The organism is Burkholderia sp. E168m15 (assembly GCF_016586105.1).
Lineage (GTDB): Bacteria > Pseudomonadota > Gammaproteobacteria > Burkholderiales > Burkholderiaceae > Burkholderia > Burkholderia orbicola.
The window spans coordinates 1-56925 of sequence record NZ_BCPO01000017.1 but is presented as its reverse complement, the minus strand read 5'-3'; the positions used below and the strand labels follow the sequence as shown (position 1 = coordinate 56925).

Annotated in this window: 52 protein-coding genes, 1 tRNA gene and 1 rRNA gene (1 of these 54 only partly in view); 19 read left to right on the top strand and 35 right to left on the bottom strand. The window is 66.0% G+C overall.

Features of this window, described 5'->3' with window-relative positions; translation table 11 throughout:
- From JMF86_RS02570 to JMF86_RS02555, 4 genes are all read right to left on the bottom strand, one after another.
- Positions 1-1397, bottom strand: partial view of a ribonucleoside-diphosphate reductase subunit alpha gene (locus JMF86_RS02570; RefSeq protein ID WP_077179097.1) — the 5' portion only. Its footprint begins 1606 nt before the window's first position; 1397 of the gene's 3003 nt are visible here — the first part of the coding sequence; the start codon lies at positions 1395-1397; its stop codon lies beyond the left edge, outside the window.
- A gap of 452 nt (positions 1398-1849) precedes the next feature.
- Positions 1850-2440 (bottom strand): 1,6-anhydro-N-acetylmuramyl-L-alanine amidase AmpD, encoded by a 591-nt coding sequence (gene ampD, locus JMF86_RS02565; protein WP_069232154.1) that lies wholly within the window; start codon positions 2438-2440, stop codon positions 1850-1852.
- A complete protein-coding gene (locus tag JMF86_RS02560; RefSeq protein ID WP_077179096.1) occupies positions 2437-2757 on the bottom strand; it encodes a PP0621 family protein in 321 nt (106 codons plus the stop codon). Before JMF86_RS02560 ends, ampD begins: the two co-directional genes overlap by 4 nt.
- 13 nt (positions 2758-2770) lie before the next feature.
- On the bottom strand, positions 2771-3664 hold the full coding sequence (locus JMF86_RS02555) for an inner membrane protein YpjD (protein WP_012327868.1): 894 nt from the start codon (positions 3662-3664) through the stop codon (positions 2771-2773).
- 90 nt (positions 3665-3754) lie between these two features.
- Between JMF86_RS02555 and ffh the strand changes: the two genes are divergently transcribed.
- Positions 3755-5122: a signal recognition particle protein gene (gene ffh, locus JMF86_RS02550; RefSeq protein ID WP_006476982.1), complete on the top strand. Its 1368-nt coding sequence runs from the start codon at positions 3755-3757 to the stop codon at positions 5120-5122.
- A gap of 94 nt (positions 5123-5216) precedes the next feature.
- Positions 5217-5768, top strand: coding sequence for a hypoxanthine-guanine phosphoribosyltransferase (locus tag JMF86_RS02545; RefSeq protein ID WP_006489240.1), 552 nt, complete (start codon positions 5217-5219; stop codon positions 5766-5768).
- Between the two features lie 82 nt (positions 5769-5850).
- Here the strand turns inward: JMF86_RS02545 and JMF86_RS02540 are convergent, their stop codons facing one another.
- Entirely contained in the window at positions 5851-6453 is a 603-nt protein-coding gene (locus JMF86_RS02540) for a MarC family protein (protein ID WP_011694138.1), read from the bottom strand.
- A 21-nt stretch (positions 6454-6474) separates the two neighbouring features.
- A complete protein-coding gene (locus JMF86_RS02535) occupies positions 6475-8211 on the bottom strand; it encodes a proline--tRNA ligase (RefSeq protein WP_200094978.1) in 1737 nt (578 codons plus the stop codon).
- 228 nt (positions 8212-8439) lie between these two features.
- On the opposite strand from JMF86_RS02535, the gene JMF86_RS02530 reads away from it, so the two are divergent.
- Together JMF86_RS02530 and JMF86_RS02525 are read left to right on the top strand one after the other, a co-directional pair.
- Positions 8440-9084, top strand: a complete 645-nt coding sequence (locus tag JMF86_RS02530; RefSeq protein WP_006476994.1) for an RNA pyrophosphohydrolase — start codon at positions 8440-8442, stop codon at positions 9082-9084.
- A gap of 13 nt (positions 9085-9097) precedes the next feature.
- Positions 9098-9706, top strand: coding sequence for a CNP1-like family protein (locus JMF86_RS02525; protein WP_011544517.1), 609 nt, complete (start codon positions 9098-9100; stop codon positions 9704-9706).
- Positions 9707-9800: 94 nt separating this feature from the next.
- On the opposite strand, the gene proB is transcribed toward JMF86_RS02525, so the two are convergent.
- The 4 genes from proB to rplU all read right to left on the bottom strand — a co-directional run bounded on the left by proB (position 9801) and on the right by rplU (position 12908).
- Positions 9801-10919, bottom strand: a complete 1119-nt coding sequence (gene proB / locus JMF86_RS02520; protein ID WP_006476997.1) for a glutamate 5-kinase — start codon at positions 10917-10919, stop codon at positions 9801-9803.
- A gap of 89 nt (positions 10920-11008) precedes the next feature.
- Entirely contained in the window at positions 11009-12121 is a 1113-nt protein-coding gene (gene obgE / locus JMF86_RS02515; protein WP_006476998.1) for an Obg family GTPase CgtA, read from the bottom strand.
- Positions 12122-12308: 187 nt separating this feature from the next.
- The gene (gene rpmA, locus JMF86_RS02510; protein WP_006476999.1) at positions 12309-12572 is read right to left on the bottom strand and encodes a 50S ribosomal protein L27; all 264 of its coding nucleotides are present in this window, start codon (positions 12570-12572) and stop codon (positions 12309-12311) included.
- Between the two features lie 24 nt (positions 12573-12596).
- Positions 12597-12908 carry a 50S ribosomal protein L21 gene (rplU, locus tag JMF86_RS02505; RefSeq protein WP_006025184.1) on the bottom strand — a complete coding sequence of 104 codons (312 nt, stop codon included), beginning with the start codon at positions 12906-12908 and terminating at the stop codon, positions 12597-12599.
- A gap of 210 nt (positions 12909-13118) precedes the next feature.
- Here rplU and JMF86_RS02500 point away from each other — a divergent pair, with 210 nt between their 5' ends.
- From JMF86_RS02500 to JMF86_RS02460, 9 genes are all read left to right on the top strand, one after another.
- Positions 13119-14114, top strand: coding sequence for a polyprenyl synthetase family protein (locus JMF86_RS02500; RefSeq protein WP_011544516.1), 996 nt, complete (start codon positions 13119-13121; stop codon positions 14112-14114).
- Between the two features lie 148 nt (positions 14115-14262).
- A tRNA-Pro gene (locus tag JMF86_RS02495) sits at positions 14263-14339 on the top strand.
- Positions 14340-14480: 141 nt separating this feature from the next.
- Complete coding sequence (locus JMF86_RS02490) at positions 14481-15773, top strand: HlyC/CorC family transporter (RefSeq protein ID WP_027812945.1); 1293 nt, start codon at positions 14481-14483, stop codon at positions 15771-15773.
- A gap of 83 nt (positions 15774-15856) precedes the next feature.
- Positions 15857-17131 carry a GspE/PulE family protein gene (locus JMF86_RS02485; RefSeq protein WP_200094976.1) on the top strand — a complete coding sequence of 425 codons (1275 nt, stop codon included), beginning with the start codon at positions 15857-15859 and terminating at the stop codon, positions 17129-17131.
- Between the two features lie 2 nt (positions 17132-17133).
- On the top strand, positions 17134-18339 hold the full coding sequence (locus JMF86_RS02480) for a type II secretion system F family protein (protein ID WP_125380854.1): 1206 nt from the start codon (positions 17134-17136) through the stop codon (positions 18337-18339).
- Between the two features lie 44 nt (positions 18340-18383).
- Positions 18384-19295, top strand: coding sequence for an A24 family peptidase (locus tag JMF86_RS02475; RefSeq protein ID WP_077179091.1), 912 nt, complete (start codon positions 18384-18386; stop codon positions 19293-19295).
- Between the two features lies 1 nt (position 19296).
- A complete protein-coding gene (coaE, locus tag JMF86_RS02470) occupies positions 19297-19905 on the top strand; it encodes a dephospho-CoA kinase (RefSeq protein ID WP_011544511.1) in 609 nt (202 codons plus the stop codon).
- Between the two features lie 109 nt (positions 19906-20014).
- A complete protein-coding gene (gene zapD / locus JMF86_RS02465; RefSeq protein ID WP_012327858.1) occupies positions 20015-20770 on the top strand; it encodes a cell division protein ZapD in 756 nt (251 codons plus the stop codon).
- A gap of 28 nt (positions 20771-20798) precedes the next feature.
- The gene (locus tag JMF86_RS02460; RefSeq protein WP_125380855.1) at positions 20799-20999 is read left to right on the top strand and encodes a DNA gyrase inhibitor YacG; all 201 of its coding nucleotides are present in this window, start codon (positions 20799-20801) and stop codon (positions 20997-20999) included.
- 60 nt (positions 21000-21059) lie between these two features.
- On the opposite strand, the gene JMF86_RS02455 is transcribed toward JMF86_RS02460, so the two are convergent.
- The 4 genes from JMF86_RS02455 to secA form a co-directional block, all read right to left on the bottom strand.
- Positions 21060-21503: an NUDIX domain-containing protein gene (locus JMF86_RS02455; protein WP_006487137.1), complete on the bottom strand. Its 444-nt coding sequence runs from the start codon at positions 21501-21503 to the stop codon at positions 21060-21062.
- Positions 21500-22369, bottom strand: coding sequence for an ATP-binding protein (locus tag JMF86_RS02450; RefSeq protein WP_125380856.1), 870 nt, complete (start codon positions 22367-22369; stop codon positions 21500-21502). Before JMF86_RS02450 ends, JMF86_RS02455 begins: the two co-directional genes overlap by 4 nt.
- A 19-nt stretch (positions 22370-22388) precedes the next feature.
- Complete coding sequence (gene argJ, locus JMF86_RS02445; protein WP_023477235.1) at positions 22389-23630, bottom strand: bifunctional glutamate N-acetyltransferase/amino-acid acetyltransferase ArgJ; 1242 nt, start codon at positions 23628-23630, stop codon at positions 22389-22391.
- A 144-nt stretch (positions 23631-23774) separates the two neighbouring features.
- A complete protein-coding gene (secA, locus tag JMF86_RS02440) occupies positions 23775-26573 on the bottom strand; it encodes a preprotein translocase subunit SecA (RefSeq protein ID WP_027809365.1) in 2799 nt (932 codons plus the stop codon).
- Positions 26574-26829: 256 nt separating this feature from the next.
- Between secA and JMF86_RS02435 the strand changes: the two genes are divergently transcribed.
- Positions 26830-27306 (top strand): DUF721 domain-containing protein, encoded by a 477-nt coding sequence (locus JMF86_RS02435; RefSeq protein ID WP_006487136.1) that lies wholly within the window; start codon positions 26830-26832, stop codon positions 27304-27306.
- An 84-nt stretch (positions 27307-27390) separates the two neighbouring features.
- Here JMF86_RS02435 and lpxC read toward each other — a convergent pair whose 3' ends face one another.
- From lpxC to coq7, 18 genes are all read right to left on the bottom strand, one after another.
- A complete protein-coding gene (gene lpxC / locus JMF86_RS02430) occupies positions 27391-28308 on the bottom strand; it encodes a UDP-3-O-acyl-N-acetylglucosamine deacetylase (RefSeq protein WP_011544505.1) in 918 nt (305 codons plus the stop codon).
- A 240-nt stretch (positions 28309-28548) separates the two neighbouring features.
- Positions 28549-29055: a peroxiredoxin gene (locus JMF86_RS02425; protein ID WP_011544504.1), complete on the bottom strand. Its 507-nt coding sequence runs from the start codon at positions 29053-29055 to the stop codon at positions 28549-28551.
- A 188-nt stretch (positions 29056-29243) separates the two neighbouring features.
- Complete coding sequence (ftsZ, locus tag JMF86_RS02420) at positions 29244-30440, bottom strand: cell division protein FtsZ (RefSeq protein ID WP_006477012.1); 1197 nt, start codon at positions 30438-30440, stop codon at positions 29244-29246.
- A gap of 112 nt (positions 30441-30552) precedes the next feature.
- A complete protein-coding gene (ftsA, locus tag JMF86_RS02415) occupies positions 30553-31785 on the bottom strand; it encodes a cell division protein FtsA (protein WP_006487138.1) in 1233 nt (410 codons plus the stop codon).
- A 26-nt stretch (positions 31786-31811) separates the two neighbouring features.
- Positions 31812-32564, bottom strand: a complete 753-nt coding sequence (locus JMF86_RS02410) for a cell division protein FtsQ/DivIB (protein WP_006477014.1) — start codon at positions 32562-32564, stop codon at positions 31812-31814.
- Between the two features lie 19 nt (positions 32565-32583).
- Positions 32584-33525, bottom strand: a complete 942-nt coding sequence (locus JMF86_RS02405) for a D-alanine--D-alanine ligase (protein WP_152864761.1) — start codon at positions 33523-33525, stop codon at positions 32584-32586.
- Between the two features lies 1 nt (position 33526).
- A complete protein-coding gene (murC, locus tag JMF86_RS02400) occupies positions 33527-34924 on the bottom strand; it encodes a UDP-N-acetylmuramate--L-alanine ligase (RefSeq protein WP_012327853.1) in 1398 nt (465 codons plus the stop codon).
- Positions 34921-36024, bottom strand: a complete 1104-nt coding sequence (gene murG / locus JMF86_RS02395; protein WP_027809362.1) for an undecaprenyldiphospho-muramoylpentapeptide beta-N-acetylglucosaminyltransferase — start codon at positions 36022-36024, stop codon at positions 34921-34923. The genes murC and murG overlap by 4 nt, the downstream gene beginning before the upstream one ends.
- Positions 36021-37304 carry a putative lipid II flippase FtsW gene (gene ftsW / locus JMF86_RS02390; protein WP_011544500.1) on the bottom strand — a complete coding sequence of 428 codons (1284 nt, stop codon included), beginning with the start codon at positions 37302-37304 and terminating at the stop codon, positions 36021-36023. The genes murG and ftsW overlap by 4 nt, the downstream gene beginning before the upstream one ends.
- Positions 37301-38812, bottom strand: coding sequence for a UDP-N-acetylmuramoyl-L-alanine--D-glutamate ligase (gene murD / locus JMF86_RS02385; RefSeq protein WP_201316690.1), 1512 nt, complete (start codon positions 38810-38812; stop codon positions 37301-37303). Before murD ends, ftsW begins: the two co-directional genes overlap by 4 nt.
- 28 nt (positions 38813-38840) lie before the next feature.
- Complete coding sequence (gene mraY / locus JMF86_RS02380) at positions 38841-40010, bottom strand: phospho-N-acetylmuramoyl-pentapeptide-transferase (protein WP_006477019.1); 1170 nt, start codon at positions 40008-40010, stop codon at positions 38841-38843.
- Positions 40011-40026: 16 nt separating this feature from the next.
- The gene (gene murF, locus JMF86_RS02375; RefSeq protein WP_201316689.1) at positions 40027-41433 is read right to left on the bottom strand and encodes a UDP-N-acetylmuramoyl-tripeptide--D-alanyl-D-alanine ligase; all 1407 of its coding nucleotides are present in this window, start codon (positions 41431-41433) and stop codon (positions 40027-40029) included.
- A complete protein-coding gene (locus JMF86_RS02370) occupies positions 41430-42977 on the bottom strand; it encodes a UDP-N-acetylmuramoyl-L-alanyl-D-glutamate--2,6-diaminopimelate ligase (RefSeq protein WP_124481655.1) in 1548 nt (515 codons plus the stop codon). The genes murF and JMF86_RS02370 overlap by 4 nt, the downstream gene beginning before the upstream one ends.
- Positions 42974-44821, bottom strand: a complete 1848-nt coding sequence (locus tag JMF86_RS02365; protein WP_054927329.1) for a penicillin-binding protein 2 — start codon at positions 44819-44821, stop codon at positions 42974-42976. The genes JMF86_RS02370 and JMF86_RS02365 overlap by 4 nt, the downstream gene beginning before the upstream one ends.
- Positions 44818-45159, bottom strand: a complete 342-nt coding sequence (gene ftsL / locus JMF86_RS02360) for a cell division protein FtsL (RefSeq protein WP_006477023.1) — start codon at positions 45157-45159, stop codon at positions 44818-44820. The genes JMF86_RS02365 and ftsL overlap by 4 nt, the downstream gene beginning before the upstream one ends.
- Positions 45156-46097 carry a 16S rRNA (cytosine(1402)-N(4))-methyltransferase RsmH gene (rsmH, locus tag JMF86_RS02355; RefSeq protein WP_175767917.1) on the bottom strand — a complete coding sequence of 314 codons (942 nt, stop codon included), beginning with the start codon at positions 46095-46097 and terminating at the stop codon, positions 45156-45158. The genes ftsL and rsmH overlap by 4 nt, the downstream gene beginning before the upstream one ends.
- A 23-nt stretch (positions 46098-46120) precedes the next feature.
- Positions 46121-46549, bottom strand: coding sequence for a division/cell wall cluster transcriptional repressor MraZ (gene mraZ / locus JMF86_RS02350; RefSeq protein WP_006477025.1), 429 nt, complete (start codon positions 46547-46549; stop codon positions 46121-46123).
- Between the two features lie 386 nt (positions 46550-46935).
- On the bottom strand, positions 46936-47562 hold the full coding sequence (coq7, locus tag JMF86_RS02345; RefSeq protein WP_006477026.1) for a 2-polyprenyl-3-methyl-6-methoxy-1,4-benzoquinone monooxygenase: 627 nt from the start codon (positions 47560-47562) through the stop codon (positions 46936-46938).
- A 276-nt stretch (positions 47563-47838) separates the two neighbouring features.
- Between coq7 and JMF86_RS02340 the strand changes: the two genes are divergently transcribed.
- A complete protein-coding gene (locus JMF86_RS02340) occupies positions 47839-48990 on the top strand; it encodes a porin (RefSeq protein ID WP_023477229.1) in 1152 nt (383 codons plus the stop codon).
- Positions 48991-49289: 299 nt separating this feature from the next.
- Here JMF86_RS02340 and JMF86_RS02335 read toward each other — a convergent pair whose 3' ends face one another.
- Entirely contained in the window at positions 49290-50963 is a 1674-nt protein-coding gene (locus JMF86_RS02335; protein WP_006477028.1) for a long-chain fatty acid--CoA ligase, read from the bottom strand.
- 137 nt (positions 50964-51100) lie between these two features.
- Positions 51101-53176, bottom strand: coding sequence for a molybdopterin-dependent oxidoreductase (locus JMF86_RS02330; protein ID WP_175809494.1), 2076 nt, complete (start codon positions 53174-53176; stop codon positions 51101-51103).
- Between the two features lie 283 nt (positions 53177-53459).
- Here JMF86_RS02330 and JMF86_RS02325 point away from each other — a divergent pair, with 283 nt between their 5' ends.
- From JMF86_RS02325 to JMF86_RS02310, 4 genes are read left to right on the top strand one after another with little or no spacing between them, the layout of a single operon-like run.
- Entirely contained in the window at positions 53460-53891 is a 432-nt protein-coding gene (locus JMF86_RS02325) for a transposase (RefSeq protein WP_063934034.1), read from the top strand.
- The gene (gene tnpB, locus JMF86_RS02320) at positions 53888-54235 is read left to right on the top strand and encodes an IS66 family insertion sequence element accessory protein TnpB (protein ID WP_046543747.1); all 348 of its coding nucleotides are present in this window, start codon (positions 53888-53890) and stop codon (positions 54233-54235) included. The genes JMF86_RS02325 and tnpB overlap by 4 nt, the downstream gene beginning before the upstream one ends.
- 50 nt (positions 54236-54285) lie before the next feature.
- Positions 54286-55827: an IS66 family transposase gene (locus JMF86_RS02315; protein WP_054928687.1), complete on the top strand. Its 1542-nt coding sequence runs from the start codon at positions 54286-54288 to the stop codon at positions 55825-55827.
- 11 nt (positions 55828-55838) lie between these two features.
- Entirely contained in the window at positions 55839-56435 is a 597-nt protein-coding gene (locus JMF86_RS02310; protein ID WP_045598730.1) for a plasmid pRiA4b ORF-3 family protein, read from the top strand.
- 206 nt (positions 56436-56641) lie between these two features.
- On the opposite strand, the gene rrf is transcribed toward JMF86_RS02310, so the two are convergent.
- Positions 56642-56754: ribosomal RNA gene (gene rrf, locus JMF86_RS02305) — 5S ribosomal RNA — on the bottom strand.
- Positions 56755-56925 lie beyond the last annotated feature (171 nt).

The following is a 56925-nucleotide window of genomic DNA, read 5'->3' as shown; positions in this document are numbered from 1 at the left end:
TCCTCGATGTCGAGGTGCCACGATTCGAGGTACGCGCAGACCGCGCCCTTGCGCTTGCCGCCCTGGTTCACCGCGACGGCCGTGTCGTTCACGACCTTCAGGAACGGGACCACGCCTTGCGACTTGCCGTTCGTGCCCTTGATATGCGAGCCGAGTGCGCGCACGCGCGTCCAGTCGTTGCCGAGGCCGCCGGCGAACTTCGACAGCAGCGCGTTTTCCTTCAGCGCTTCATAGATGCCGTCGAGATCGTCCGCGACCGTCGTCAGGTAGCACGACGACAGCTGCGAGCGGTGCGTGCCCGAATTGAACAGCGTCGGCGTCGAGCTCATGAAGTCGAAGCTCGACAGCACGTTGTAGAACTCGATCGCGCGCGTTTCGCGGTCGATCTCGTTCAGCGACAGGCCCATCGCGACGCGCATGAAGAATGCCTGCGGCATTTCGATGCGGGTGCCTTCGACGTGCAGGAAGTAGCGGTCGTACAGCGTCTGCAGGCCGAGGTAGCCGAACTGCAGGTCGCGGCTCGCGTCGAGCGCTTCGCCGAGGCGCTTCAGGTCGAACTGCAGCAGCTTGTCGTCGAGCAGGCCGGCGTCGACGCCGCGCTTCAGGAACTGCGGGAAGTATTCGGCGTAGCGGGTCGACATCTCGGCCTGCACGACTTCCTCGCCGAGGATCTCGCGACGGATCGTGTGCAGCAGGATGCGGGCCGTGACCTGGCTGTACGCCGGATCCTTTTCGATCATCGTGCGCGCAGCGAGGATCGCCGAGTCGTAGACCTGGCTCATCGGCACGCCGTCGTAGAGGTTCTTCACCGTCTCCGCGACGATCGGGTCAGGGTTAACCGCAGCGCCCAGGCCGTCGCATGCCGACACGATCAGCGCGCGCAGCGCGTTCTGGTCGAGCGGGCGCGTGACGCCGTTGTCGACCACGTTGATGCCGGTGGCCGACTCGCCGCCCGCTGCCGCCGCTTCCTCGCCCGCATGCTGGCGCTCGAGGTGACGCTTCTCGCGATACAGCACGTACGCACGCGCGACGTTGTGCTCGCCGCCGCGCATCAGCGCGAGTTCGACCTGGTCCTGGATGTCTTCGATATGGAACGTACCGCCGTTCGGGCGGCTGCGCACGAGCGCGCGAACGACGTTGTGCGTCAGTTGCTCGACCTGCTCGCGTACGCGCGCCGATGCCGCGCCCTGCCCGCCATTGACGGCCAGGAAAGCCTTGGTCACCGCGATCGCGATCTTCGAAGGTTCGAACGACACCACGCTGCCGTTGCGGCGGATCACCTTGTAGTCGGCGAACGTGGCCTGCGGCGCGAGCGCCTTCGCGCCCTGTTCGGTCCCGCCGAGCGGACGGCTCGAGGCGCTCTCGTACTGGGACGTCGCGTTGTCGGTGGTTTGCATGTGCAAAGCTCCTGGTGTTGGATGGTGCGGAGAGAACCGCGGATTAAAACGAACGCTGCGCAATGCGGTGCGCGAGCGGTAAGAGGCGAGCGATGCGCCGGGGAAGCCGGTTCGGTCGATGCGCGACAACCCAGCCGGTCGTGTGCTTCGTCATGTATACCCTGCCCCGTCGATGTTCGCTGCGCTGATCGCGACGCCCGGACCGCCCGGCCTGACGCGCCGCCCTGAGAACCCTGTCCGCCGGCGTTGCCCGCCGGCCGGTGCCGCTCGGGTTTTCCCCTGCGACACACACTATATCTAGTACAGAACTACTCAACTGGCACCAAGTATAGTGGACATTCGGAGGACGTCCAAACGGATAATTTGCGATAGAGGTCTTGACATCGCTCACGCGCAGACACGGCAAGGCATTGGTCGGAGAAAAAACTTTCTCCGATCAAAAAACCCCGCGATCAGTGCTGACGGAAAGGAAAGTATTCGGCGGAAAAACCGGCATCGCTCGCGAAGCGTTGCCAATCGAAATGCGGGCCCGGGTCGGTCTTGCGGCCCGGCGCGACGTCCGAGTGCCCAGCGAACGCGTCGACCGGGTAGCGCGCGGCGAGCGCGCGGGAGAGCGCGGCGAGCACCGCGTATTGGGCATCGTCGAACGGCACGTCGTCCGCGCCCTCGAGCTCGATGCCGATCGAGAAGTCGTTGCAGCGCGTGCGGCCGAAGAACTCGGACGAGCCCGCATGCCACGCGCGCTCGTCGCACGACACGAACTGCACGAGCTCGCCGCCGCGGCGGATCAGGAAATGGGCGGACACGCGCACGCCGCGCAGGTGGCTCTGGTAATAGGGGTGCGCATCGCAGTCGAGGCGATTCAGGAACAGCGCCTCGATCGCGTCGCCACCGAATTCGCCGGGCGGCAGGCTGATGTTGTGAACGATCACGAGCGTCGGCACCGCTCCCGCGGGCCGCGCCTCGAAGTTCGGCGACGGCGCATGGCGCGCTTCGCGCACCCAGCCGTTCGCGTCAACCGACAACACCGCCGCGTCGCTCATCGTGCGTCGCGACCGTTCACGCGCGCGGCGTGGCGCTGCGCATGCTCGGCGCTGCAGAAGTATTCGCCGCTCGCGGCAATCGCGTCGCCCTTCGGCGCATGCACGCCGCATTCGGCGCAGCGCACCATCGGCTCGGGCAGCGACCGCGCGTCGCCGTTCGGGCGCGCGGCCCCCGCACCGGCGCCAGCGCCGGGCGCCCCGTCGTAACCGGCGCCGCGGCCGGCGCGCGCCTGCGCCTGTTCCTGCGCGTGACGCAGCTTGCGCGCGAGCCACGAACCCGCGAAGAAGAGAAGGATCAGGAGAAGAATCTGTCGCATCGGAAACCTGCGGTCAAACCACGGAGCGGTGCAGCAGCACCTCGAAAACGAACCGGCTGCCGACGTACGCGAGCAGCAGCGCGGCGAACGACACGAGCACCCAGCGCGCGGCGCCGCGCCCGCGCCAGCCCGACGTCTTGCGGGCCACCAGCAGGCCGCCGAACATCAGCCACGACAGGATCGCGAACACCGTCTTGTGGTCGAGCCGCAGTGCGCGCGCATCGACCTGCTCGCTGAACAGGATGCCCGACGCGAGGGTGAGCGTCAGCAGCACGAAGCCGGCGCCGATCAGGCGGAACAGCAGCTTCTCGAGCGTGAGCAGCGGCGGCAGCGTTTCGAGCCAGCTCGCGATCCAGCCGGTCGAGCCGTCGCGCCCGCCGCTCCGCAGCGACTGCAGGCGCCGCTCCACCATCAGCATCAGGACCGCGTGCAGCGCGGCGATCGCGAAGAGGCCGTACGCGATGTTCGCGATCAGGAAGTGCAGCTTGAACAGCGGTGCCGCGGCATAAGGCAGCACCCGCACGCCGCCGAACACGAGCGGCAGCAGCGACGCGCCGCACGCGAGCGGCAGCACCAGCAGGCGCAGGCTGTCGAGCGGGAAGAAAAAGCTCTCGATCCAGTAGATGCCGGCGCCGAGCCAGAACATCGCGGACAGGGCGAACGCGAAGCCGAACACCATCGCGTCGTTTGGAAAGATGGTCATGTGCAGCAGCACGCCGTGCGCGAGCAGCGCGGCGAACAGCAGCGCGCGGCCGGCCCCGCTCATCCCGGACGCGGCGGACGCGGGAACCGGCACGGCCGGCACGCTCGCGACGAGCGGCGTCGCGCCCTGACGGTGCGTACGCCAGCCTGCGACGGCGAGGCCGCCGTACAGGAATGCGGTGAGGGCATACAGTACAATATCCATGTTCGAAGTTTACACTAGGCCCCCTTCCCGCGACGGCTCCCTTTTGTTCGGTTCCGCCGCGCCTTCGGGCCCCACTGTCCAACGCTCCCCATGCTCGACAATCTCACTCAACGGATGGCGCGCGTCGTCAAGACGCTGCGCGGCGAAGCCCGGCTCACCGAGGCGAACACGCAGGAGATGCTCCGCGAGGTGCGTCTCGCGCTGCTGGAAGCCGACGTGTCGCTGCCGGTCGTCCGCGAATTCATCGCCAAGGTCAAGGAAAAGGCGCTCGGCGAAGAAGTGATCAGCAGCCTGTCGCCGGGCCAGGCGCTCGTCGGCGTGGTCCAGAAGGAACTGACCGCCGTGATCGGCGGCGACTACGAAGGCAAGGCCGCCGAGCTGAACCTCGCGGTCACGCCGCCCGCCGTGATCCTGATGGCCGGCCTGCAGGGCGCCGGCAAGACCACGACCGTCGGCAAGCTCGCGAAGCTGCTGCGCGAGAAGTACAAGAAGAAGGTGCTGACCGTGTCGTGCGACGTGTATCGCCCGGCCGCGATCATGCAGCTGAAAACGGTGACCGAGCAGGTCGGCGCCGACTTCTTCCCGTCCACGCCGGACCAGAAGCCCGTCGACATCGCACTCGCCGCCGTCGACTGGGCGAAGCGCCACTACCATGACGTGCTGCTCGTCGACACGGCCGGCCGCCTCGGCATCGACGAGGCGATGATGCAGGAAATCGCCGCGCTGCACGGCACGCTGAAGCCGGCCGAAACGCTGTTCGTCGTCGACGCGATGCTCGGCCAGGACGCGGTCAACACCGCGAAGGCGTTCAACGACACGCTGCCGCTCACCGGCGTCGTGCTGACCAAGCTCGACGGCGATTCGCGCGGCGGCGCCGCGCTGTCGGTGCGCCACGTCACGGGCAAGCCGATCAAGTTCGTCGGCGTCGCCGAGAAGCTCGACGGCCTCGAGGTGTTCCACCCCGACCGGATGGCGAACCGGATCCTCGGCATGGGCGACATCCTCGCGCTCGTCGAGGAAGCGCAGCGCGGCGTCGATGTCCAGGCCGCGCAGAAGCTCGCCGACAAGGTCAAGAAAGGCGGCGATTTCGACCTGAACGATTTCCGCGCGCAGATCTCGCAGATGAAGAACATGGGCGGCCTGTCGTCGCTGATGGACAAACTCCCCGCGCAGTTCCAGCAGGCGGCGGCCGGCGCCGACATGGGCCAGGCCGAAAAGTCGATCCGCCGGATGGAAGGCATCATCAGCTCGATGACGCCCGCCGAGCGCGCGAAACCCGAAATCATCAAGGCGACGCGCAAGCGCCGCATCGCAGCCGGCGCGGGCGTGCCGGTGCAGGAAGTCAACCGGATGCTGAACCAGTACGACCAGATGCGTACGATGATGAAGAAGCTGAAGGGCGGCAACATGCAGAAGATGATGCGCGGCCTGAAGGGCATGATGCCCGGCATGCGCTGATTTCGTCCGTCGGCCGGCGCGCGGGTTTTTGCCGTAGCGCGCGCCTGCCGTTCTGCTTCATCCTTATTTGTATACCGACTGCCCGCCAGAACACATGAACCGCGAAGAAGCCCTCCACATTTTCGACCACTCCGAAGAGATCGTCTCGGCCGACGCCGTCAACGCGTCGATCTCGAAGATGGCCGACGCGATCCGCGCCGAAATCGGCGACGCGTTCCCGCTCGTTCTCTCGGTGATGGGCGGCGCCGCGGTGTTTACCGGGATGCTGCTGCCGCATCTCGATTTCCCGCTCGAATTCGACTACATCCACCTGACCCGCTACCGCAACACGACGCAGGGCAGCCCGGAGATGCACTGGCGCGTCGCGCCGCGCGAATCGGTGAAGGACCGCATCGTGCTCGTACTCGACGACATCCTCGACGAAGGCGAGACGATGGCCGCGATCCGCGACCGCATCCTCGACATGGGCGCGCAGCGCTTCATGTCGGCCGTGCTGTGCGAGAAGACGCTCGCGAAGGCGAAACCGCTGCACCCGGACTTCTGCGGCTTCTCGGTGCCGGACCGCTACGTGTTCGGCTGCGGGATGGACGCGAAGGGCTACTGGCGCAACCTGCCGACGATCCGCGCGCTGACCGCGAACGTCTGATCGCCGCCCGGCCTGCTATATAAATGGAAAGCGGCGCTCCGGTTGCCCGGAGCGCCGCTTTTTTTCGTGCGTGCCGCCTGCGTTATAACTGGTGCACGAACGCGCGGATGCCCGCCAGCAGCATCTCGACCGAGATCGCCACCAGCACGAGGCCCATCAGCCGCTCGAACGCGGCGACCGTCCGCTCGCCGAGCCACTGCTGAATCCGCTCGGCCAGCACCAGCGTGATCGCGCAGACGATCATCGTGACCGTCAGCGCGCCGACCCACTCGAGCATCTTGCCGGGCGCCTGCGACGTCATCAGCATCACCGTCGCGAGCGCGGACGGCCCGGCCAGCGCCGGAATCGCGAGCGGCACGATGAACGGCTCGCCGCCCGCACGGGGATCGCTGCCGAGCGCGCCGTCCGGATGCGGGAAGATCATCCGCAGCGCGATCAGGAACAGCACGATCCCGCCGCCGAGCCGCAGCGACAGGTCGGTGAGGCTCATCATCCGCAGGAAGCGGTCGCCGACCAGCATGAAGAACAGTAGGATCACGAACGCGATCCCCACTTCGCGCAGGATCAGCTTCACGCGCCGCTCGCGCGGCACATCCCGCATCGCCGAAATGAACAGCGGGATGTTGCCGAGCGGATCCGTGATCAGCACGAGGAGCACGGTGGCCGACAGGAACGTGTATTCCATCGTGTCGCCCGGTCGCCGCGCTTAGTGCGCGAGCGCGGCGCGGATCTTCTCCGCGACCGCCGCCGCGGCCGTGTCGGCCGGCAGCAGCGTCGCTTCGGCATCGCGGCGGCCCTGGTACTCGATCTTGCCTTCCTTCAGGCCGCGCTCGCCGATCACCAGACGATGCGGCACGCCGATCAGTTCCCAGTCGGCGAACATCACGCCCGGGCGCTCGCCGCGATCGTCGAGGATCACGTCGATACCGGCCGCGACGAGTTCCGCGTACAGCTTGTCGGCCGTCTCGCGCACCATGTCGCTGCGGTCATAGCCCATCGGGCACAGCACGACCTCGAACGGTGCAATCGACTCGGGCCAGATGATCCCCTTGTCGTCGAAGTTCTGTTCGATCGCCGCGCCGAGAATGCGCGTGATGCCGACGCCGTAGCAGCCCATCAGCATCGGCTGCGGCTTGCCCGACTCGTCGAGGAAGGTCGCGCCCATCGCTTCCGAGTACTTGGTGCCGAGCTGGAACACATGGCCGACTTCGATGCCGCGGCAGATGTCGATCACGCCCTTGCCGTCCGGCGACGGGTCGCCCTTCTTCACGTTGCGCACGTCGGCGACTTCCGGCTCCGGCAGGTCGCGGCCCCAGTTCACGCCGGCGATGTGATAGTCGACCTCGTTCGCGCCGACGACGAAGTCGCTCATGTTCGCGACCGTGCGGTCCGCGATCACCTTCACGGGCTTCTTCGTGCCGACCGGGCCGAGGTAGCCCGGCGGCGTGCCGAACCACTCGACGATTTCCTGCTCGGTCGCGAAGCGGTGGTTCTTCAGGCCCGGCAGCTTCGCCACCTTGATCTCGTTCAGGTCGTGGTCGCCGCGCAGCATCACGAGCCAGATGGTCGGCTCGGCGCCTTCGTTGTCGGTCGCGAGCACGATCGACTTGATCGTGCGCTCGAGCGGGATCGACAGCAGTTCGGCCACGGCCTCGCACTTCGCCTTGCCGGGCGTCGCGACCTTTTCCATCGCTTCGGCGGGCACCGCGCGCTCGGCAATCAGCGGCAGCGCTTCGGCCGCCTCGACGTTCGCCGCGAATTCGGACGTCGGGCAGTAGGCGATCGCGTCCTCGCCGGTGTCGGCGATCACGTGGAATTCGTGCGAGAAGTTGCCGCCGATCGAGCCGCTGTCGGCCGCCACCGCGCGAAACTCGAGGCCGAGGCGCGTGAAGATGCGCACGTACGCGTCGTACATCTTGCGGTACGACTCGTTCAGGCCGGCCGCATCCTTGTCGAACGAATACGCGTCCTTCATGATGAATTCGCGGCCGCGCATCACGCCGAAGCGCGGACGGATCTCGTCGCGGAACTTCGTCTGGATCTGGTAGAAATTCACCGGCATCTGCCGGTAGCTCTTGATCTGGTTGCGCGCGATGTCGGTGACGACTTCCTCGTGCGTCGGCCCGATCACGAAATCGTTGTCCTTGCGGTCCTTGAAGCGCAGCAGCTCGGGGCCGTACTGTTCCCAGCGGCCCGACTCCTGCCACAGCTCGGCCGGCTGCACGGCCGGCATCAGCAGCTCGATGGCGCCCGCCCGGTTCATTTCCTCGCGCACGATCGCCTCGACCTTGCGAATCGAACGCAGGCCGACCGGCAGGTAGTTGTAGATGCCGCCGGCGACGCGACGGATCATGCCGGCGCGGACCATCAGCTTGTGGCTGACGATCTCTGCGTCGGCGGGTGCCTCTTTCAGGGTGCCGATAAAGAAACGGGAAGCTTTCATGCGGACGGTTCCAAAAACGGCGCCCCCAGGCGGGGCGCCCGAAAAAGTTTCAAGGTGAAAAAGCTGCGCGCGGCGAACAACGAGGGACGACGATGGCGCAGACGACGTAGCAGACTAATCAGGGACAATTCAGCCGGCGTACCCCGCGCGGATTCGCTCCGTCACGGTGCGCAGCGCCCGTTATCTGTTTATAATCAAAGCAATTTTAAAGGATTCGAAGGTGGTTGTATGCTGGATCGTGAAGGCTTTCGCCCGAACGTCGGCATCATCCTCTTGAACGCGCGCAACGAGGTGTTTTGGGGCAAGCGGCTCCGCGAGCATTCCTGGCAGTTTCCTCAAGGTGGGATCAAGTATGGCGAGACCCCCATGCAGGCGATGTACCGGGAACTGCACGAGGAAACGGGCCTGCATCCGGAACACGTCAAGATAATCGGCCGCACTCGCGACTGGTTGCGTTACGAGGTGCCTGACAAGTTCATCAAACGCGAAGTACGCGGTCATTACCGCGGCCAGAAGCAGATCTGGTTCCTGCTGCGGATGGTCGGACGCGATTGCGACATTTGCTTGCGCGCGACCGACCACCCGGAGTTCGATGCGTGGCGCTGGAACGAGTACTGGGTGCCGCTCGATGCGGTGATCGAGTTCAAGCGGGATGTCTATCAGTTGGCGCTGACGGAACTGTCGCGCTTCCTGCGCCGCCCGGCGCAGCGAGCCGAGAAGCCGCGCGGGCCGCGTGTGTCGCGCTATCCGCGCGTCATTGGCGCACAGGCCCAGACGCTGACGATTGTCGACACATCGGTAGTCTGTTCGGAGATCGAAGTGGAAGCGAGCACGCTCGACGAGATGCCGCCCCACGTGATCGTCGGCAAATGACGAGTCGGACTGCATGACCGGGCGCGACCTTGGTGTCGCGCCCTTTTTTTACGAGGAATGCATATTGAAAGCGATTGCTCTCGCGCTCGCATCGATCGCCGCGATGGCCGCCCTGGCCGGCTGCGCGAACTCGAAAGCGCCGTCCAACAAGGACGACAGCGAGTTCGTGTACCTGCTCGATCGTCAGGGAACCTGGAAGGAAAACGCCGTCGACACGCTGCCGCCGCTGCCGCAAACGGGCGATCTGCTGCCGTTCAACGTGTCGCAGAACACGCCGCTCAAGTTCTTCGTCGATGCGAAGTCGCTCGAGGTCGGCACCGACGGCGTCGTGCGTTACGCAGTCGTCATCACGAGCCCGGCCGGTGCACGCAACGTGAACTACGAAGGCATCCGCTGCGACACCTACGAATGGCGCCAGTACGCCGGCCTGAACTCCGACCACAACGGCTGGGATCGCACGGTGGAAAACGACTGGCGGCGCATCGAGAACGGCGAGCTCAACGCCTACCACTCCGCGCTCTACCAGGACTACTTCTGCTCGAACAAGATGCCGCAGGGCTCGACCCGGCAGATTCTCGAAAACATCCGGTTCCACCGCACCGCGATGACGCAGTTGCGCTGACGGCACGCGACGCGGGCCGCCCGCATCGTCCGCCGCACAAAAAAGCCCGCATCGCGCGGGCTTTTTCATTTGAACGACGAAACCCGGCCGGCGATTACACCAGCACGAGGTTGTCGCGATGAATCAGTTCGGGCTCCAGCATGTAGCCAAGCACGGTCTCGATCTCGCCGCTCGGCTTGCGGTGAATCAGCTTCGTTTCCGCGCTGCTGTAGTTCGTGAGCCCGCGCGCCACCTCGCGCCCGTCCGGGCCGACGCACGCGATCACTTCGCCGCGCGCGAACGCGCCCTGCACGTCGATCACGCCGATCGGCAGCAGGCTCTTGCCGCCGGCCGTCAGCTTCTCGACCGCGCCCGCATCGATCACGACGTGGCCGCGCACCTGCAGATGGTCGGCCATCCATTGCTTGCGTGCCGCCATCCGCGCGGTACGTGCGATCAGTTGCGTGCCGATCGCCTCGCCGGCCGCCAGCCGGACGAGCACGTCGGCCTCGCGGCCACTCGCGATCACGGTATTCGCGCCGCTGTGGGCCGCCCGCTTCGCCGCGAGGATCTTCGTCAGCATCCCGCCGCGGCCGAGACTCGAACCGGCCCCGCCCGCCATCGCCTCGAGCTCCGGTGCGCCCGCATTGGCCTCGCCGACGAGCGTCGCGTTCGGGTCCTTGCGCGGATCGGCCGTGAACAGCCCCGACTGGTCGGTGAGGATGATCAGCGCATCGCCTTCGATCAGATTCGCGACGAGTGCGCCGAGCGTGTCGTTGTCGCCGAACTTGATTTCGTCGGTGACGACCGTGTCGTTCTCGTTGATGATCGGCACGACGCCGAGCCGCAGCAGCGTGAGCAGCGTCGAACGCGCGTTCAGGTAGCGCTCGCGATCCGCCAGATCGGCGTGCGTGAGCAGAATCTGCGCGGTGCGGATGCCGTGCTCGGTGAAGCGGCTCTCGTAGACTTGCGCGAGCCCCATCTGCCCGACCGCGGCGGCGGCTTGCAGCTCGTCGATTTCCCGCGGCCGCTTGCTCCAGCCGAGCCGCTGCATGCCTTCGGCAATCGCGCCCGAACTGACGAGCACGACTTCCTTGCCCTGCGCACGCAGCGCAGCGATCTGGGCTGCCCAGCGGCCGATTGCAGCATGATCGAGCCCCTTGCCGTCGTTGGTCACGAGGCTCGAGCCCACTTTCACCACCAATCGCTTCGAATCCGCGATGATCGAACGCATCCTGCACTGTCTCCTGTATCTGATGCATGCCCGGCCGGGCGCGATTGAACGCCAACGCCGGGCGGCACGCCCGGCGCGTTAGCGAACGTTCAGGCGTCGTCGCCCGGCGTCGCACCGCCCTTCGCCGGCGGCGCATCGCGGAAACGCACGTCGGCTGCGAGATCCTCCGCCTCCGCCGCGCGATGCGCGTCCGAATGTTCGGAGAGGTAGTCGTAGATCGCGTAGCACAGCGCTTCGCAGCCCTGGCCCGTCAGTGCCGAGATCTCGAACACGGGGCCGTCCCAGCCGAAGCGGTCAAGGAAATCCGCGACGCGCGCCTCGCGCTCGTCTTCCGGCACCATGTCCAGCTTGTTGAGCACGAGCCAGCGCGGCTTCTCGTAGAGCGCCTCGTCGTACTTGCGCAGTTCGCCGACGATCGCCGTCGCTTCCGCGACCGGATCGACGCTTTCGTCGAACGGCGCGAGATCGACCAGATGCAGCAGCACGCCGGTGCGCTGCAGGTGACGCAGGAATTGATGCCCGAGGCCCGCGCCTTCGGCCGCCCCTTCGATCAGCCCCGGGATATCGGCGATCACGAAGCTCTTGCTCGGGCCGACACGCACCACGCCGAGATTCGGCGCGAGCGTCGTGAACGGGTAGTCGGCGATCTTCGGCTTCGCGTTCGACACCGACGAGATGAAGGTCGACTTGCCCGCGTTCGGCATGCCGAGCAGGCCGACGTCGGCGAGCACCTTCAGCTCGAGTTTCAGCATGCGCCGCTCGCCCGGCTTGCCGTCCGTCTTCTGGCGCGGCGCGCGGTTCGTGCTCGACTTGAAATGCAGGTTGCCGAGACCGCCGGCGCCGCCCTGAGCGAGCATTACCTGCTGGTCGTGCTCGGTCAGGTCGGCGATCAGCTCGCCCGTATCCATGTCGCTGATGATCGTGCCGACCGGCATGCGCAGCGTGACATCGTCGCCGCCCTTGCCGTAGCAATCCGAGCCGCGGCCGTTCTCGCCGTTGCGCGCGAGGTGCTTCTTCGCGTAACGGTAGTCGATCAGCGTGTTGATGTTGCGGTCGGCGATCGCGTAAACGCTACCGCCCCGGCCGCCGTCGCCACCGTCCGGCCCGCCGAACGGGACGAATTTCTCGCGGCGCATCGACGCGCTGCCATCGCCTCCGTCGCCGGCGATGACTTCGATTCGTGCTTCGTCAATGAACTTCATTCGTCACTCCGCCCAGTATTTCCGCTATTGTGCCGCGCGCCGGCACGCTTGAACAATCTGCCGTTCGGCCGATCGTACGCCGGTTGCGCGAGGGTCGCCGGCCCGCACTTGCGGGCGGCGACCCAATAAAAAAAGGCCCCGCGAAGACTGCGGGGCCTTTCGGCTACGAAGCCCGTGGGTGCCTGACTTAGGCAGCCGCCGGGACGACGATGACCAGATGTTTCTTGTCCGCGCCCTTCGTCGCGAACTTGACGTGACCGTCGACCAGCGCGAACAGGGTGTGATCCTTGCCCATGCCGACGTTCTCGCCTGCGTGCATGCGCGTACCGCGCTGACGCACGATGATGCCGCCGGCATTGATTGCCTGGCCGCCGTACACTTTCACGCCGAGACGTTTCGACTCGGAGTCGCGGCCGTTCCGGGAAGAGCCGCCTGCCTTTTTGTGTGCCATCTGATTGCTCCTTTACCGAGGCGCTTACGCGTTGATCGCGTCGATGCGCAGCTCAGTGTAGTTCTGGCGGTGGCCGCCGTGCTTTTGGTAGTGCTTCCGGCGACGCATCTTGAAGATGGTGACCTTGGCATGACGACCGTGCGACACAACGGTGGCCTTGACGGAAGCCCCACTGACCAGCGGCGTACCGAACTTAATCGATTCGCCTTCGCCCACTGCGAGAACCTGGTCGAGCGTGATTTCAGCGTCAATGTCAGCCGGTATCTGTTCTACTTTGAGTTTTTCGCCAACGGCAACCTTGTACTGCTTGCCGCCGGTTTTTATGACCGCGTACATTGAGAACCTCACTCTGGATCCAATTTTTCCGCACACCACGCGCGGAAAACACGTGATTATACATGGGGTTAGCACCGAAGTCAAAACCGATCGACGATTACCGCGCGCGGGCCTCTGCCGGACGGCCAAAATCGCGCCGCCGGCACGTCTGACAGACCGGCATATCGCGGATTCGACTTATAATCCGCCGCATCACCCAATTCCATCATCATGTCGTCGTCCACCGCCTCCCCCACCCTCAGCGCCGCCCACCTGCTCGCCCCGATCACCAGCGACATGGAGCAGGTGAATCGCGTTATCCGGCAAAGCCTCGCGTCCGACGTGCTGCTGATCAACCAGATCGCCGAGTACATCATCGGCGCGGGCGGCAAGCGGCTGCGTCCGGCGTTGCTGCTGCTCGTCGCCGGCGCGCTCGGCGAAACGTCGCACCAGCGGCACGTGCTGGCCGCCGTCGTCGAGTTCATCCACACGGCCACGCTGCTGCATGACGACGTCGTCGACGAATCCGAACTGCGCCGCGGCCGCCAGACCGCCAATGCGCTGTTCGGCAACGCGGCAAGCGTGCTGGTAGGCGATTACCTCTACTCGCGCTCGTTCGAGATGATGGTCGGCGTCGGCAAGATGCGCGTGATGGAGATCCTGTCCGAAGCGACGACGATCATTTCCGAAGGCGAGGTGCTGCAGCTCCTCAACATGCACGACGCGGACGTCGACGAAACGCGCTACATGCAGGTGATCCGCTACAAGACGGCAAAGCTGTTCGAGGCGTCGGCGCGCCTGGGCGCGGTGCTCGCGGGCGCCGATGCGCCGACCGAGGCCGCCGCCGCCGAATACGGCCGCCGGATCGGCACCGCATTCCAGATCATGGACGACTGGCTCGACTATGCCGGCACCGCCGAGGCGATGGGCAAGAATGCCGGCGACGACCTGCGCGAAGGCAAGCCGACACTGCCGCTCATCTATCTGATCGAACGCGGCACGCCCGAACAGTCGGCGCTCGCACGCGAGGCGATCGAACAGGGCGGCACCGATCGCTTCGACACGATTTTCGAAGCGATCACGCGCTCGGGCGCGCTCGACCACACGCTCGAATGCGCACGTCAGGAAGCGCAGGCGGCGGCAGCGGCGATTGCCGCGTTCCCCGATTCGATCTACAAGGAAAGCCTGCTCGGGTTGTGCTCGTACTCGACGTCGCGGCAGTCATGAACACGCCGCGAACGGGAAGCGATGCTCTGTCTCGAAAATTTTCTTCGTCAAAGTATTCCCTTTTAGAAAAAACATCGTTATAGTTACGTTCTTGCTTGAGACGACGCAGAAATCTTCACGAAGACGGCGAAGTCCGAAGAGCAAAAATCGGGGTGTAGCTTAGCCTGGTAGAGCGCTACGTTCGGGACGTAGAGGCCGGAGGTTCGAATCCTCTCACCCCGACCAGATTTAAAAAAACCGTGCACCATGTGCACGGTTTTTTTTCGTCCGGCCGCCGCGAGCCCCTTGTATCGCGCGCGACACATCGCGGTCGCCGGCCTCTGCTATATTTCCCCCATCCCTGTCCTTCACTGCCCTTTCCAACGCGTGGACCAAATTCCCTTATGGGCGCAAATCGGCGCCGTCTTCCTGCTTCTCCTCTGTTCCAGCTTCTTTTCCATTTCCGAGACCGCGATGATGGCGCTCAATCGCCATCGGCTGAAGCACCTCGCCGGTCAGGGCGCACTCGGCGCGAAAACCACGCAGGGGCTGCTCACGCGCACTGACTTGCTGCTGAGCGTGATCCTGATCGGCAACAACCTGTTCAACACGATCATCCCGGTCCTCACGACGTCGCTCGCGCTCCATACGTTCGGCCGCAACAACCTCGCACTGTCGATCGCGACCGGCGTCGTCGCGTTCCTGATCATCGTGTTCGCGGAAATCGCGCCGAAGATCGTCGGCGCGACGTTCCCCGAACGCATCGCGCTGCCGGCGAGCCTCGTGATCGCCCCGCTGATGCGCGTGTTCAAGCCGGTCGTCTGGTTCGTCAATGCGCTCGCGAACGGCGTGCTGTGGGTGCTGCGCATCAACACGAAGAAGGGCCGCGACCAGCGGATGTCGGCCGACGAGCTGCGGGCCATCGTGCTCGAATCGAGCAGTTTCATGCCGACCAAGCACCGCAGCATCCTGCTGAATCTGTTCGACCTCGAGAACATCACGGTCGACGACGTGATGGTGCCGCGCCGCCAGATCGAGTCGCTCAACTTCTACGCGCCGCTCGACGACATCCTGCATCAGCTCGAAACCTGCTATCACAACCGCCTGGTCGTCTACGAAGGCGACATCGACAAGGTGCTCGGCGTGCTGCACGTGCGCAAGACGCTCACCGGGCTGCACAACCAGGATTTCGACCGCGAGACGCTGCGCGCGCTGCTCGCCGAACCGTATTACGTGCCGTCCGGCACGCCGGTGGTCCAGCAACTCCAGTTCTTCCAGGAAACCCGGCAGCGCACCGCGCTCGTCGTCAACGAGTACGGCGAACTCGAAGGGCTCGTCACGCCCGAAGACATCATCGAGGAGCTGATCGGCGAATTCACGACGTCGATGCCGCGCAGCGAACGCGCGGGCGGCTGGGACGAGAACGGCGAATGCATCGTCTCGGCCAGCATGCCGCTGCGCGAACTGAACCGCTGGCTGCACCTGAAATTGCCGACCGACGGGCCGAAGACGCTGAACGGACTGGTTCTCGAGATCCTCGAGGAAATTCCGGAAGACGACGTGTGCCTGAAAATCGGCGACGTGATGCTCGAAGTGATGCGCAGCGACGATCAGGCAGTACGCACCGTCAAGCTCTTCAAGCCGCGCGGCACGCGTACCGGACGCACCGCCACGCGCTAACCGAACGGCCGACTGCCGGCGCCGCCCGCGACGCGCGATCATCTGCGCATCACGGTCAACAGGCGGCCCGCGTGCCGGCTCACATGCATTTCCCTTCCCCCGGGGCGCCGCTGCACACGCAGTCGCCGCCCGCGCATTCCGACGCGCCAGCCGCCGCGCCCCATGCACTCGATGCGGCGCAGCTCGACGATGCCCCCGCCGTACGCCTGCTGACGGACACGCTGCATGCGGCGCGTGTGCGCGACGCGTCGGACATCCACGTCGAGCCGTTCGAGGCCGGCTGGCGCATCCGTCTGCGCATCGACGGCGTGCTGCATGAACATGCGCGCCCGCCGCTGCACCTGCGCGATGCGCTCGTCACGCGGATCAAGGTGCTCTCGCGCATGGACATCGCCGAGCGGCGGCTTCCGCAGGACGGCCGGCTGCGCATCGCGATCGACGACGGCACGCGCGGCGACTACCGCGTCAGTTCGCTGCCCACGCTGTTCGGCGAAAAGCTCGTGCTGCGGCGGCTCGAAACGCTGCCGCCCGATCTCACGCTTGCCAACCTCGGCTTCGACGCGCGGCAGGCCGCCGCGATGGAGGCCGCGATCCGCGCGCCGCATGGCCTCGTGCTCGTCACGGGACCGACCGGCAGCGGCAAGACGCTGTCGCTCTACTGCGCGCTGCAGATGCTCGATCGCGACGCGCACAACGTCTGCACGGTGGAAGATCCCGCCGAAATCCAGCTCGACGGAATCAACCAGGTGGGAGTCGCCGACAAAGCGGGGCTCACGTTCGCGACGGCGCTGCGCGCGCTGTTGCGGCAGGACCCGGACGTCATCATGGTCGGCGAGATTCGCGATGCGGAGACGGCCGATGTCGCGATCAAGGCCGCGCAGACGGGCCATCTCGTGCTGTCGACGCTGCACACGAACGACGCACCGGCCGCCGTCGCTCGGCTGCTCGACATCGGCGTCGCGCCGTACAACCTCGCGGCCGCACTGCACCTCGTCACCGCGCAGCGTCTCGTCCGGCGCCTGTGCGTCGCGTGCCGCGTGCATTCGGACGCATCGGCGCACGCGCTGCGGGAAGCCGGCTGCGACCCGGCGGCGCTGGCAGCCGGCTGGCGGCCGTTCGTCGCGCGCGGCTGTTCCGCCTGTCACGGCATCGGCTATCGCGGCCGCATCGGCCTGCATCAGACGATGCCGGTATCGCCCGGGCTGGCCGAGCGCATCGTCGCGCGGGCGAGCGTCGGCGAGCTCGCGCAATGCGTGGCGGCCGAGGGCGTGCGCACGCTGCGCGACGCGGCATTCGCGCGCGTCCTGGACGGCACGACGAGCATCGCGGAAGCCGTCGCCGCCGCCCCCGCGGTGTGAGCATGCGCAGGCCACCGCGCGAAACCCGCTTTGCATGGCGCGGCCGCCATCGCGACGGCTCGCCCCGCCGCGGGACCGTCATCGCCTTCGACGCCGCGGCCGCGCGCGCCACGCTCGCGCGCGACGGCATCGCGGTACTGTCGCTCGACGTTCGCGGGCCGGCCCGTCCGCCTGCGGCGGCCGCGCGCGACATCACACGCTTCACGCGCCAGCTCGCGAGCCTGCTGCAGGCCGGCCTGCCGCTCGCGCCGTCGCTCGAGATGCTCGCGCGCACCCGTACGCGCGACGGCGTGCCGCGCATCGCCGCGGGGCTTGCCCGTGAGATCGTCGGCGGTCAGCGCTTCGCCGATGCGCTCGCACGCTATCCATCGCAATTCGGCACGCTGTATCGCCAGTTGATCGAGGTCGGCGAGGCGTCCGGTTCGCTCGGCATCGTGCTGACGCGGGTTGCGGAACACCGCGAGCGCGCCGATGCGCAATGGCGCAAGCTGCGTGCCGCACTCGCGTATCCGGCCGCCGTCATCCTGTTCGCGCTCGCGATCTCGTCAGCGTTGATGGTGTGGGTCGTGCCGACCTTCCGGCAGATCTTCGACGGCTTCGGCGCCGCCCTGCCCGCGCCGACCCGCGCACTGCTCGCGCTGTCCTCCGCGCTGTCGGCATGGGGCGGCATGCTCCTGGCCGGTGCGGCCACGACGGGGCTCGCCGCGCAGCACGCACTTCGGCGCTCGGCCGCGCTACGCCATGCGCTAGCGCGGCGCCTGCTGCGCGCGCCGCTCGCGGGCAGCGCGCTGGAACGGTTCGCGGCCGCACGCTGGTGCCGCTCGCTGGCGACCCTGCTCGGCGCCGGCGTGCCGCTCGCCGATGCGTTCGCCACGCTCGAGCGCACCGCCGGCCATCCGGTGTTCGCGCACGCCACCGCGCACATCGCCGCACGCGTGCTGCGCGGCGTGCGTCTGGCCGATGCGATGCATTCGGCCGGCTGCTTTCCGGACGACGTCGTGCAACCGATCGCCGTCGCCGAGGAAACTGGTGCGCTCGACACGATGCTCGCCGACATCGCCGCATTGTGCGAACGCCAGCTCGACGCGCGTCTCGATACGCTCGCGGCACTGGGCGAACCGTTGATCGTGATCGTCCTGGGCGCACTCGTCGGCGGCCTCGTGATCGCGATGTACCTGCCGATCCTTCAGCTCGGCAACGTGGTGTAGCATCGCAACCGATTCTGTCGCCTTTTAGTCCAACCTCGAGCCTCATGACGCCAGCGCCCCTGTCCGCCGTTTCCGATTCGCCCGAGAGCACGCTGCTCGCGCTGGCGATGCTGCCGCCCGCGCTGCAGTATGCGTTCGCGGTCGTCATCGGCCTTTGCATCGGCAGTTTCCTGAACGTGGTCGTGCACCGGTTGCCCGTGATGATGCAGCGCGCGTGGCAGGCCGAGATCGCCGAAGCGACCGGCGCCGCGGGCGCCCCGCCCGACGACGGTTATCCGCCGCGCTACGATCTGTGGCGCCCGCGCAGCGCCTGCCCGCACTGCGGCCACGTGTTGCGCGCCTGGGAAAACATTCCGCTCCTTAGCTACCTGATGCTGCGCGGCCGCTGCCGGCGCTGCGGCCATGCAATCGGCATCCGCTATCCGCTCGTCGAACTCGCGTGCGCACTGCTCGCGGCCAGCTCGCTCGCGGCGTTCGGCCCGACCGTCGCCGCGTTCGCCGCGTTCGCGCTGTGCGCGGCGCTGCTCGCGATGAGTGCGATCGATATCCGGACCGGCTACCTGCCCGACTCGATGACGCTGCCGTTGCTGTGGGCCGGGCTCGTGCTGAACCTCGGCGGCACTTTCACGTCGCTGCGCTCGGCCGTGATCGGCGCGATGGCCGGCTACCTGTTCCTGTGGTCGATCTACTGGCTGTTCAAATGGCTGCGCGGCATCGAGGGCATCGGTTTCGGCGACCTGAAGCTGCTTGCCGCGCTCGGCGCATGGATGGGCTGGGCCGCACTGCCGCAAGTCGTGCTGTTCGCGGCGGTGACCGGCGCGGTCGTCGGGCTCGTCGCGACCTGGCGCGGCCGCATGCGCTTCGAGGAGCCGATCCCGTTCGGCCCGTTCCTCGCGGCCGGCGGCGTCGCCACGCTGTTTTTCGGCACCCCTTTCTATGCGGCGCTCGGAGGCTGACATGTTTTCAGTAGGACTCACGGGCGGCATCGGCAGCGGCAAGACGACCGTTGCCGACCTGTTCGGCGCCCGTGGCGCATCGCTCGTCGATACCGACCTGATTGCCCACCGCATCACCGCACCGGGCGGCCTCGCGATGCCGGCGATCGAGCAGGCCTTCGGCCACGGCTTCGTGGCCGCCGACGGCTCGCTCGATCGCGCGAAGATGCGCACGCTGATCTTCAGCGACGACGACGCGCGCCGGCGCCTCGAAGCGATCACGCATCCGCTGATCCGCGCGGAGACCGATCGCGAGGCGCGCGAAGCACGGGGCCCGTACGTGATGTTCGTCGTGCCGTTGCTCGTGGAATCAGGCACGTGGAAGGCGCGCAGCAATCGTGTGCTCGTCGTCGACTGCCCGGTCGAAACGCAGATCGCGCGCGTGATGCGACGCAACGGTTTCACGCGCGAACAGGTCGAAGCGATCATCGCGCGCCAGGCGACGCGCGAAGCGCGCCTCGCTGCAGCCGACGACGTGATCGTCAACGACGCGGTCACGCCCGACGCGCTCGCCGCCCAGGTCGATGCACTGCACCAACGCTATGTCGGATTCGCGGCCGCCGCGCACTGAGCCTCGCACGCAATCGTGATGGTGTACGAAATTGGCGCGTTGCTAGGGTAGAGAGGGGGCATTAGAATGTCCTTCATTGTTTCAATCCCTACCCAAGAGGCGAGCGCGCTTGATTCTTTACGAGTATCCGTTCAACGAGCGAATTCGCACGCTGTTGCGTCTCGAAGATCTGTTCGAGCGCTTCGCGTTCTTTTTGGCTCAGGAGGACCCGCGTGAGCACCACGTCGCGCTGACGACGCTGTTCGAAATCGCCGAGGTAACGGGCCGCGCGGACCTGAAATCGGATCTGATGAAGGAGCTCGAACGTCAACGCCAGACGCTCGCCCCCTTTCGCGGCAATCCGGGCATCGAGCAGAACGCGCTCGAGGCCGTGCTCGGCGAAATCGAGCAGACGCTCGCGAATCTCGCGCAGATGCAGGGCAAGACCGGCCAGCATCTCGTCGACAACGAGTGGCTCGCCAGCATCCGCAGCCGCGCGGTGATTCCGGGCGGCACGTGCAAGTTCGACCTGCCGTCATACTACGCGTGGCAGCAATGGCCGGCCGAGCAGCGGCGCCAGGACATCGCGAAGTGGATTCTGCCGATGCTGCCGTTGCGCGACGCCGCGGCGATCGTACTGCGGCTCGCGCGCGAATCGGGTCAGGCGTCGAAGGTCATGGCGATGCAGGGCAGCTACCAGCAGATGCTGTCCGGGCGCAGCTACCAGTTGATGCAGGTGCGGGTGCCACCGGAGCTGCGCGTGATTCCCGAAGCGAGCGCCAACAAATACATGTTGTGGGTACGGTTCACCATGCAGGACGGCGACGTGCGGCCGCGTGCGGTGGACATCGACGTACCGTTCCATCTGACCCTGTGTAATCTGTAACGGCCGCGTGCCGGTTCAACGCTTTCGTATGACTACCGTTGTGAAATGTCCGTCGTGCGGCGCAGAAGTGCGCTGGACGCCTGAAAACAAGTTCCGTCCCTTCTGTTCGGCCCGCTGCAAGCAGCTCGACCTTGGCGCATGGGCCGCGGAAAAGTATCGGATCGGCGGCGCCTCCGACGAGGGTCCGTCGTCGGAAGAGGACAGCACGGACAACCGCCGCGACAGCTGAGCGGCGCGCGGTGCCGCCGCCCACTGATATGGCCCGCGTTTCAGACGGGCCGCCACGGCGTCATTGCGACGCCGCTTCCTTCTCGAGCAGTTCGAGCACCGGCAGCGCCGCCGGCAACAGCGGCGCGACCTCGACCGGCAGTTGCTGCCATACGAACGCCTGCCCTTCCTTGCTGTGCGGCTCGCCCGTCCAGCCCGTCACCTTGCAGAAATAGAGCCGCACGTACGCGTGCGGATAATCGTGCTCGAGCGTGTGCCACCGGTGGCTGGCCGTGACTTCGATGCCGAGTTCCTCGTGCAGCTCGCGCGCCAGCGCGTCCTCGACGCTTTCGCCGGCCTCCAGCTTGCCGCCCGGAAACTCCCAGTAACCTTCGTACGGCTTGCCCTGCAGGCGTTGCGCGAGCAGATAGCGCCCGTCCGGCTGCACCATCACGCCGACCGCGACTTCCGTCACCTTGCGGCCGTCCGGCGCCCGCACGGCGCCCTGTGCCAGATCCGCGCTCATGCCTGCTCCTTGCGACCCGACCAGTCACGCGCGAACTGCCACGCGACGCGGCCCGAGCGCGAACCACGCTCGAGCGCCCATACGAGCGCGTCGCCGCGTGCCGTCTCGATCTCCGTCTCCGGGCAGCCGAAGTGACGCAGCCAGTGCGCGACGATGTCGAGGTAGTCGTCCTGCTTGAACGGATAGAAACTGACCCACAGCCCGAAGCGCTCCGACAGCGAGATCTTCTCCTCGACGACTTCGCCAGGGTGAATCTCGCCGTCCGGCAGATGCTTGTACGACTCGTTGTCGCTCATGTACTCGGGCAGCAGATGGCGGCGGTTCGACGTCGCGTAGATCAGCACGTTGTCCGACTGCGCGGCGATCGACCCGTCGAGCGCGACCTTCAGCGCCTTGTAGCCCGATTCGCCGTCCTCGAACGACAGGTCGTCGCAAAACACGATGAACCGCTCCGGACGCTGCGAGATCAGGTCGACGATGTCGCCGAGATCGTGCAGATCGTCCTTGTCGACTTCGATCAGGCGCAGCCCGTCGTTCGCGTACGCATTCAGGCACGCCTTGATCAGCGACGACTTGCCGGTGCCGCGTGCGCCCGTCAGCAGCACGTTGTTGGCCGGCTTGAGCTGCACGAACTGCCGCGTGTTCTGGTCGATCAGCGCTTTCTGGCGATCGATGTTGTGCAGGTCGCCGAGCGTGATCGACGACACGGCCGGTACCGGCTGCAGGTAACCGCGCCCCTGGCGCTTGCGCCAGCGGAACGCATACGCCGCGTTCCAGTCGATGGCCGCCGGTGCGGGCGGCAGCATCCCTTCGAGACGGCCGAGCAGCGCTTCCGCGCGCGTCAGAAACTGTTCAAGCTTGTCCATGTCGTTCGAGCGCTCCCGATCAGGAGCGGTAATCCGCGTTGATGCTCACGTAATCGTGCGACAGGTCACACGTCCAGACGGTGGCCTGCGCGTCGCCACGGCCGAGCAGCACGCGGATCGTGATCTCGCTCTGCTTCATCACGCGCTGGCCGTCCTCTTCCTGGTAGGCCGGGTTGCGGCCGCCCGCCTTCGCGACGAGCACATCGTCCAGATAGAGGTCGATCTTGCCGACGTCGAGATCCGCGACGCCCGCATAGCCGATCGCCGCGAGAATCCGGCCCAGGTTGGGGTCGGATGCGTAGAAGGCCGTCTTTACAAGCGGCGAATGGCCGATCGCGTACGCGATCTGGCGGCATTCGGCGACGCTCTTGCCGCCTTCGACCTGCACCGTCATGAATTTCGTCGCGCCTTCGCCGTCGCGCACGATCAGTTGCGACAGCACCTGCGCGACTTCCGTCACCGCGTCGCGCAGCGCCGCATAGGCCGGCGAATCGGTCGACGTGATCGCCGGCAGCGTGCTCTTGCCCGATGCGATCAGGATGAACGAGTCGTTCGTCGACGTGTCGCCGTCGATCGTGATGCAGTTGAACGAGCGGTCGGCGACTTCCTTGACGAGCGTGTCGAGCACCGGCTGCGCGACGTTCGCATCGAACGCGAGGAAGCCGAGCATCGTCGCCATGTTCGGCTTGATCATGCCCGCGCCCTTGCTGATGCCCGTCAGCGTGACCGTGTGGCCGTCGATCGTCACCTGGCGCGACGTCGCCTTCGGCAGCGTGTCGGTCGTCATGATCGCCTGCGCGGCATCGAACCAGTTCGCGGCGTTGCGGTTCGCGAGCGCGGCCGGCAAGCCGGCCTTCAGACGATCGATCGGCAGCGGCTCGAGGATCACGCCGGTCGAGAACGGCAGCACCTGCGCCGGCTCGATGCCCGCGAGACGCGCGAGTTCCGTGCACGTTTCACGGGCGTTCACGAGGCCCGGCTCGCCGGTGCCCGCGTTCGCGTTGCCCGTATTCACGACCAGCGCACGGATGCCCGCGCCGCCCGCACGCACCTTCGCCAGGTGCTCGCGGCAAACGGTGACCGGCGCCGCGCAGAAACGGTTTTCGGTGAACACGCCCGCGACCGTCGCGCCTTCGTCGACGGAGATGACCAGCACGTCCTTGCGATTCGGCTTGCGGATGTTCGCTTCCGCCCAGCCGAGCGTGACGCCGGCGACGGGATGCAGTTGGGCGGGATCGATCGACGGAAAATTGACAGCCATGGGGCACACCTGCCGGATGGAAAATGCCGGCACGCGCCGGCATCGATTGGAAGAACCGGCGGCCGCACGCGCGGGCCGCCACAACTCACATCACTGACTCGAAGCTTCGAACGACGCGGCACGCATGACGCGCGCCGCCGCCGATCATGACAGCTTCCCGTGACATTGCTTGTACTTCTTGCCGCTGCCGCACGGGCACGGATCGTTGCGGCCGACCTTCGGCATTTCGCCGCCGGGGCCGCTGTGCGTCATCGCGCTGCCGACCATGTCGGCCGTCGCCGTGGCCGCCGCGGCTGCGGTGACGTTCGCGACCGGCGCGCCGGCGTCCGCGTAGTCGGCGTGCTGGTATTCGACGTTCTCGAGATGACCGCCGCGCTCCTCGATCTGCTCGGCCGCCTCTTCCAGCTGCTCCGGCGACTGGATCTGCACGTTCATCACGACGCGCGTGACTTCCTGCTTGATCGCGTCGAGCATCGCGGCGAACAGCTCGAACGCCTCGCGCTTGTACTCCTGCTTCGGGTTCTTCTGCGCATAGCCGCGCAGGTGGATGCCCTGGCGCAGGTGGTCGAGCGCTGCGAGGTGCTCGCGCCACAGGCGATCGACCGTCTGCAGCATCACCGAGCGCTCGAATGCGCTGAACGATTCGCGGCCGACCATCGCGACCTTCGCCTCGTACTGCTCGTCGGCGGCCGTCATCACGGCGTCGAGGATCTCCTCGGCGGTGATCGACGACGACTCGTTCACCATTTCCTGGATCGCGAGATCGAGCTGCCAGTCGTTGCGCAGCGCTTCCTCGAGCTCGGGCACGTCCCACTGCTCTTCGATGCTGCCTTCCGGCACGAACTGGCGGACGACTTCGGTGATCACGCCGTGACGCATCGCGGTGATCGTCTCGGTGATGTCGTGCGCCTCGAGCAGCTCGTTGCGCTGCTGGTAGATCACCTTGCGCTGGTCGTTCGACACGTCGTCGTATTCGAGCAGCTGCTTGCGGATGTCGAAGTTGCGCGCTTCGACCTTGCGCTGCGCCGATTCGATCGACCGCGTGACGATGCCCGCCTCGATCGCCTCGCCTTCCGGCATCTTCAGGCGATCCATGATCGAGCGCACGCGGTCGCCCGCGAAGATGCGCAGCAGCGGGTCGTCGAGCGACAGGTAGAAGCGCGACGAGCCCGGATCGCCCTGGCGGCCCGCACGGCCGCGCAGCTGGTTGTCGATCCGGCGCGATTCGTGGCGCTCGGTGCCGATGATGTGCAGGCCGCCCGCGGCCTTCACCTCCTCGTGCAGCGTTTCCCACTCGTCGTGCAGCTTCTGGATGCGGCGCGCCTTTTCGTCGGCCGGGATCGCATCGTCGGCCTCGATGAACGCCGCCTGCTTCTCCGCGTTGCCGCCGAGCACGATGTCGGTACCGCGGCCGGCCATGTTGGTCGCGATCGTGATGCGCTTCGGACGGCCGGCTTCCGCGACGATCGCCGCTTCACGCTCGTGCTGCTTCGCGTTCAGCACTTCGTGTGGCAGCCCGGCCTGCTTCAGCAGGTGCGACAGCAGTTCGGAGTTCTCGATCGACGTCGTGCCGACCAGCACCGGCTGGCCACGCTCGTAGCAGTCGCGGATGTCGCGGATCACCGCGTCGTAGCGCTCCTTGGCCGTCTTGTAGATCTGGTCCTGCTTGTCGATCCGCTTCGGCGGGCGGTTGGTCGGGATCACGACCGTCTCGAGGCCGTAGATCTCGTTGAATTCGTACGCTTCGGTGTCCGCGGTACCGGTCATGCCGGCCAGCTTCGCGTACATCCGGAAGTAGTTCTGGAACGTGATCGACGCGAGCGTCTGGTTCTCGCTCTGGATCTTCACGTGCTCCTTCGCCTCGACCGCCTGGTGCAGGCCGTCAGACCAGCGGCGGCCAGCCATCAGGCGGCCCGTGAATTCGTCGACGATGACCACTTCGCCGTTCTGCACGACGTAGTGCTGATCCTTGTGGAACAGCGTGTGGGCGCGCAGCGCCGCGTACACGTGGTGCATCAGCGTGATGTTCTGCGGCGCGTACAGGCTCTCGCCCTCGCCGATCAGGCCCCATTCGGCGAGCAGACGCTCGGCCTTCTCGTGGCCCGATTCCGTCAGGAACACCTGGCGCGCCTTCTCGTCGAGCGTGTAGTCGCCCGGCTTCTCGACGCCCGTGCCGTCGGCCTTCTCTTCGCCGATCTGGCGCTCGAGCAGCGGCGGCAGTGCGTTCATCCGCACGTACAGCTCGGTGTGATCCTCGGCCTGGCCCGAAATGATCAGCGGCGTACGCGCTTCATCGATCAGGATCGAGTCCACTTCGTCGACGACCGCGAAGTTCAGGGCCCGCTGCACGCGCGCGTCGGTCTCGTAGACCATGTTGTCGCGCAGGTAGTCGAAGCCGAATTCGTTGTTCGTGCCGTACGTGATGTCCGCCGCGTACGCCTGCTGCTTCTGGTCGTGCTCCATGCCGGACAGGTTGATGCCGACCGACAGACCGAGGAAGTTGTAGAGGCGCGCCATCCATTCGGCGTCGCGCTGCGCGAGGTAATCGTTGACGGTCACGACGTGCACGCCGCGGCCGGCCAGCGCATTCAGGTACACGGGCAGCGTCGCGACGAGCGTCTTGCCTTCGCCGGTGCGCATTTCCGCGATCTTGCCGTAGTGGAGCACCATGCCGCCGATCATCTGCACGTCGAAGTGCCGCATCTTCAGCACGCGGCGGCTCGCTTCGCGACAGACCGCGAAGGCCTCGGGCAGCAGCTTGTCGAGCGACTCGCCGGCCGCGACCCGCTGGCGGAATTCGTCCGTCTTGCCGCGCAACTGGTCGTCCGTCAGCTTCTCGATCTGCGTTTCGAGCGCATTGATCGTCGCGACGGTCTTTTGGTATTGCTTGACGAGCCGCTGGTTGCGGCTGCCAAAAATTTTCTGGAGAAAACCGGTTGTCATCGGATCGGATCCTGCGTCGCAGCACCGGCGCCCGGCGCGTGTTGCGCGCCCCGGCGCCCGAGCCTCGGCGGCTTAGCGAATTAGTGGACTCAAACGTTGAATTTTAGCACGCGGGGACGCGTGCGCCTGCGTCCTGGCCGGACGGGCATCGCGCGCCGGGGCCGGGCGGGCGGAGCCGAAAGCCGCCCGTGCACAGGCCGGCGCGGGTACAATCGGCTGCAACGTCCGCGCGCGTGCGCGCTCGAAGAAAGCCTCGATGAACCGATTTTCCAAGCGTTTCGGCCCGCTCGCCGCCTATCGCCCGCAACCCGTGTCCGAAGTGCTCGGCCGTACCGACGCTTTCGCGGCGCTGCGCGCGGGCGTCGAGCAGATCGCGTCGCTGCAGCGCGACTTGGGCGCATGCCTGCCCGACTATCTGGCGAATCACGTCGAACCGGGCTTCATCAAGGACGGCACCCTGACCCTCTTTGCCGCGCACAATGCGCTGGCAGCACGGCTGCGACAGGTCGAAGTGCGGCTGCTCGGCGACCTCCAGAAGCGCGGCTGGCCCGTGACGACGCTGCGCGTGCGCGTGCGGCCGAAGGACGCGCCGGAGCCGCCGCACGTGAAGCAGGCGCGAATGACCTCGGCCGGCGCCGCCGCGCTGCGCGACCTCGCCGACCACCTCGAACCGTCACCGCTGCAGGCCGCGCTCGCACGGATGGCGGCCCGGCACGGCGCGAAGCCGCGTTGACCGCACCGGCCATCGTCGGGGGGCAGCCAGCCAACAAAAAAGCGACCCGAGGGTCGCTTTTTTATCGCTTGCGCTGAACGCCGGTCACGCGAAGGCCGTCTGCGCGTCGAACGCGAACCCCTTCGGTGCAGCCTGCGGATCGTCGAACGTCACGATCTCGTACGCGTCTTCGTGCGCGAGCAGTTCGCGCAGCAACGCGTTGTTCAGGCCGTGGCCCGACTTGTACGCGGTGTACGACGCCAGCAGCGGGTGGCCGATCACGTACAGGTCGCCGATCGCGTCGAGCATCTTGTGCTTCACGAACTCGTCGTCGTAGCGCAGCCCGTCGTTGTTCAGGATGCGGTACTCGTCGAGCACGATCGCGTTGTCCATGCTGCCGCCGCGCGCCAGGCCGATCTCGCGCAGCATCTCGGCCTCGTGCGCGAAGCCGAACGTGCGCGCACGCGCGATCTCGCGCACGTACGACGTGGTCGCGAAATCGACCTCGAGCTCCTGGCCCGTCTTGTCGACGGCCGGGTGGCGGAAGTCGATCGAGAACTTCAGCTTGAAGCCGAAATACGGATCGAGGCGCGCGAACTTGTCGCCATCGCGGATTTCGACCGGCTTCGTCACCTTGATGAAGCGCTTCGGCGCGTTCTGCTCCTCGATGCCGGCGGACTGGATCAGGAACACGAACGTGGCCGCGCTGCCGTCCATGATCGGGATTTCCTCGGCCGTCACATCGACGTACAGGTTGTCGATGCCCAGCCCCGCACACGCGGACATCAGGTGCTCGACCGTCGACACGCGCACGCCATCCTTCTGCAACACCGACGCGAGCCGCGTGTCGCCGATCGACATCGCCGATGCGGGAATGTCGACCGGCGTGGGCAGGTCGACGCGTGAAAAGACGATGCCCGTGCCGGGCGCGGCGGGACGGAGCGTCAACTCGATCTTGCGGCCCGAGTGGACACCGATACCCACGGTCTTCACGATGGATTTGATGGTGCGCTGCTTCAACATGGTCTTCTTCGTCTTGATTGAAGATATCAATCAGGAGTTATATTCGATAGGCGGGATTATAGCGTAATTCCCTATTCAGCGCTGTCTGAAACTGCGTATCAATCTGTTTCGACAGTTTACCCGCGCCGATACGGGACGGGCCGATGCCCGGAACGGAGGCGTTTCCGGTCATCAGCCCGTGTTACAACTGCCCTGAGGCCGGTGAGCAGCGTTGCCGGAAGGCAACGGCGCACCGCACGATCAGGACGTCAACGTCGCGAGAACACTCGCCGCATCGCTCACTTCGAATTTGCCCGGCGCCTCGACGGCCAGCGTCTTGACCACACCGCCGTCAATCACCATCGCGTAGCGCAGGGAACGAATTCCCATGCCACGCGCGGACAAATCCTGCGTCAGCCCCAGCGCATGAGTGAAAGCCGCGCTGCCGTCCGCCATCATGCGCACCTTGCCCGCGGTGTGCAGATCACGTCCCCATGCGCCCATCACGAATGCGTCGTTGACGGACACGCACCAGATCTCGTCGATACCCGCCGCGCGCAATTGCTCGGCGTGCTCGACGTAGCCCGGCACATGCTGCGCCGAGCAGGTCGGCGTGAACGCGCCCGGCAATCCGAAGATCACCACCCGCTTTCCCGCAACCTGGTCGCGCACGCTGTAGGCGTTCGGCCCCAGCGTGCACCCTTCGCGCGCGTCGTCGATGAACTCGAACAGTTGCGCGTCGGGCAGCGCGTCGCCCACTTGAATCATGGCTGGTCCCTCATAGCGATACGGTTTTTCAGCGTGTTGCGGACAGCACGGCCCATCCCGCTCCGCTCAAGCGAAGAGGGCACGTTTCCCGGCCCGGCGTCGCATCCGACGCGGCCTGTTTGGGTCCGTAGCATCCGTCACGCCGGCGTTACCGCGGCAACTTCGCCGCGGCTTCGCCTGTGTTTGCGTCAGTCAGCCTGCTTGCGCAGGAAAGCCGGGATGTCGTACGTGTCGACACCCTTCTCCTGCAGCGCCTGCACGTGCGATGCCGCGGTTTCGCGCGAATTGCGCCACACCGCCGGCGTATCGAGCGCGCCGTAGTCGGCCGTGCTGACGTGATGCGGCTGCGCATAGCCGTGCGACACCGCGCTGACCGGCTGGTTGTCCGTACCCGTGCGCAGCAGCGTCATCGGGGCCGACTGCTGCTTCTTCGCAGCACGGCCCAGACCCGTCGCCACGACCGTCACGCGCAGTGCATCGCCCATCGCGTCGTCGTACACCGCACCGAAGATCACCGTCGCATCTTCCGCCGCGTAGCTCTTGATCGTGTTCATCACTTCGCGCGTTTCCGACAGGCGCAGCGAACGGCTCGACGTGATGTTGACCAGCACGCCGCGCGCGCCCGACAGATCGACGCCTTCGAGCAGCGGGCTCGCCACGGCCTGTTCCGCCGCGAGGCGTGCGCGATCGACGCCGGCGACCGTCGCCGTGCCCATCATCGCCTTGCCCTGCTCGCCCATCACCGTCTTCACGTCTTCGAAGTCGACGTTCACGAGGCCGTCGACGTTGATGATTTCCGCGATACCTGCCACCGCGTTGTTCAACACGTCGTCCGCGCACTGGAAGCACTTGTCCATCTCGGCGTCGTCGCCCATCACGTCGAACAGCTTGTCGTTCAGCACGACGATCAGCGAGTCGACGTGATCCTCCAGTTGCTGCGAGCCTGCTTCGGCGACGCGCATGCGCTTGCCGCCTTCGAACTCGAACGGCTTGCTGACGACACCAACCGTCAGAATGCCCATCTCCTTCGCGATCTGCGCGACCACCGGTGCGGCGCCCGTGCCCGTGCCACCGCCCATGCCTGCCGTGATGAACACCATGTGCGCGCCGCGCAGTGCGTCGGCGATGCGCTCACGCGCTTCTTCCGCTGCCGCACGACCCATTTCCGGCTTCGCACCGGCGCCCAGACCCGTATTGCCGAGCTGGATCACCGACGATGCGCGCGAACGCGACAGCGCCTGGGCGTCCGTGTTCATCACGATGAAGTCGACGCCCTGCACGCCGCGGTTGATCATGTGCTGGACGGCATTGCCGCCAGCGCCGCCAACGCCGACCACCTTGATGATGGTGCCGTTGGTTTCGGTTTCCAGCATTTCGAATTCCATTGTTGCCTCCGTCAAGAGAATGACTGCTACTCGGCCGTTATTCGGCAGGAGATCGGGCAACCCCCTGTCGCGCGCCAGCCGCCGGCACCAGCGCGAATTTCGATTCGGTTTGTCAGAAGTTGCTCAGGAACCATTCCTTCATCCGCGAGAACACCTGCCCCGCGTTGCCGGACTGCACGGCGACCTTGCGGCCGCGCATGCGCTGCGCACTGCCTTCGACGAGCAGCCCCATCGCCGTCGAGTAGCGCGGATTGCGCACGACGTCGGAGAGGCCGCCTGCATATTCCGGCGCGCCGATGCGCACCGGTTTCAGGAAAATGTCTTCACCGAGCTCGACCATGCCCGGCATCATCGACGCGCCGCCGGTAATGACCACGCCGGAGCTCAGGAGTTCTTCGTAACCCGACTCGCGCACGACCTGCTGCACGAGCGAGAACAGTTCCTCGACGCGCGGCTCGATCACGGCCGCGAGCGCCTGGCGCGACAGCGTGCGCGGACCGCGTTCGCCGAGGCCCGGCACTTCGACCATTTCGTCCGGATCGGCGAGCGCCTGCTTCGCGATCCCGTAGCCGACCTTGATGTCTTCCGCATCCGGCGTCGGCGTGCGCAGCGCCATCGCGATGTCGCTCGTGATCTGGTCGCCGGCGATCGGGATCACCGCCGTGTGGCGGATCGCGCCTTCGGCGAAGATCGCGATGTCCGTCGTGCCGCCGCCGATGTCGACCAGCACCACGCCGAGATCCTTCTCGTCTTCCGTCAGCACCGCCAGCGACGACGCGAGCGGCTGCAGGATCAGGTCGTTCACTTCCAGCCCGCAGCGGCGTACGCACTTGACGATGTTCTGCGCGGCGCTCACCGCGCCCGTCACGATGTGCACCTTCACTTCCAGCCGGATGCCGCTCATCCCGATCGGCTCGCGCACGTCTTCCTGGCCGTCGATGATGAATTCCTGCGTGAGGATGTGCAGCACCTGCTGGTCGGTCGGGATGTTGATCGCCTTCGCGGTCTCGATCACGCGCGCGACGTCCGTCTGCGTGACTTCCTTGTCCTTGATCGCGACCATCCCGCTCGAATTGAAGCTGCGGATGTGGCTGCCCGCGATCCCCGTGAACACGTTGGTGATCTTGCAGTCGGCCATCAGCTCGGCTTCCTCGAGCGCGCGCTGGATCGATTGCACGGTGGCCTCGATGTTGACCACCACACCTTTCTTCAGACCCTTCGACTCGCTCTGGCCGAGACCGATCACCTCGTAGTGACCCTCGCCCTTCAGCTCGGCGACGATGGCCACCACCTTCGACGTGCCGATGTCGAGGGAAACCAGCAGATCCTTGTAGTCTTTGCTCATAAAGTGCTCTTGCGTGTGATCTCTCGTTACTTCTTGCGCTTGTCGGTATCGGTCAGGAACCGCATGCCTGCCGCGCGAATCGCGAATCCGTTCGGATACCGCAGGTCCGCGTACTCGATGTCGTTGCCCCAACGCTCCGTGACGGCCGGCCACGCGGCGACCAGGCGCTGGCTCCGGTCATGCAGCGTGTCGCTGTTGCGTTCCTTGCCCAGCTCGACCTGCATGCCGTTCGACAGCTTCACCGTCCACGCGTACCGCGCCGACAGCGTCACTTCTTCCGGCGCCGCCTTCAGCGGCGCAAACCATTTCCCGAAGTCGCGATACCGCGTGACGACTTCCTTCGCACTGCCTTCCGGGCCGTCGAACGCCGGCAGTTCCTGCTCCAGCTCGCCCTGGTTCGCGGTGAACAGCTCGCCGTCGACGCTCACCAGCTGATCGCTGCCCCAGGTCCCGAGCGGTTTGTACTCCTCGAGCGTGACAGCCAGCGCATTCGGCCACACCCGGCGCACGCTCGCGTGACGCACCCACGGCATCTGCTCGAACGCCGCGCGCGCCGTATCGAGATCGACCGTGAAGAAATTGCCCTTCAGCCGGCCGACCACACCCGCGCGCACCGTCGGCGAGTTGATGTGCTCGGTATCGCCGTCGATCCGGATTTCCCGCAGCGCGAACGTCGGGCGCTGGATCAGCCAGTAGCAGCCGGCCGCCGCCAACACGAGCAGCAGCAGCGCGTACAGCGCGCTGGCGGCAAGGTTGAGTTGGCGAACGTTGTTCCACATACGTCGTTCCGTTCCTGCGTCAGTCGTTGAGCGTGAGCGACAGCACCTTCACGACCAGCTCGGAATAGCCGATGCCGACCGCGCGCGCGGCCTTCGGCGGCAGCGAGTGGTCGGTCATCCCGGGGGCCGTGTTCACTTCGAGGAAATACGCATTGCCGGCCGCGTCGAGCATGAAATCCGCGCGGCCCCAGTCGGTACAGCCGAGCACGTCGAACGCGCGGCGCGCGATGCGCTTCAGTTCCGCCTCCTGTTCCGCCGGCAGGCCGCACGGGATCAGGTACTGCGTATCGTCGGCGACGTACTTCGCGTGGTAGTCGTAGAACTCGCCCGCCGGCACGATCTTGATCAGCGGCAGGTCGAGATCGCCGGCGATGCACGCGGTATATTCGCCGCCGCCCTCGATGCTCTTCTCGACGATCACGATCTTGTCGTGCGTCGCGGCTTCCTCGAGCGCGGCCGGCAGCGCGTCGGCCGTCTTCACCTTCAGCACCGCGACGCTCGAGCCTTCGCTCGCCGGCTTCACGAACAGCGGCAGGCCGAGCTTCGCGACGATGTCGGTCGCGCGCGCGGCCAGGTCGTCGCCGCGCATCACCGTCTCGAACGGCGGCGTCGGCACGCCCGTCTGCTGCCACACGAGCTTCGTGCGGAATTTGTCGAGGCCGAGCGCCGAGCCCAGCACGCCGCTGCCCGTGTAGCGAATCCCGTAGAAATCGAGCGCGCCCTGGATCTGGCCGTTCTCGCCGTAGCCGCCGTGCAGCGCGTTGAACGCGCGCACGAAGCCTTCGTCCTTCAGCGCCGACAGCGGCCGCTCGGCCGGGTCGAACGGATGCGCGTCGACGCCCGCATCCCGCAGGCCCTGCAGCACGAGGCGGCCCGAGGTGAGCGACACCTCGCGCTCGGCGGATTCGCCGCCGAACAACACCGCCACCTTGCCGAAACGTTTCGGATCGATCCCGCTCATGTCATGCCTTCTGTTGAATGTGTTGCACGAGCTTCGCCGGCACGCCGCCGATCGAACCCGCTCCCATCGTGATCACCACGTCGCCGTTCTGCGCGACTTTCGCCAAAGCGTCCGGCACGTCGTCGACCGTCGCGACGAACACCGGGTCGACCTTGCCCACCGCGCGCAGCGCACGCGACAGCGCGTCGCCGCTGGCCGTCGGGATCGCGGCCTCGCCGGCCGCGTAGACTTCCGTCAGCACCAGCGCATCGACCGTCGACAGCACGTTGACGAAATCGTCGAAGCAGTCGCGCGTGCGCGTGTAGCGGTGCGGCTGGAACGCCAGCACGAGGCGGCGGCCCGGGAACGCGCCGCGCGCGGCCGCGATCGTCGCCGCCATCTCGACCGGGTGATGACCGTAGTCGTCGATCAGCGTGTACTGGCCGCCGTCCGCGCTCGGCACGTCGCCGTAGCGCTGGAAGCGCCGGCCGACGCCGTTGAATTCCGCCAGCGCCAGCTGGATCGCGTCGTCCGACACGCCGAGATCGGTTGCGATCGCGATCGCCGCGAGCGCGTTCTGCACGTTGTGCAGGCCCGGCATGTTCAGCACGACCGCGAGCGGCGCGCGCCCTTCGCGGATCACCGTGAAGTGCATCCGGCCGTCGCGCGCGTCGATGTCTTCCGCGCGCACCTGCGCGTCCGGCGACAGGCCGTAGCGCACGACCGGCTTCGAGATGAACGGAATGATCTGCCGCACGTTCGGATCGTCGACGCACACCACCGCGCTGCCGTAGAACGGCAGGCGCTGCGTGAATTCGATGAACGCCTGCTTGAGCCGCGCGAAATCGTGGCCGTAGGTGTCCATGTGGTCGGCGTCGATGTTCGTGATGACTTCGATCACCGGATACAGGTTCAGGAACGACGCATCCGACTCGTCGGCCTCGGCGACGATGAAGTCGCCCGTGCCGAGCCGCGCGTTCGCGCCGGCGCTGATCAGCCGGCCGCCGATCACGAAGGTCGGGTCCAGCCCGCCCGCGGCGAGCACGCTCGCGACGAGGCTCGTCGTCGTGGTCTTGCCGTGCGTGCCGGCGATCGCGATGCCCTGCTTCAGGCGCATCAGCTCCGCCAGCATCACCGCGCGCTGCACGATCGGCACGCCCTGGTGGCGCGCGGCCAGCACTTCCGGGTTGTCCGAGCGCACGGCCGTCGACACGACGACCGCGTTCGCGCCCTCGATGTTCGCCGCATCGTGGCCGATCGCGATCCGCGCGCCCAGCGCCTCGAGGCGATCGGTCACCGCATTGCGCGACAGGTCCGAGCCGCTGACCGCGTAGCCGAGGTTGACGAGCACTTCGGCGATGCCGCTCATGCCCGCGCCGCCGATCCCGACGAAATGAATGTGTTTGACGATGTGTTTCATTGCAGTTGTTCCAGGTTCGCGCCGGCCGCCTTCGCGCAGACGCGCGCGACTTCGTCGGTGGCCTCGGGCTTCGCGAGCGCGCGCGAACGTTCCGCCATGTCCGCGAGCGATGCCCGCGACTGGCCGCGCAGCCAGTCGGCGAGCAGCTCCGCCGACAGGTCGCGTTGTTGCACCAGCACGGCCGCGCCCGCATCGGCGAGAAACGCGGCGTTGGTCGTCTGGTGATCGTCGACCGCGTACGGGAACGGCACGAACAGCGCCGCCACACCCACCGCCGCGATCTCCGACACCGTCATCGCGCCCGACCGGCAGATCACCAGATCCGCCGCCGCATACGCGGCCGCCATGTCGTCGATGAACGGTACGAGCCGCACGTCCTCGCCGGCCGCGAAACCGGCCGCTTCGTAATTCGCCTTCAGTGCCTCGATGTGCTTCACGCCGGCCTGGTGCACGACGCGCGGGCGCTCGCCCGGCGCCAGCAGCGCCAGCGCGCGCGGCACGACTTCGTTGAGCGCGGCCGCCCCGAGGCTGCCGCCGACGACCAGCACGTTCAACGGGCCGCTGCGCGACGCATAGCGTGCGTGGGGCGGTTCCGTGTGCGCCAGTTCCGCGCGAATCGGGTTACCCGTCCATTCCGCGTGCGGCAGCGCGCCGGGGAACGCGACGAGCACGCGCTTCGCGAGTTTCGCGAGCACCTTGTTGGTCAGGCCCGCGATCGAATTCTGTTCATGCAGCACGAGCGGACGCCCCGACAGCGCGGTCATCACGCCCGCCGGGAACGTGATGTAGCCGCCCATCCCGAGCACGACGTCCGGCCGCACGCGGCGCAGCGCGCCGAGGCTCTGCCAGCATGCGCGCAGCAGGTTGACCGGCAGCGTCAGCTTGGTCTTCAGCCCCTTGCCGCGCAGCCCGCCGAACCGCACGTACTCCATCGGAATGCCGTGCTTCGGCACCAGCGTCGCTTCCATCCCGGCCGGGTTGCCGAGCCATACGACGCGCCAGCCCGCCGCTTCCATCCGGTGCGCGACCGCGAGCCCCGGGAACACGTGGCCCCCGGTGCCGCCTGCCATCACCATCAGCGTGCGTTGCGACGCGGTCATACCTTCCCTCCGCGCATCAGCACCCGGTTCTCGTAGTCGACCCGCAGCAGCACCGCGAGCGCGACACAGTTCAGCAGGATGCCGGAGCCGCCATAGCTCACGAGCGGCAGCGTCAGCCCCTTGGTCGGCAGCAGCCCGAGGTTCACGCCCATGTTGATGAACGTCTGCGCGCCGAACCAGATGCCGATGCCCTTCGCCATCAGGCCCGCGAACGTGCGATCGAGCGCGAGCGCCTGGCGGCCGATTTCGAACGCGCGACGCACGATCCAGTAGAACAGCAGGATCACGACCAGCACGCCGATGAAGCCGAGTTCCTCGCCGATCACCGCGAGGATGAAGTCGGTATGCGCTTCCGGCAGGTAGTTCAGCTTTTCGACACTGCCGCCGAGGCCGACGCCGAACCACTCGCCGCGGCCGAACGCGATCAGCGAGTGCGTGAGCTGGTAAGCCTTGCCCTGCGCGTAGCGCTCGTCCCACGGATCGAGATACGCGAAGATCCGCTCGCGACGCCACGGCGACAGCCACACGAGCATCGTGAACGTGCCGACCGCCGTCGCGACGAGGCCGCCGAACAGCTTGCCGTTCACGCCGCCGAGGAACAGCACGCCCATCGCGATCGCGGCGACGACCATGAACGCGCCCATGTCGGGCTCGAGCAGCAGCAGCGCGCCGACCAGGCCGACCGCGAACGCCATCGGCAGGAAGCCCTTCGCGAAGCTCTGCATGTATTCCTGCTTGCGCACCGTGTAGTTCGCCGCGTAGATCGTCACCGCGAGCTTCATGATTTCCGACGGCTGCATGTTCGTGATGCCGAGCGGAATCCAGCGGCGCGCACCGTTCACGCCCTTGCCGACGTGCGGGATCAGCACGATCACGAGGCCGACCAGCGCGATCAGGAAAAGATGCGGCGCGTACTTGTCCCAGGTCGACACCGGCACGCGGAACGCGAGCACCGCCGCGATGAACGCGACGGTGAGCGACACGCAGTGGCGCATCAGGAACGCGTAATCGTGATACGACGCGTATTTCGGCGAATCGGGCATCGCGATCGACGCCGAATACACCATCACGACGCCGAGTCCGAGCAGCGCGATCGCGACCCACAGCAGCGAATAGTCGAAATCGAGCATCCGCGAACGGCTCGGGCGCACGCCGTTGACGACGCTCGCGAGGCCGCCCGTCGCGGCGCGCGTGGCCGATGCGACGCGGCCGCCCGCGGCATTGCCGCCGGTGTCGCGCCGGTCGTTGAAGCGGGAGACGAGGCGATCGGACCAGCTCATGGCGTCGCTCCTTTGTCGATGGCGATTGCGTCGACCGCCGCGCGGAACACTTCCGCGCGATGGGCGTAGTTCCTGAACATGTCGAGGCTCGCGCAGGCAGGCGACAGCAACACCGCATCGCCCGGCTCGGCGAGCTCGGCTGCTGCGTGCACCGCTGCTTCGAGCGTCGCGTGGTCGGCGAGCGGCACGCCCGTTTCGGCGAGCGTGTCGCGGATCACCGGCGCGTCGCGCCCGATCAGCATCACCGCGCGGCACCAGCGCGCGACCGGCGCGACCAGCGGCGCGAAATCCTGCCCCTTGCCGTCGCCGCCCGCGATCAGCACGATCTTCTGCGCGAGCCCGTCGAGCGCGGCTACCGTCGCGCCGACGTTCGTGCCCTTGCTGTCATCCACATAGTCGACGTCGTCGATCGTCGCGATCACTTCGACGCGATGTGCTTCGCCGCGGTATTCGCGCAGTGCGTGCAGCAACGGTGCGGCCGGAAGGTCGATCGCGCGCGCGAGCGCGAACGCGGCCAGCGCGTTCGCCGCGTTGTGCAGCCCGCGGATGCGCAGCGCGTCGGCCGGCATCAGGCGCTTTTGCGCGATGTCGGGCGTATGCGCGGCGTCGCGCTTGCGCCGGCGGGTCGTGGTCGCTTCATCCGGCGCGTCGCGATCGACGGCTTCCACCAGCCATGCGATGCCGTTGTCGCGCGACAGCCCGTAGTCGCCGTCCTGCGTCGGCTCGTTCAGGCCGAACGTGACCGTGCGCGGCGCGTCGGCCGCGCCAACTGCGGGAGCGAACTTCATCACGGCTGCGTCGTCGCGGTTCAGCACGCGCGTCGTCGTCGCGCCGAAGATCCGGCCCTTTGCCTGCGCGTACGCGTCGAAGCTGCCGTGCCAGTCGAGGTGGTCCTGCGTGATGTTGAGGATCGCGGCCGCATCGGGCGCGAACGTGCGCGCGGTCTCGAGCTGGAAGCTCGACAGTTCGAGCACCCAGACGTCGGGCAGCGCGGTTTCGTCGATCGCGCTCGCGAGCCGGTCGAGCATCGCCGGGCTGATGTTGCCCGCGACGGCGACCTTCTTGCCCGAACGCTGGCACAGCAGGCCCGTGAGGCTCGTCGTCGTGGTCTTGCCGTTGGTGCCGGTAATCGCGAGCACCTTCGGCTGGTAGCCGCTCGTGCCGAGCGCGCGCAGCGCCTGCGCGAAGAATTCCAGTTCGCCCCATACCGCGACACCGCGCTCGTTCGCGGCCGCGACCAGCGTCGCGAGCGCCGGCTCCAGCGGCGACAGGCCGGGGCTCAGTCCGACGATCTCGACGCCGCCGTCGAGCAGCGCGGGCGTGAACGCCCCGCCGACGAATTCCGCATCGATGCCTTCGGCCTGCAGCGCGGCAAGGTTCGGCGGCGCCTCGCGGGTATCGGCAATACGCAGCCGGCACCCGTGCCTCGCGCACCATCGCGCGATCGCGAGACCCGATTCCCCGAGCCCCAGTACGAGCACCATCGGCCGTTGCCGATCTCCAAACATCTCGCCAGACATCCTTGTTACCTTTCCTTTACCGCAGCTTGAGGGTGGTCAGACCGAACAGGCACAACATCAACGTGATGATCCAGAAACGCACGACCACCTGCGTTTCCTTCCAGCCGGACAATTCGAAATGGTGATGCAGCGGCGCCATCTTCAGCAGGCGCCGCCCTTCGCCGTAACGCTTCTTCGTGTACTTGAACCACGACACCTGCAGCATCACCGACAGCGTTTCCGCGACGAAGATGCCGCCCATGATGAACAGCACGATTTCCTGGCGCACGATCACCGCGACCGTGCCGAGCGCGCCGCCCAGCGCCAGCGCGCCGACGTCGCCCATGAACACCTGCGCGGGGTGCGTGTTGTACCAGAGGAACGCGAGCCCGGCCCCGCCCATCGCGGAACAGAAGATCAGCAGCTCGCCCGCGCCCGGGATGTGCGGGAACAGCAGGTATTTTGAATAGACCGCGCTGCCCATCACGTACGCGAACACACCGAGCGACGCGCCCACCAGCACGACCGGCATGATCACGAGGCCGTCGAGACCGTCGGTCAGGTTCACCGCGTTGCTCGCGCCGACGATCACGAAGTAGGTCAGCACGATGAAGCCCCACACGCCGAGCGGGTAGCTGATCGACTTCAGGAACGGCAGCATCAGGTCGGCGCGCGCCGGCAGCCCCATCGACAGGCCGCTCCGCACCCACGCCATGAACAGGTCGAACACGCGCACGTTGTTCGCCTCGGACACGCTGAACGCGAGATAGACGGCCGCGAACAGCCCGATCACCGATTGCCAGAAATACTTCTCGCGCGACGACATCCCGCGCGGGTCCTTGTGGACGACCTTGCGGTAGTCGTCGACCCAGCCGATCACGCCGAAGCCGAACGTGACGAGCATCACGATCCAGATGAAACGGTTCGTCAGGTCGCCCCACAGCAGCGTCGCGACCGCGATGCCGATCAGGATCAGCACGCCGCCCATCGTCGGCGTGCCGGACTTGACGAGGTGGGTCTGCGGGCCATCCTTGCGCACGGCCTGCCCGACCTTCATTTGCGTCAGCTTGCGGATCACCCACGGACCGCACACGAGCCCGATCCCGAGCGCGGTGATGGTGGCCATCACCGCCCGGAACGTGAGGTACGTGAACAAGCGCAAAAAGCTTGCGTCTCCTTGCAGCCATTGCGCCAGCGCCAGCAGCATGCTTCCTTCCTTCTACTCAGTGTGCGGCGGGCACGGTGCCCGCTGCGGGTTGGTTCGTCAGCGCGTCGACCACGCGCTCCATCTTCATGTACCGCGAGCCCTTCACGAGCACCGTCGCATGCGCGCCGTAACCGGCCGCGAGCAGCGCCGACACGAGCGCGCCGACGTCGTCGAAATGGCGTGCCGTGTCGCCGTAGGCCGTGCACGCGTCGCGCGATGCGTCACCGAGCGCGAACAGCGCGTCGATCCCGCGTTCGCGCGCGTACGCGCCGATCTCGCGATGGAAGGCCGGCCCTTCGTCGCCGACTTCGCCCATGTCGCCGATCACCAGCACGCGCGGCGCCGGATGCGCGGCGAGCACGTCGATCGCGGCACGCATCGAATCGGGATTCGCGTTGTACGTATCGTCGACGACCGTCGCGCCCGCGAGGCTGCCGACGCTCGCCTGCTTCACCTGCAGCCGGCCCTTGACCGGTTCGAACGCTTCGAGACCCTGCCGGATCGCCGACAGCGCGACGCCGGCGCCGAGCGCCGCGGCCGTCGCGGCCAGCGCGTTCCGCGCGTTGTGCTCGCCGAGCGCGCGCAGCCGCACCGTGACGGCGCCCGCCGGCGTGTCGATCGCGAGTTCGCCGCCGTGCATGCGGCCGACGACCTGCGCGTCGTTCTGCCGTTCGGCGTCGTGCAGCGCGAAATCGAGGATCCGGTTGCCGGTTGCCGCGACGCGCCAGATGCCCGCGTACGCGTCGTCGGCCGGAAACACCGCGACGCCGTCCGGCGGCAGCGCGTGAATCACGGCCGCATGTTCGAGCGCGACGGCTTCGACCGTCGCCATGAATTCCTGGTGCTCGCGCTGCGCGTTGTTGACGAGCGCGACCGTCGGCGCGGTGAGGCGCGCGAGGACTTCGGTTTCGCCCGGATGGTTCATGCCGATCTCGATCACCGCGAGACGATGCGCGGCCGACAGGCGCAGCAGCGTCAGCGGCAGGCCGACATCGTTGTTCAGGTTGCCGGCCGTCGCGAGTCGCGCGTCGGCGCCGACCGCCGCCGCGAAGATCGACGCGATCATTTCCTTGACGGTCGTCTTGCCGTTGCTGCCCGTCACCGCGACAAGCGGCAGCGGGAATCGCATCCGCCAGCCGTGCGCGAGCGCGCCGAGCGCGGCACGCGTTTCGCCGCCTTCGATCATCGGCATCGCGACGTCTGCCGGCGCGTGCGCGACGAGCGCCGCGGCAGCGCCGCGCGCGGCAACGTCGCCGAGAAAGTCGTGCGCATCGAAGCGCTCGCCCTTCAGCGCGACGAACAGGTCGCCCGGGCCGACCGTGCGGCTGTCGGTCGACACGCGGTCGAACGTGACGCCCGCGTCGCCGTGGACGGTGGCGCCGGGAATCAGGCGGGCAGCTTCGCCGAGGCTGAACATCGTCATTCGGCGCCTCCCTTGCCGTGCGTCGCGCGCGCTGCGAGCGCGAGCCGCGCGTGATCCTGGTCGGAGAACGTACGCTTCTTGCCCATGATTTCCTGCGTGGCCTCGTGGCCCTTGCCGGCCAGCACGACGACATCCTCGCGTGCGGCGCCCCGCACCGCCTGCAGGATCGCGCTGGCGCGATCCTCGATACGGCGTGCGCGATCGGGCGCGGTCATGCCCGCGACGACCTGGTCGATGATGTGCTGCGGATCTTCGCTGCGCGGGTTGTCGCTCGTGACGACGACTTCGTCGGCGAGCCGCTCCGCGATCGCGCCCATCAGCGGACGCTTCGTCGCATCGCGATCGCCGCCGCAGCCGAACATGCAGACGAGCCGGCCGCCGCGCGCCGCAGCGATCGGGCGCAACGCGTCGAGCGTCTTTTCGAGCGCGTCGGGCGTGTGCGCGTAGTCGATCACGACGAGCGGCTCGTCGTTCTGCAACCGGCCGCCGAGCCGCTGCATCCGGCCGTTGACCGACTCGAGCCGCTCGATCTCCGCGAGTGCCGCGTCGAACGGCACGTCGGCCGCGAGCAGCGCGCCGAGCACCGCGAGCAGGTTGCTGACGTTGAACGTGCCGAGCGTGCCGACCTCGACGTCCGCGTCGCCCCACGACGAACGCAGGCGGAATGCGGTACCCGTCGCGGTGGCGCGCACGTCGAGCGCGACCAGTTCGCGATCGGCGTCGGGCGCCGGTGCATCGCCGATCCCGTACGCGATCGTGCGCACGCGACCGGCCAGCTTCTCCAGCAGGCGGCGGCCAGCCGCATCGTCGCGGTTGATCACCGCCGCGCGCAAGCCGCGCCACGCGAACAGCTTCGCCTTCGCGGCCTCGTACGCATCGAACGTGCCGTGATAGTCGAGGTGGTCCTGCGTGAGGTTCGTAAACACCGCGACGTCGAACGCCGTCCCGTTCGCGCGCCCCTGATGCAGCGCGTGCGACGACACTTCCATCGCCACCGCCTGCGCGCCCGCGTCGCGCAATTGCGCGAGACTGCGCTGAAGTTGCGGCGCGTCGGGCGTCGTGAAGCCGGTCGGCACGAGCTGACCGGGCATCCCGGTGCCGAGCGTGCCGATCACCGCGCACGGCTGGTGCAGCGCCGTCAGCGCGGTGGCGATCCATTGCGTGCACGACGTCTTGCCGTTCGTGCCCGTGACACCGACCGCCAGCAGGCTGTCGCTCGGGTCGCCGTACCAGCCGCTGGCGATCTCGCCTGCGAGCTGGTCGAGCGCCGGCACCGCCAGCGCGACGGGTACGGCCGGCGCGGCCGGTGCGTGGGCCAGCCCTTCCGGCTGATACAGCACGGCGGCCGCACCGCGTGCGACGGCATCCGCCATGAAAGCGCGGTTATCTGCCCCGTCGACCGCATACGCGACGAACACGTCGCCAGCCTCGAGGCTGCGCGTGTCGGCATGCAGTTGCGCCGTGGGGGCCACATGCTGACGCAGCCACGCAAGCGCGGCTGCGATCTGCTGATGCGCCGGATGGGAACTGCGGGCGGCGCTCATCGAACAACTCCTGGTGAATTACGCGTCGTGCTGGACACGATCATATGCTTCGCGCCGCCATTCGTAGCCAGCTTTTGCGGGCCCTTTGCGGCAGGGGAGTCCGGCGAATCGTCGGACACCACGAGCTGCTTGATCGGCATGTTCGGCGGAACGTTCAGCGCGCGCATCGTGTCGCCGGCGATCGCCGAGAATACGGGGCCGGACACCTGGCCGCCGAAGTGGCTGCCGGCAGTCGGTTCGTCGACCGACACCGCGATCACGACACGCGGATTCGGCATCGGCGCCATCCCGACGAACGACGCGCGGTACTTGCGCGTGTAGCCGTGCCCTTCATGTTTGTACGCGGTACCGCTCTTGCCGCCGACGCGATAGCCCGGCACGGCCGCATCCGGCGACGTGCCGCCCGGGGCGACCACCGTCTCCAGCATCGAGCGCACTTCGCGCGCGGTGGTCGGATTGAACACTTGCGTGCCCGCGACCGGCTGATTGGGGTCCGTCTTGAAAATGGTCACGGGCATCAGCTCGCCGTCGTGCGCGATCGCCGTGTACGCCCGCGCGAGCTGGAACAGCGACACCGACAGGCCGTAGCCGTACGACATCGTCGCCTGCTCGATGCGGCGCCAGCTCTTCCACGGACGCAGGCGGCCAGCCACCGCGCCCGGGAAGCCGACCTTCGGCGCCTGGCCGAGGCCGATGCTCGTATACATATTCCACATTTCCTCGGGCCGCATCGTCATCGCGATCTTCGTCGCGCCGATGTTGCTCGACTTCTGGATCACGCCGCCGACCGTCAGCGTGCCGAAACCCGCGTCGTCGGTGATCGGCGCGCCGTCGAGCACGAAATGCCCGTTGCCCGTCTCGACGAGCGTGTTCGGCGTCACGCGGTGCAGGTCGAGCGCGAGCGACACCGTGAACGGCTTCATGATCGAGCCCGGCTCGAACACGTCGGTCATGATCCGGTTGCGCAACTGCTCGCCCGTCATGCGCGAGCGGTCGTTCGGGTTGTACGTCGGATAGTTGACGAGCGCGAGCACTTCGCCGGTCCGCACGTCGACGACCATCGCCGCGCCGGCCTTCGCCTTGAACTTCTCGACGGCGGCCTTCAGGTTCGCGTACGCGATGTACTGGATCTTGCTGTCGATAGACAGGTCGACGTCGGTACCGTTGTGCGGCGGAATCTGCTCGGCGACATCCTCGATGATGTGCCCCATCCGGTCCTTGATCACGCGACGCATGCCCGAGGTGCCAGACAGCATCTTCTGGTCGCCCAGTTCGACGCCTTCCTGGCCTTCGTCCTCGACGTTCGTGAAGCCGATCAGGTGGGCGGTGATCTCGCCTTCCGGATAGAAGCGCTTGTATTCGTTGCGCTGATAGATGCCGGGAATGTCGAGCGCGGCGACCTTGTCCGCGACGTCGATCGGCACCTGGCGCTTCACGTAGACGAAACCCTTGTCTTCCGACAGCTTCACGCGCAGCTCCTTCGACGTCATGCCGAGGAGCTTGCCGAGCTGGTTGACCTTGTCCGCGTCGAGATCGTCCGGCACCGCGTCGGGAATCGCCCAGATCGCGCGCACCGGCAGGCTCGTCGCGAGCACGAGCCCGTTACGGTCGAGGATCTTGCCGCGCGTCGCGGGCAGTTCGATCGTGCGCTGATAGCGACTTTCGCCCTGCTTCTGATAGAACGCGTTGCCGGGCCCCTGGATCCAGAACGCCCGTGCGGCCAGCGCGACGAACGCCATGAACAGCAGGAACACGACGAGCTTCGAGCGCCACATCGGCAAATGAACGCCCAGCACGGGGCTCGACGAGAACTTCACGTTCTGGCGCTTCGGGGACGGCTTCATCGCGCGCCCCCCTTGCCCTTGCCGGCCGTGTCGGCCGACGCCGGGATCGGCGCGTCGATCGCCTTCGCGGCGCCCGCCGGCAGCGTCAGATATTGCGTGCGGCCGGTCGAAATCGGCTGCATTTTCAGCGAATCGTTCGCGAGCTGCTCGATGCGCGACGTCTTCGACAGCGCGCTCTGCTGATATTGAAGCTGCGCGTAGTCCTGCTGGAGCTGACGCTCCTGCGACTGCGCACGCTGCAGCTGGATGAAGATCTGGCGTTGCTGGTTCGTCGAGTTGACGACCGACAGCGCGCAACCCATCACGATGATCAGCAGGAAGATATTGAGGCGGCTCATGGCGTGACGCGCTCCGCGATGCGCATCACGGCCGAGCGGGCGCGCGGATTCGCGGCGACTTCCGCTTCACTCGGAAACTGGCGGCTGACGATCTTGAGCGGCGGGCTCGGGAGGTCGACGGCGCGGATCGGCAAGCGACGATCGACCGCAGGCGCACTCGCGTGCGCCTGCATGAATCGCTTGACGATCCGGTCCTCGAGTGAATGAAAGCTGATGACCACCAGCCGCCCCCCTTGCTCCAGCAACGACAGTGCCGCGTCTAGTACGACTTGCAGGTCCGCAAGCTCTTGATTGACGTGAATCCGTATAGCCTGAAAGGTGCGGGTTGCCGGATCCTTGCCCTTCTCACGGGTTTTGACGACGTGACCCACGATTTGGGCAAGCTCGCCCGTGGTGTCGAGAGGCCCAAGACGGTCGGACTCTGCCCGGCGAGCAACAAGCGCCTTTGCAATCTGAAAAGCAAACCGTTCTTCCCCATAATCCCGTATCACCTCCGTCAATTCCTGCACCGAAGCCCGCGCGAGCCATTCGGCCGCCGACTCGCCACGCGTCGGATCCATTCGCATGTCCAGCGGACCATCGGCGCGGAAACTGAAGCCGCGCGCCGGATCGTCCACCTGCGGCGAGGACACGCCCAGGTCCAGCAACACCCCCGACACCTTCTCGACGCCGCGCGCCGCAAGCGCGTCGCGCATCGATGCAAAGCTGTCATGCACGATCGAGAAGCGCGCATCCTCGATGCCCTGCGCCGTCTCGATCGCCCTCGGATCCTTGTCGAACGCGATCAGCCGCCCGGCCGACGCCAGCCGCGCGAGCACCGCGCGGCTGTGCCCGCCGCGCCCGAACGTGCCGTCGACGTACACGCCGTCCGGCCGCGTCACGAGCGACTCGACCGCTTCATCCAACAGCACCGTCCGATGCCGCAATTCATTTCCCATCGCGGGCGTCTCCGTCACCGCAATCAGAACGTGAAATTCTTCAGCGCGTCGGGCATGCCCTGCGCCATCGCCGCCTGCTCCTTCGCGTTGTAGGTCTGCGAATCCCACAGCTCGAAGTGACTACCCATTCCCAACAACATGACTTCCTTTTCCAGTCCGGCTGCCATGCGCAGCTCGGGCGATACAAGAATCCGGCCCGCGCTGTCGAGATCGACGTCCATCGCATTGCCGAGAAAAATTCGCCGCCACCAGTGCGCGTCCATCGGCAGCGCGGCGATCTTGGCGCGGAACACTTCCCATTCGGGGCGCGGAAACAGCAACAGGCAGCCGTCCGGGTGCTTGGTCACAGTCACCCGTCCTTCTGCCTGTCCTTGCAGCGCTTCGCGATAGCGAGACGGCACCGACATCCGCCCTTTCGCATCGAGCGTCAGCGCCGACGCCCCTTGGAACACTTTCCGCTCTCCCGTTCAGGGCACCGAAGCACCCGCTCAATGCTGAGAATTTAGCCGGAACAGCCTGCTAAATCACACAAAAATACACTTTCTCACACTGTCTCCCACTTTAGAGGAAGGGTGTGGCACGGTCAAGGGAGCGGCCCGCTTTTTTGACGAATTTTGTTAGTTAGAACAAGGACTTACGCGCACATGCTCATGCGGCCCCTCATTCCAAAAACCGTTATAAATGAATGAGCTAGTGCAACTTGTGAAGGTGATACGTGAGAAAGACGGGCCAGACGGGCGTGCGGACGGGGCTTTCGGGGGCGGGAAAACGAGGAGGGAGCGGGCGATATCGGGGGCGGTGAACCGGGGCGGCGTCCCACGCCACCCCGGCGCAAATCTCAGAGATAGTACGCAGTGCTCGTCATGACTTTCGACGCGGCGCGCATCAGCATCCGCGCGGGCAGCGGCAGCTCGATCCCGCCGGCGTCGGTCGCGGCCTTGCCGTGCTTCACCTCGTCGATCCGCATCTGGTCGACGATCGCGCGCGACGCGGTATCGGTCGGCGGCAGCTCGGACATGTGACCTTCGAGATGGCTCTCGACCTGCCGCTCCGTCTCGGCCATGAAGCCGAGGCTGACCTTGTCGCCGAGCGTGCCGGCCGCCACGCCGATCGCGAGGGCGCCGGCATACCACAGCGGATTCAGCAGGCTCGGGCGCGAATCGAGCTCCTTCAGGCGGTGCGCGGTCCACGCGAGGTGATCCTCCTCCTCGCGCGCGGCCTCCTCGAACATCGCCTTCGCCGACGCCGTGCGCGCGGTGAGCTTCTGCGCCTGGTAGAGCGCCTGCGCGCAGACCTCGCCGACGTGATTCACGCGCATCAGGCCGGCCGCGTGCGTGCGTTCGGCGGGCGTCAGTTCGACGTCCGGCGTATCGGCCGGCACGGGCACCGGCCGGCTCATCCGGCTAATGCCGGTCAGCGATCGCAGGCCGCGATCGAATTCGCTGATCAGTTCATCCAACACCATCCTGTTCTCCTGGCTGCAGGTGCCGCTGCGCGCGGCAAGGGCACGAGTCCGCTCCGTAACCGACTTGATTATTCAGCGGAAATTGCGGTTAACCCGTGATTTTAACCATTGTTGCATAAAGGAAACATGGCGGTGTTGAGCTGCAGCATTTCGCTTTGTGGCAAAAACCGGCTTTGCTACATTACGTGCGACTTCTTGCGAAGTTGATGGGGCCCGTCGCCAGAACATAACTATCCGCCCCGCCAAAAAAATTCAGTGATTCTTGGAGATCCGCTAATGAAAAAGTCGCTTCTCGCGCTCGTCGCGCTGGGCGCGTTCGCTGGCGCTGCCCATGCGCAAAGCAGCGTGACGCTTTACGGCATCATCGATGAAGGCTTCCTCTTCAACAACAACGCAGGCGGCAAGCACCTGTACGGCCTGGCGAGCGGCGTGATGCAGGGTAGCCGCTTCGGCCTGCGCGGCACCGAAGACCTCGGTGGCGGCCTGAAGGCGATCTTCACCCTCGAAAACGGTTTCGACGTGAACAGCGGCAGGCTCGGTCAGGGCGGCCTGATGTTCGGTCGCCAGGCTTACGTCGGCCTGTCGAGCCAGTACGGTACGGTCACGCTGGGCCGTCAGTACGACTCCGTCGTCGACTTCGTCGGCCCGCTCGAGGCAGGCGACCAGTGGGGCGGCTACATCGCCGCTCACCCGGGCGACCTCGACAACTTCAACAACGCGTATCGCGTGAACAACGCGGTCAAGTTCACGAGCGCGAACTACGGCGGCCTCACGTTCGGCGGCTTGTACAGCTTCGGCGGCCAGGCAGGCCAGTTCTCGAAGAACCAGGTCTGGTCGCTCGGCGCAGGCTACACCAACGGCCCGCTCGTCCTCGGCGTCGGTTACTTGAACGCACGTACGCCGAACCAGTTCGGCGGCATGTTCAACAACGGGTCGACGTCGTCGTCGGTTTCGTCGCCGGTCTACGGCGCGTACGCGAACAACGCGAACACGTACCAGGTCATCGGTGCAGGCGGTGCTTACACGTTCGGTGCAGCGACGATCGGCGCGACGTACTCGAACACGAAGTTCAAGGGCTTCTCGGCAGGCCCGTTCGTGAACCAGACCGCGACGTTCAACAACGGCGAAATCAACTTCAAGTACCAGTTGACCCCGGCGTTGATCCTCGGCGCGGCGTACGACTACACGCAAGGCAGCAAGATCGACGGCAACTCGGCAGCCAAGTACCACCAGGGCTCGCTGGGCGTCGACTACTTCCTGTCGAAGCGTACCGACGTCTACGCGATCGGCGTGTACCAGCACGCATCGGGCAACGTGCTCGATTCGAACGGCAACGTCCTGAAGGCAACGGCAGCGATCAACGGTCTGGCCGGGTCGAGCACGAGCAACCAGGTCGCGGCACGCGTCGGTATCCGTCACAAGTTCTAATCAGCTTGCCTGACAAGCCGCAGCATATTGAAGGCGCCTTCGGGCGCCTTTTTCTTTTGTGGTGAGGCGGTGACGGTGATGGATCAGCGGGTCGGTGGGTCGGTGGGTCGGTGGGTCGGTGGGTCGGTGGGTCGGTGGATCAGACGGTAGCTGTCGACACGCCCCCCCAGCCGTCAGCTTGAAACAAGGCTTGCCGACGCGTCCCCCACGAAACGGGCGCTTCCGGTCATCCACCCGCAGCCGCAAACAAAAAACCCGGCACAGGCCGGGCTTTTCGTTCAACCGCATCGTTGCGTGCGTTACGCACGCCCATCGCGCAGTTCGCGCCGCAGGATCTTGCCGACGTTCGTCTTCGGCAGCTCCGTACGGAACTCGACCAGCTTCGGCCGCTTGTACCCGGTGAGCCGCTCCTTGCAGTAGGCAAGGATGTCCTTGTCGGTCAGCGCCGGATCCTTTTTCACGATGAACAGCTTCACGGCTTCGCCGGAATGCTCGTCCGGCACGCCGACCGCCGCCACCTCGAACACGCCCGGATGCGACGCCACCACGTCCTCGACTTCGTTCGGGTACACGTTGAAGCCGGACACCAGAATCATGTCCTTCTTGCGATCGACGATCTTCACGTAACCGCGCGCATCCATCACGCCGACGTCGCCCGTCTTGAAGAAGCCGTCCGCGAACATGACCTTCGCGGTCTCGTCCGGCCGGTTCCAGTAGCCGGCCATCACCTGCGGCCCGCGGATGCAGATCTCGCCCGGCTCGCCGAGCGCGACGTCGTTGCCGGCATCGTCGCGGATCGCGACTTCGGTCGACGGCAGCGGCAGGCCGATCGTGCCGCTGTATTCGGTCGCCGTCACGGGGTTGCACGTCGCCACCGGCGACGTTTCGGACAGCCCGTATCCTTCGATGATCGCGGTACGCGTCTTTTCATACCAGCGCTTCGCGACGCCCTCCTGGATCGCCATGCCGCCGCCGTTGGCGATCACGAGCTTCGACAGGTCAAGCTGACCGAATTCGGGATGGTTCAGCAGCGCGTTGTAGAGCGTGTTGACGGCCGGAATCGTCGAGATCTGGTAGCCCTTCAGCTCCTTGATCATGCCGGCGATGTCACGCGGGTTCGGGATCAGGATGCCCATGCCGCCCGTCCGCATCGTCAGGAAACCGCAGACGGTCAGCGCGAACACGTGATACAGCGGCAGCGCGACAACTGTCACGAACTGTTCCACCTCCGGATACTTCTCGTGAGCCGGATGGTGCCAGGCGCCGGCCTGCAGCACGTTCGACACAATGTTCCGGTGCAGCAGCGTCGCACCCTTCGCGACACCGGTCGTACCGCCCGTGTACTGCAGGAACGCGACGTCGTCGGGGCCGATCTTCTGCGGCTTGAACGCCAGTCGCGCGCCCTCCGACAGCGCGGCCTTGAAGCGCGTGAACGACGGCAGCTGCCACGCAGGCACCATCTTCTTCACGTTGCGCACCACGTAATTGACGAGCCATCCCTTGATGCCCAGCAGATCGCCCATCGATGCGACGACCACGTGCTTGACGGCCGTATTGGCGATGACGGCCTGCAGCGTCGACGCGAAATTCTCCAGGATGACGATTGCCTCCGCACCGCTGTCCTTCAGCTGATGCTCGAGTTCGCGCGGCGTATAGAGCGGATTGACGTTGACGACGGTATAGCCGGCGCGCAGGACCGCGGCGATCGTCACCGGGTACTGCAGCACGTTCGGCATCATGATCGCGACCCGCGCCCCGCGCGCCAGGCCGCGGGATTGCAGCCATGCGCCGAACTGGCGCGACAGCTTGTCGAGTTCGCCGTACGTGATGCCCTTGCCCATGCAGACGAACGCGGTACGGTCGCGATACTGACGGAAGCTCTCGTCGAGCAGGTCCGGGACGGACGGATAAGGAGAGGAGTCAATTTCGGCTGGAACGCCGGGTGGGTACGATTTCAGCCAAATTTTGTCCATACCGCGCGTCTCCTCACAGATTTTCGAATGGTCGTGCTAAAACGCATCGTAACGGCTCCCCCGCCCCGAGACAACAGGGTTAGATGTCCACTTCGAACTTCCATATCAATTTCGTCTGATGATACGGCGATATTCGATCAAATCCGCTCAACTTCCACAAGACAATCGTAAAACGTCGCCGAATTCCCCAAATCGGTCAGCGCCTGACTCGTCACCTCGTTCGCGTTCCTGCCGTCCGGCGACAGCTTCTTCCACCAGATCGACAATCCGACGACGAGCCCGGCACGCGCCCGGTCGGTAATGCGCGCGAGCGCCTGCATCGAGCCGCGGTCATTGAAGATGCGGACGGTGTCGCCCTCCGCGATGCCGCGTGCATCGGCGTCGGACGGGTGCATGTCGAGGTGCGGCTCACCTTCCGTCGAGCGCAGGCTGTCGACGTTGACGAACGTGCTGTTCAGAAAGTGACGGGCCGGCGGCGAAATCATCGCCAGCGGATAGCGCGCGGCAAGCTCGGGCGCGGCTTCAGCCGACTCGAACGGCGGCAGGTAGTCAGGGACCGGGTCCATACCCATCTGTTCGAGCCGGGGGCTGTAAAACTCGCACTTGCCGGAGGGCGTGCGGAAACCACCATTCGCAAACGGCGCCTCCGGCAGCTTGAGCTTCAGCCAGCCGGCCTGCTTCAGCGTGTCCCAGTCGCTGTCGAGCGCCGGATCGTCCCAGCGAAGCGCCGCGCGAGCGACCTCTTCGTCGCTGTGATAAAGCGCCGGTTCGTCGAGTCCCATGCTGCGCGCGATCCCGCGGAAGATCTCCGTGTTGGGCCGCGCGTCACCCACCGGCGGAATCGCCGGCAGGTTCGCCATCACGTAGGTATGGCCGTACGACTTATGGACATCCAAATGCTCGAGCTGCGTCGTCGCCGGCAATACAATGTCGGCGAAATCGGCCGTATCTGTTTTGAAGTGCTCGAGAACGACCGTGAACAGATCGTCGCGCGCGAAACCTGCGGCCACCTTGGACGAATCGGGCGCGACCGCCACCGGATTCGAGTTGTACACGATCACCGCTTCGACTTTTGGCCCGAACGTCGCGTCGCCCGGGTGCAGCAGCGCGTCGCCGATCGCGTTCATGTTGATGATGCGCGGCAGCTTATGCGGCCAACCCGGCATCAGATCCGGACGCAGCAGCGCCGCCTGGTTGACCGGCGCGGATTCCGACGACGAGAGCAGCAGGCCGCCCGCCCGGTCGCGCCACGCCCCCGTCAGTGCCGGCAGGGTGGCAATCGCACGCACCGCATTGCCGCCGCCTCGAACACGCTGCATACCGTAGTTGAGGCGAATCGACGCCTTGCGCGTAGCGCCGTAGCGACGCGCAAGATCGACCAGCTCCGACGCATCGATGCCGCAGATCTGCGCAACGCGTTCCGGCGGATAGGACATTGCGCGCGCCTTGAGCGCGTCGAAGCCGAGCGTATGGTCGGCGATGTAGTCGTGATCGAGCAGGTTTTCGGTGATCAACACATGCATCATGCCGAGCGCAAACGCGCCATCGGTACCGGGCTTCAATGCAATGTGCTGATGGCATTTCTCCGCGGTCAGCGAACGATACGGGTCGATCGCGACCAGACGCGCGCCACGGCGCTTCGCTTCCTGGGCGCGGGTCCAGAAGTGCAGGCTCGATGCAATCGGATTCGCGCCCCATATCAGAATCAGTTCGCTTTCCTCGAAGTACTCGAGGTGCATGCCGACACTGCCGCCGTACGTGTATCGCAACCCCGCTGCGCCGGCCGCCGCGCAGATCGCACGCTCCAGCCGCGAAGCGCCGAGCTTGTGGAAGAAGCGTTGGGCAATGCCCTCGCCTTGCACGAGCCCCATCGTTCCCGCATAGCTGTACGGCACGATCGCTTCCGGCGCACGCGCGGCGATTTCACCGAGGCGACGTCCGATCTCATCGAACGCCTCGCTCCAGCTGATCGGCACGAAGCGCCCTTCCCCTTTTGCGCCGACGCGCTTGAGCGGGACAGTGAGGCGATCGGGATGGTGAACGCGATCCGCGTAGCGACTGACTTTCGTGCACAACACGCCCTGCGTCGGCGGATGGTCGGGGTCGCCCGTGACCTTGATTGCCTTGCCGTTCTCGACGGTCACACGCATTGCGCACGTGTCCGGACAATCATGCGGGCAAACGGCCCGGGCTACCTGGGTGGCGGCGTTCATCGTTTTGAATGCAGAGATGGGTGTTCGCAAATTTTACGTGGACGCGCCGAATAAAGCGTTCATTTCGCAGCGATTTTGGATGATCTGCGCGGCGGTCGAGTGGAAGGGTGGCGGGCTGCCACGGCCGGAAAGCTGATCATATGATCGCGTTTGTCGATACGCTGCGGAGGAGAAATTGTGGTCTTGATCGAAGATACGATCAATAAGCAATGTAAGCGTCATTTCGTGGCCGCATGGACAGAGCTGCAGCCGGTGTCCAAAGTGATGTCCGTTACTTCAAGTGATGGGGACTACTTTGGACACACGGGATGCGCGAGCGTCGAACCGCAAGGGCCGACCGAACTACACGCCGGAGTACAGACGGCAAGTTGCCGTCGCGGCGTGCGAGCCGGGTATTTCGGTGGCCAAGCTCGCGCAGGCGCACGGACTGAATCCCAATATGGTGTTCAAGTGGCGTCGGCAACTGCGGGCGGGCCTGTTTGAAGGCGTGGCGCACAGCACAGCGGTGTTGCTGCCTGTAGCGCTACCTGATGCACCGACCGGCGAAACTTCAGAACTGGCGTCGCTCGCTCTACAGCCTGTCGAGCCACATCGCGAGAGCGTATCGGCAGCGTCGGGCATCGAGATCGAACTGAACGGTGCCCGTGTACGCGTCACGGGCATGGTGGACCCCGTGCAGTTGCGCCTCGTGCTGCGCTGCCTGATGCCAGCATGATTGCGCCGCCAGGCGGTACCCGCGTATGGCTGGCAGCGGGCGTTACCGATATGCGCCGTGGCATGGATGGACTTGCCACGCTGGTGCAGTCAGCGCTCGGACGTGATCCCTTCTCGGGGCACATCTTCCTGTTTCGTGGGCGTCGCGGTGACCTCATCAAGATTTTATGGTGGAGCGGCGACGGCATGAACCTGTACGCGAAACGACTCGAGCGAGGACGCTTCGTGTGGCCGCAGGCGGACTCGGGAACAGTCCATCTGTCAGCTGCCCAACTGTCGATGCTGCTCGAGGGGATTGACTGGCGGCATCCAGAGCGGACGTGGCAGCCGACGCACGCCGCGTAACGCCGGGTGCGGGAACCCACAAGCGCGTGGGCTTCATTTACACTGGCTGCATGCCTGCCAACCATCTGCCCGATGACATCGCCGCCCTCAAGCGCATCGTTGCCTCGCGTGACGAGACCATCGCGCAGTTGCTGGCCGAGATCTCGAGGCTGAAGCGATGGCAGTACGGCCGCTCATCGGAGCGCATGACAGAATTGATGGACCAGCTGCAGCTCGCGCTCGGCGAGCTGCCTGTTCCTGAAGCAGATATGGCCGCACCGGCGAAGGTGCCTGATGCCGCGACTGCGGATACATCGGCTACTACGAACCTCAATTCGCTGCGCCGCAAACCGCGGCACTTCCCTGCCCATTTGCCTCGCGATACGGTTGTTCATACGCCAACGAGCTGCGGATGCCCGGAATGCGGCAAACAGATGCGCGCGCTCGGCGAAGACGTCTCGGAGGTGCTCGACTATGTACCCGGCTACTTCAAGGTACTGCGTCACGTACGTCCGAAGCTGAGCTGCCCGCGCTGTGCTGCAGTGGTACAGGAGCCAGCACCTTCGCGACCGATAGCGCGCTCGATGGCGGGTGCCGGGCTGCTCGCACAGGTCGTCGTCGCGAAGTACGCTGACCATACGCCGCTGTACCGGCAGGCCGGCATCTATCGCCGCGCCGGCATCGAACTGGATCGCGCGACACTGGCTTCGTGGGTGCGTGAAGCAGCGGCGCTACTGCGGCCGCTGTCTGATGCACTCGGCCGTTACGTGCGCGACGCAGACAAGATTCATACCGACGACACGCCCGTGCCTGTGCTGGAGCCGGGGCGTGGCAAGACACGCACAGCGCGCCTGTGGACCTATGTGCGGGATGACCGCCCTGCGGGAAGCCGCGCGCCACCAGCAGTCTGGTACAGGTACTCACCCGATCGCAAAGGTGAGCGACCTCGAGAACATCTTGCGGGCTACACGGGAATCCTGCAGGCAGATGCCTTCAGCGGGTATGACGCGCTGTATCGTGACGGCACGGTCATCGAGGCCGGGTGCTGGGCCCATGCGCGGCGCAAGTTCTACGACATATACAAACTGGACAGCTCACCGATTGCCGAAGAAGCACTGCACCGCATCGGGGCGCTGTATGTTGTTGAGCGCGAGGTTCGCGGCCAGACGCCGAACGTGCGCCTGTCTGCGCGTCAGCAGCGCTCGGCCCCATTGCTCGCTGAGCTGAAGGCCTGGCTCGAACACACGCTGTCACTGGTCTCGGCGAAGTCGGGGCTGGCGAAGGCGATTAGATACTCGCTGGGGCACTGGCACGCTCTCACACGCTATTGCGAAGACGGGCGCGTCGAGGTGGACAACAATACGGCGGAGCGCGCGATCAGGCCGCTGGTTCTCGGCAGGCGCAATTATCTGTTCGCAGGCTCCGACGGCGGTGGCCAAAGCGCGGCGGTGATCTATAGCCTGATCGGTACGGCGCGCCTGAACGGCATCGAGCCGTTTGCCTACCTGCGCACGGTGTTTGAGCGCATCGCCGATCATCCCATCAACCGCATCGACGAGTTGCTGCCGTGGCACCTGATGCCGACTGCACACATCGAACAGCAAGCCGCCTGAGAATCAATCCGATGGTCCAACCCCGCAAACCTGCCGTGCGCCTGGTCAAGGCGCCAGTCCCCGATTACGTACTGCGCGTTGAGCTGAAGTACATCAAGCCGGCGATCTGGCGACGAATCGTCGTTCCCGGCTCGATCCGGCTGGGCAAGCTGCATGTCGTGCTGCAACTGGCCATGGGCTGGGAAGGCGGGCACCTGCACGAGTTCGTCTTCGGCGAAACCAACTATGGTGAACCTGATGACTTCGGATTCCAGAGCGATCCACCAATGCTCAATGAAGCACGGGTCACACTGTCGAAGGCGCTCGGCGGGCTGAAGTCATTTACCTATATCTACGACTACGGTGACAACTGGCAGCATCGGATCAAAGTCGAGAAGGCGCTGGTGCCTGATCCAGACATGCGCCGGCCGATGTGCCTGGACGGGCAGAATGCGTGTCCACCGGAAGACGTCGGGGGAGTGCCAGGATATGCCGACTTCCTCGGAGCGATCACCGATCCGACGCACGAGGAGCACGACCACTTCCTCGAGTGGTGTGGCGGCAGCTTCGATCCCGCCGCCTTTGATCTCGTGCTCGCGAATCAGCGCCTCTCAGAGGTCAAGTTCTGATCGTCAAGACGGCCTCAGATTGACGCTTACTAAGCAATTGAATCGCCGGAGATAGAAGCGATTGAGGGAATGGGATGCAGGGATTGATTGCGTGGGTGAGATGCTAATGCAGTAGCGTTGGTAAGGCTTCACCCCGCCATGCACATTTCCGCCGTTGAAATGCAAAAACCCCCGCCTTTCGGGCGGGGGTTCTTGGCTTGAGGGGAGCCTGACGATTACCTACTTTCACACGGGAATCCGCACTATCATCGGCGTAGAGTCGTTTCACGGTCCTGTTCGGGATGGGAAGGGGTGGGACCGACTCGCTATGGTCATCAGGCAAAGAGGGTTGTTCTGCTGGCGTGGCCAACAGAACCAATCTGGGAAGAAGCAGTAATTTAGGTTGTGAGCTGTATCTCACACGTACGCGGTACTTCAACCGCAGTACGTCGAGTGCCTTGCACTCGACGCTCGATGTCCGTAAGCGCTAAAGCGCTAACGGGCATCGAGA

Bases quoted from the DNA above. Each gene is read 5' to 3' on its own strand.
- ampD (WP_069232154.1), bottom strand. From the start codon at position 2,440: ATGAGCGACGCGGCGGTGTTGTCGGTTGACGCGAACGGCTGGGTGCGC.
- JMF86_RS02560 (WP_077179096.1), bottom strand. From the start codon at position 2,757: ATGCGACAGATTCTTCTCCTGATCCTTCTCTTCTTCGCGGGTTCGTGG.
- JMF86_RS02555 (WP_012327868.1), bottom strand. From the start codon at position 3,664: ATGGATATTGTACTGTATGCCCTCACCGCATTCCTGTACGGCGGCCTC.
- ffh (WP_006476982.1), top strand. From the start codon at position 3,755: ATGCTCGACAATCTCACTCAACGGATGGCGCGCGTCGTCAAGACGCTG.
- JMF86_RS02545 (WP_006489240.1), top strand. From the start codon at position 5,217: ATGAACCGCGAAGAAGCCCTCCACATTTTCGACCACTCCGAAGAGATC.
- JMF86_RS02540 (WP_011694138.1), bottom strand. From the start codon at position 6,453: ATGGAATACACGTTCCTGTCGGCCACCGTGCTCCTCGTGCTGATCACG.
- JMF86_RS02535 (WP_200094978.1), bottom strand. From the start codon at position 8,211: ATGAAAGCTTCCCGTTTCTTTATCGGCACCCTGAAAGAGGCACCCGCC.
- JMF86_RS02530 (WP_006476994.1), top strand. From the start codon at position 8,440: ATGCTGGATCGTGAAGGCTTTCGCCCGAACGTCGGCATCATCCTCTTG.
- JMF86_RS02525 (WP_011544517.1), top strand. From the start codon at position 9,098: ATGACCGGGCGCGACCTTGGTGTCGCGCCCTTTTTTTACGAGGAATGC.
- proB (WP_006476997.1), bottom strand. From the start codon at position 10,919: ATGCGTTCGATCATCGCGGATTCGAAGCGATTGGTGGTGAAAGTGGGC.
- obgE (WP_006476998.1), bottom strand. From the start codon at position 12,121: ATGAAGTTCATTGACGAAGCACGAATCGAAGTCATCGCCGGCGACGGA.
- rpmA (WP_006476999.1), bottom strand. From the start codon at position 12,572: ATGGCACACAAAAAGGCAGGCGGCTCTTCCCGGAACGGCCGCGACTCC.
- rplU (WP_006025184.1), bottom strand. From the start codon at position 12,908: ATGTACGCGGTCATAAAAACCGGCGGCAAGCAGTACAAGGTTGCCGTT.
- JMF86_RS02500 (WP_011544516.1), top strand. From the start codon at position 13,119: ATGTCGTCGTCCACCGCCTCCCCCACCCTCAGCGCCGCCCACCTGCTC.
- JMF86_RS02485 (WP_200094976.1), top strand. From the start codon at position 15,857: ATGCATTTCCCTTCCCCCGGGGCGCCGCTGCACACGCAGTCGCCGCCC.
- JMF86_RS02480 (WP_125380854.1), top strand. From the start codon at position 17,134: ATGCGCAGGCCACCGCGCGAAACCCGCTTTGCATGGCGCGGCCGCCAT.
- JMF86_RS02475 (WP_077179091.1), top strand. From the start codon at position 18,384: ATGACGCCAGCGCCCCTGTCCGCCGTTTCCGATTCGCCCGAGAGCACG.
- coaE (WP_011544511.1), top strand. From the start codon at position 19,297: ATGTTTTCAGTAGGACTCACGGGCGGCATCGGCAGCGGCAAGACGACC.
- JMF86_RS02460 (WP_125380855.1), top strand. From the start codon at position 20,799: ATGACTACCGTTGTGAAATGTCCGTCGTGCGGCGCAGAAGTGCGCTGG.
- JMF86_RS02455 (WP_006487137.1), bottom strand. From the start codon at position 21,503: ATGAGCGCGGATCTGGCACAGGGCGCCGTGCGGGCGCCGGACGGCCGC.
- JMF86_RS02450 (WP_125380856.1), bottom strand. From the start codon at position 22,369: ATGGACAAGCTTGAACAGTTTCTGACGCGCGCGGAAGCGCTGCTCGGC.
- argJ (WP_023477235.1), bottom strand. From the start codon at position 23,630: ATGGCTGTCAATTTTCCGTCGATCGATCCCGCCCAACTGCATCCCGTC.
- secA (WP_027809365.1), bottom strand. From the start codon at position 26,573: ATGACAACCGGTTTTCTCCAGAAAATTTTTGGCAGCCGCAACCAGCGG.
- JMF86_RS02435 (WP_006487136.1), top strand. From the start codon at position 26,830: ATGAACCGATTTTCCAAGCGTTTCGGCCCGCTCGCCGCCTATCGCCCG.
- lpxC (WP_011544505.1), bottom strand. From the start codon at position 28,308: ATGTTGAAGCAGCGCACCATCAAATCCATCGTGAAGACCGTGGGTATC.
- JMF86_RS02425 (WP_011544504.1), bottom strand. From the start codon at position 29,055: ATGATTCAAGTGGGCGACGCGCTGCCCGACGCGCAACTGTTCGAGTTC.
- ftsZ (WP_006477012.1), bottom strand. From the start codon at position 30,440: ATGGAATTCGAAATGCTGGAAACCGAAACCAACGGCACCATCATCAAG.
- ftsA (WP_006487138.1), bottom strand. From the start codon at position 31,785: ATGAGCAAAGACTACAAGGATCTGCTGGTTTCCCTCGACATCGGCACG.
- JMF86_RS02410 (WP_006477014.1), bottom strand. From the start codon at position 32,564: ATGTGGAACAACGTTCGCCAACTCAACCTTGCCGCCAGCGCGCTGTAC.
- JMF86_RS02405 (WP_152864761.1), bottom strand. From the start codon at position 33,525: ATGAGCGGGATCGATCCGAAACGTTTCGGCAAGGTGGCGGTGTTGTTC.
- murC (WP_012327853.1), bottom strand. From the start codon at position 34,924: ATGAAACACATCGTCAAACACATTCATTTCGTCGGGATCGGCGGCGCG.
- murG (WP_027809362.1), bottom strand. From the start codon at position 36,024: ATGACCGCGTCGCAACGCACGCTGATGGTGATGGCAGGCGGCACCGGG.
- ftsW (WP_011544500.1), bottom strand. From the start codon at position 37,304: ATGAGCTGGTCCGATCGCCTCGTCTCCCGCTTCAACGACCGGCGCGAC.
- murD (WP_201316690.1), bottom strand. From the start codon at position 38,812: ATGTTTGGAGATCGGCAACGGCCGATGGTGCTCGTACTGGGGCTCGGG.
- mraY (WP_006477019.1), bottom strand. From the start codon at position 40,010: ATGCTGCTGGCGCTGGCGCAATGGCTGCAAGGAGACGCAAGCTTTTTG.
- murF (WP_201316689.1), bottom strand. From the start codon at position 41,433: ATGACGATGTTCAGCCTCGGCGAAGCTGCCCGCCTGATTCCCGGCGCC.
- JMF86_RS02370 (WP_124481655.1), bottom strand. From the start codon at position 42,977: ATGAGCGCCGCCCGCAGTTCCCATCCGGCGCATCAGCAGATCGCAGCC.
- JMF86_RS02365 (WP_054927329.1), bottom strand. From the start codon at position 44,821: ATGAAGCCGTCCCCGAAGCGCCAGAACGTGAAGTTCTCGTCGAGCCCC.
- ftsL (WP_006477023.1), bottom strand. From the start codon at position 45,159: ATGAGCCGCCTCAATATCTTCCTGCTGATCATCGTGATGGGTTGCGCG.
- rsmH (WP_175767917.1), bottom strand. From the start codon at position 46,097: ATGGGAAATGAATTGCGGCATCGGACGGTGCTGTTGGATGAAGCGGTC.
- coq7 (WP_006477026.1), bottom strand. From the start codon at position 47,562: ATGGTGTTGGATGAACTGATCAGCGAATTCGATCGCGGCCTGCGATCG.
- JMF86_RS02340 (WP_023477229.1), top strand. From the start codon at position 47,839: ATGAAAAAGTCGCTTCTCGCGCTCGTCGCGCTGGGCGCGTTCGCTGGC.
- JMF86_RS02335 (WP_006477028.1), bottom strand. From the start codon at position 50,963: ATGGACAAAATTTGGCTGAAATCGTACCCACCCGGCGTTCCAGCCGAA.
- JMF86_RS02330 (WP_175809494.1), bottom strand. From the start codon at position 53,176: ATGAACGCCGCCACCCAGGTAGCCCGGGCCGTTTGCCCGCATGATTGT.
- JMF86_RS02325 (WP_063934034.1), top strand. From the start codon at position 53,460: ATGGGGACTACTTTGGACACACGGGATGCGCGAGCGTCGAACCGCAAG.
- tnpB (WP_046543747.1), top strand. From the start codon at position 53,888: ATGATTGCGCCGCCAGGCGGTACCCGCGTATGGCTGGCAGCGGGCGTT.
- JMF86_RS02315 (WP_054928687.1), top strand. From the start codon at position 54,286: ATGCCTGCCAACCATCTGCCCGATGACATCGCCGCCCTCAAGCGCATC.
- JMF86_RS02310 (WP_045598730.1), top strand. From the start codon at position 55,839: ATGGTCCAACCCCGCAAACCTGCCGTGCGCCTGGTCAAGGCGCCAGTC.